This window comes from Pseudomonas sp. IPO3778, from assembly GCF_013386825.1.
Taxonomy (GTDB): domain Bacteria; phylum Pseudomonadota; class Gammaproteobacteria; order Pseudomonadales; family Pseudomonadaceae; genus Aquipseudomonas.
The window spans coordinates 1-57,671 of record NZ_JACARC010000068.1 but is presented as its reverse complement, the minus strand read 5'-3'; the positions used below and the strand labels follow the sequence as shown (position 1 = coordinate 57,671).

Annotated in this window: 45 protein-coding genes and 1 rRNA gene (1 of these 46 running past the window's edge); 13 read left to right on the top strand and 33 right to left on the bottom strand. The window is 60.7% G+C overall.

All coding sequences use genetic code 11. The features are described from left to right. A protein-coding gene (locus HX855_RS29150; protein WP_177087912.1) for an AAA family ATPase crosses the window boundary here: on the top strand, nt 1-928 show its 3' portion. The gene continues 188 nt to the left of window position 1, outside the view; 928 of the gene's 1,116 nt are visible here — the last part of the coding sequence; its start codon lies off the left edge, out of view; the stop codon is at nt 926-928. Beyond that, entirely contained in the window at nt 922-1,485 is a 564-nt protein-coding gene (locus tag HX855_RS29145) for a DUF4276 family protein (RefSeq protein ID WP_010168810.1), read from the top strand. The genes HX855_RS29150 and HX855_RS29145 overlap by 7 nt, the downstream gene beginning before the upstream one ends. Nucleotides 1,486-1,518: 33 nt before the next feature. On the opposite strand, the gene HX855_RS29140 is transcribed toward HX855_RS29145, so the two are convergent. From HX855_RS29140 to HX855_RS29025, 24 genes are all read right to left on the bottom strand, one after another. Next, on the bottom strand, nt 1,519-2,724 hold the full coding sequence (locus HX855_RS29140; RefSeq protein WP_177087914.1) for a DUF3322 domain-containing protein: 1,206 nt from the start codon (nt 2,722-2,724) through the stop codon (nt 1,519-1,521). Continuing rightward, complete coding sequence (locus HX855_RS29135) at nt 2,721-6,083, bottom strand: ATP-binding protein (protein WP_177087916.1); 3,363 nt, start codon at nt 6,081-6,083, stop codon at nt 2,721-2,723. The genes HX855_RS29140 and HX855_RS29135 overlap by 4 nt, the downstream gene beginning before the upstream one ends. After that, complete coding sequence (locus tag HX855_RS29130) at nt 6,080-6,745, bottom strand: DUF4194 domain-containing protein (RefSeq protein ID WP_177087919.1); 666 nt, start codon at nt 6,743-6,745, stop codon at nt 6,080-6,082. The genes HX855_RS29135 and HX855_RS29130 overlap by 4 nt, the downstream gene beginning before the upstream one ends. Continuing rightward, on the bottom strand, nt 6,742-8,196 hold the full coding sequence (locus HX855_RS29125) for a DUF3375 domain-containing protein (protein ID WP_177087921.1): 1,455 nt from the start codon (nt 8,194-8,196) through the stop codon (nt 6,742-6,744). The genes HX855_RS29130 and HX855_RS29125 overlap by 4 nt, the downstream gene beginning before the upstream one ends. A 156-nt stretch (nt 8,197-8,352) precedes the next feature. Beyond that, the gene (locus HX855_RS29120) at nt 8,353-8,955 is read right to left on the bottom strand and encodes a hypothetical protein (protein ID WP_177087923.1); all 603 of its coding nucleotides are present in this window, start codon (nt 8,953-8,955) and stop codon (nt 8,353-8,355) included. After that, a complete protein-coding gene (locus tag HX855_RS29115) occupies nt 8,952-9,512 on the bottom strand; it encodes an RNA polymerase sigma factor (protein WP_177087925.1) in 561 nt (186 codons plus the stop codon). Before HX855_RS29115 ends, HX855_RS29120 begins: the two co-directional genes overlap by 4 nt. A 26-nt stretch (nt 9,513-9,538) precedes the next feature. Next, nucleotides 9,539-11,200 (bottom strand): VWA domain-containing protein, encoded by a 1,662-nt coding sequence (locus HX855_RS29110; RefSeq protein WP_177087927.1) that lies wholly within the window; start codon nt 11,198-11,200, stop codon nt 9,539-9,541. A 73-nt stretch (nt 11,201-11,273) separates the two neighbouring features. After that, on the bottom strand, nt 11,274-11,855 hold the full coding sequence (locus tag HX855_RS29105; RefSeq protein WP_177087929.1) for a hypothetical protein: 582 nt from the start codon (nt 11,853-11,855) through the stop codon (nt 11,274-11,276). A gap of 74 nt (nt 11,856-11,929) precedes the next feature. Beyond that, nucleotides 11,930-12,148, bottom strand: a complete 219-nt coding sequence (locus tag HX855_RS29100) for a hypothetical protein (RefSeq protein ID WP_218175902.1) — start codon at nt 12,146-12,148, stop codon at nt 11,930-11,932. Nucleotides 12,149-12,177: 29 nt separating this feature from the next. Beyond that, on the bottom strand, nt 12,178-12,621 hold the full coding sequence (locus HX855_RS29095) for an RDD family protein (protein ID WP_177087933.1): 444 nt from the start codon (nt 12,619-12,621) through the stop codon (nt 12,178-12,180). 86 nt (nt 12,622-12,707) lie between these two features. Beyond that, nucleotides 12,708-15,266 (bottom strand): autotransporter outer membrane beta-barrel domain-containing protein, encoded by a 2,559-nt coding sequence (locus HX855_RS29090; RefSeq protein ID WP_177087935.1) that lies wholly within the window; start codon nt 15,264-15,266, stop codon nt 12,708-12,710. Between the two features lie 265 nt (nt 15,267-15,531). Beyond that, nucleotides 15,532-16,014 (bottom strand): poly-beta-1,6-N-acetyl-D-glucosamine biosynthesis protein PgaD, encoded by a 483-nt coding sequence (gene pgaD / locus HX855_RS29085; protein ID WP_177087937.1) that lies wholly within the window; start codon nt 16,012-16,014, stop codon nt 15,532-15,534. Further along, the gene (pgaC, locus tag HX855_RS29080; RefSeq protein ID WP_003218180.1) at nt 16,011-17,357 is read right to left on the bottom strand and encodes a poly-beta-1,6-N-acetyl-D-glucosamine synthase; all 1,347 of its coding nucleotides are present in this window, start codon (nt 17,355-17,357) and stop codon (nt 16,011-16,013) included. The genes pgaD and pgaC overlap by 4 nt, the downstream gene beginning before the upstream one ends. Before the next feature lie 3 nt (nt 17,358-17,360). Then, the gene (gene pgaB, locus HX855_RS29075) at nt 17,361-19,358 is read right to left on the bottom strand and encodes a poly-beta-1,6-N-acetyl-D-glucosamine N-deacetylase PgaB (protein ID WP_177087940.1); all 1,998 of its coding nucleotides are present in this window, start codon (nt 19,356-19,358) and stop codon (nt 17,361-17,363) included. A 12-nt stretch (nt 19,359-19,370) separates the two neighbouring features. Beyond that, entirely contained in the window at nt 19,371-21,824 is a 2,454-nt protein-coding gene (pgaA, locus tag HX855_RS29070; protein WP_177087942.1) for a poly-beta-1,6 N-acetyl-D-glucosamine export porin PgaA, read from the bottom strand. 180 nt (nt 21,825-22,004) lie between these two features. Beyond that, complete coding sequence (locus HX855_RS29065; protein WP_177087944.1) at nt 22,005-23,501, bottom strand: YdgA family protein; 1,497 nt, start codon at nt 23,499-23,501, stop codon at nt 22,005-22,007. A 266-nt stretch (nt 23,502-23,767) separates the two neighbouring features. Then, complete coding sequence (locus HX855_RS29060) at nt 23,768-24,400, bottom strand: hypothetical protein (protein ID WP_003218188.1); 633 nt, start codon at nt 24,398-24,400, stop codon at nt 23,768-23,770. An 81-nt stretch (nt 24,401-24,481) separates the two neighbouring features. Then, nucleotides 24,482-25,924 carry an efflux transporter outer membrane subunit gene (locus tag HX855_RS29055; protein WP_177087946.1) on the bottom strand — a complete coding sequence of 481 codons (1,443 nt, stop codon included), beginning with the start codon at nt 25,922-25,924 and terminating at the stop codon, nt 24,482-24,484. Beyond that, complete coding sequence (locus HX855_RS29050) at nt 25,921-26,811, bottom strand: efflux RND transporter periplasmic adaptor subunit (protein WP_177087948.1); 891 nt, start codon at nt 26,809-26,811, stop codon at nt 25,921-25,923. Before HX855_RS29050 ends, HX855_RS29055 begins: the two co-directional genes overlap by 4 nt. Further along, a complete protein-coding gene (locus tag HX855_RS29045; RefSeq protein ID WP_003218193.1) occupies nt 26,808-27,017 on the bottom strand; it encodes a DUF1656 domain-containing protein in 210 nt (69 codons plus the stop codon). The genes HX855_RS29050 and HX855_RS29045 overlap by 4 nt, the downstream gene beginning before the upstream one ends. Next, complete coding sequence (locus tag HX855_RS29040) at nt 27,014-29,092, bottom strand: FUSC family protein (RefSeq protein ID WP_177087950.1); 2,079 nt, start codon at nt 29,090-29,092, stop codon at nt 27,014-27,016. Before HX855_RS29040 ends, HX855_RS29045 begins: the two co-directional genes overlap by 4 nt. Continuing rightward, the gene (locus tag HX855_RS29035) at nt 29,089-29,520 is read right to left on the bottom strand and encodes a MarR family winged helix-turn-helix transcriptional regulator (RefSeq protein WP_010168758.1); all 432 of its coding nucleotides are present in this window, start codon (nt 29,518-29,520) and stop codon (nt 29,089-29,091) included. The genes HX855_RS29040 and HX855_RS29035 overlap by 4 nt, the downstream gene beginning before the upstream one ends. Before the next feature lie 154 nt (nt 29,521-29,674). After that, the gene (locus HX855_RS29030; RefSeq protein ID WP_177087952.1) at nt 29,675-29,920 is read right to left on the bottom strand and encodes a DUF2789 domain-containing protein; all 246 of its coding nucleotides are present in this window, start codon (nt 29,918-29,920) and stop codon (nt 29,675-29,677) included. A 74-nt stretch (nt 29,921-29,994) separates the two neighbouring features. Further along, nucleotides 29,995-31,590: a glycosyltransferase family 39 protein gene (locus tag HX855_RS29025; protein ID WP_177087954.1), complete on the bottom strand. Its 1,596-nt coding sequence runs from the start codon at nt 31,588-31,590 to the stop codon at nt 29,995-29,997. A 221-nt stretch (nt 31,591-31,811) separates the two neighbouring features. Here HX855_RS29025 and HX855_RS29020 point away from each other — a divergent pair, with 221 nt between their 5' ends. Next, the gene (locus HX855_RS29020) at nt 31,812-33,974 is read left to right on the top strand and encodes an outer membrane assembly lipoprotein YfiO (protein ID WP_177087956.1); all 2,163 of its coding nucleotides are present in this window, start codon (nt 31,812-31,814) and stop codon (nt 33,972-33,974) included. Nucleotides 33,975-33,977: 3 nt separating this feature from the next. Further along, a complete protein-coding gene (locus HX855_RS29015; RefSeq protein WP_177087958.1) occupies nt 33,978-34,682 on the top strand; it encodes a DUF3142 domain-containing protein in 705 nt (234 codons plus the stop codon). A 33-nt stretch (nt 34,683-34,715) separates the two neighbouring features. On the opposite strand, the gene HX855_RS29010 is transcribed toward HX855_RS29015, so the two are convergent. The 7 genes from HX855_RS29010 to HX855_RS28980 form a co-directional block, all read right to left on the bottom strand. Next, nucleotides 34,716-36,158, bottom strand: coding sequence for an efflux transporter outer membrane subunit (locus HX855_RS29010; RefSeq protein ID WP_177087960.1), 1,443 nt, complete (start codon nt 36,156-36,158; stop codon nt 34,716-34,718). Next, nucleotides 36,155-37,213: an HlyD family secretion protein gene (locus HX855_RS29005; protein ID WP_177087962.1), complete on the bottom strand. Its 1,059-nt coding sequence runs from the start codon at nt 37,211-37,213 to the stop codon at nt 36,155-36,157. The genes HX855_RS29010 and HX855_RS29005 overlap by 4 nt, the downstream gene beginning before the upstream one ends. A 26-nt stretch (nt 37,214-37,239) precedes the next feature. Next, a complete protein-coding gene (locus HX855_RS29000; protein WP_177087964.1) occupies nt 37,240-38,775 on the bottom strand; it encodes an MFS transporter in 1,536 nt (511 codons plus the stop codon). Between the two features lie 229 nt (nt 38,776-39,004). Next, nucleotides 39,005-39,925 carry a LysR family transcriptional regulator gene (locus tag HX855_RS28995; RefSeq protein ID WP_177087966.1) on the bottom strand — a complete coding sequence of 307 codons (921 nt, stop codon included), beginning with the start codon at nt 39,923-39,925 and terminating at the stop codon, nt 39,005-39,007. Nucleotides 39,926-40,096: 171 nt separating this feature from the next. Continuing rightward, complete coding sequence (locus HX855_RS28990) at nt 40,097-40,945, bottom strand: ABC transporter permease (protein WP_177087968.1); 849 nt, start codon at nt 40,943-40,945, stop codon at nt 40,097-40,099. A 12-nt stretch (nt 40,946-40,957) separates the two neighbouring features. Beyond that, nucleotides 40,958-41,809, bottom strand: coding sequence for an ABC transporter ATP-binding protein (locus HX855_RS28985; protein ID WP_177087971.1), 852 nt, complete (start codon nt 41,807-41,809; stop codon nt 40,958-40,960). Nucleotides 41,810-41,887: 78 nt separating this feature from the next. Then, nucleotides 41,888-42,781 (bottom strand): TauD/TfdA family dioxygenase, encoded by an 894-nt coding sequence (locus HX855_RS28980; protein ID WP_177087973.1) that lies wholly within the window; start codon nt 42,779-42,781, stop codon nt 41,888-41,890. Between the two features lie 296 nt (nt 42,782-43,077). Here HX855_RS28980 and HX855_RS28975 point away from each other — a divergent pair, with 296 nt between their 5' ends. The 5 genes from HX855_RS28975 (at nt 43,078) to HX855_RS28955 (ending at nt 49,798) form a co-directional block, all read left to right on the top strand. Then, entirely contained in the window at nt 43,078-43,788 is a 711-nt protein-coding gene (locus HX855_RS28975) for a GntR family transcriptional regulator (RefSeq protein ID WP_177087975.1), read from the top strand. A 447-nt stretch (nt 43,789-44,235) separates the two neighbouring features. After that, nucleotides 44,236-45,000, top strand: a complete 765-nt coding sequence (locus tag HX855_RS28970; RefSeq protein ID WP_177087977.1) for a DUF3050 domain-containing protein — start codon at nt 44,236-44,238, stop codon at nt 44,998-45,000. Then, nucleotides 44,997-45,944: a diiron oxygenase gene (locus HX855_RS28965; protein ID WP_177087979.1), complete on the top strand. Its 948-nt coding sequence runs from the start codon at nt 44,997-44,999 to the stop codon at nt 45,942-45,944. Before HX855_RS28970 ends, HX855_RS28965 begins: the two co-directional genes overlap by 4 nt. Then, nucleotides 45,941-49,321, top strand: coding sequence for an amino acid adenylation domain-containing protein (locus HX855_RS28960; RefSeq protein ID WP_177087982.1), 3,381 nt, complete (start codon nt 45,941-45,943; stop codon nt 49,319-49,321). The genes HX855_RS28965 and HX855_RS28960 overlap by 4 nt, the downstream gene beginning before the upstream one ends. A 27-nt stretch (nt 49,322-49,348) precedes the next feature. Beyond that, entirely contained in the window at nt 49,349-49,798 is a 450-nt protein-coding gene (locus HX855_RS28955) for an SRPBCC family protein (protein ID WP_177087984.1), read from the top strand. A 116-nt stretch (nt 49,799-49,914) separates the two neighbouring features. Here the strand turns inward: HX855_RS28955 and HX855_RS28950 are convergent, their stop codons facing one another. Then, nucleotides 49,915-51,795 carry a methyl-accepting chemotaxis protein gene (locus HX855_RS28950; RefSeq protein WP_177087986.1) on the bottom strand — a complete coding sequence of 627 codons (1,881 nt, stop codon included), beginning with the start codon at nt 51,793-51,795 and terminating at the stop codon, nt 49,915-49,917. Nucleotides 51,796-52,074: 279 nt separating this feature from the next. Between HX855_RS28950 and HX855_RS28945 the strand changes: the two genes are divergently transcribed. The 4 genes from HX855_RS28945 to HX855_RS28930 all read left to right on the top strand — a co-directional run bounded on the left by HX855_RS28945 (nt 52,075) and on the right by HX855_RS28930 (nt 57,381). Further along, nucleotides 52,075-52,575 (top strand): sigma-70 family RNA polymerase sigma factor, encoded by a 501-nt coding sequence (locus HX855_RS28945; protein ID WP_177087988.1) that lies wholly within the window; start codon nt 52,075-52,077, stop codon nt 52,573-52,575. After that, entirely contained in the window at nt 52,572-53,555 is a 984-nt protein-coding gene (locus HX855_RS28940; RefSeq protein WP_177087990.1) for a FecR domain-containing protein, read from the top strand. Before HX855_RS28945 ends, HX855_RS28940 begins: the two co-directional genes overlap by 4 nt. 86 nt (nt 53,556-53,641) lie before the next feature. Next, nucleotides 53,642-56,134 carry a TonB-dependent siderophore receptor gene (locus HX855_RS28935; RefSeq protein ID WP_177087992.1) on the top strand — a complete coding sequence of 831 codons (2,493 nt, stop codon included), beginning with the start codon at nt 53,642-53,644 and terminating at the stop codon, nt 56,132-56,134. 71 nt (nt 56,135-56,205) lie between these two features. Beyond that, nucleotides 56,206-57,381: a PepSY domain-containing protein gene (locus tag HX855_RS28930; RefSeq protein WP_177087994.1), complete on the top strand. Its 1,176-nt coding sequence runs from the start codon at nt 56,206-56,208 to the stop codon at nt 57,379-57,381. 78 nt (nt 57,382-57,459) lie between these two features. On the opposite strand, the gene rrf is transcribed toward HX855_RS28930, so the two are convergent. Continuing rightward, nucleotides 57,460-57,575: ribosomal RNA gene (gene rrf, locus HX855_RS28925) — 5S ribosomal RNA — on the bottom strand. Nucleotides 57,576-57,671 lie beyond the last annotated feature (96 nt).

Genomic DNA, 57,671 nt, shown 5'->3' with positions numbered 1-57,671 from the left:
TTTTCAACAAATCCATTGTTTCAAACATCGCAAACAAAAAAGGACGACTATCTCTTTCGAGATAAAAATCCAGATTGATCATGAGAATTTTGAGTATTCACTCAAGATTGTTGAGATTGACAAAATCCCTCAGGTAGTCGAAAACCTGAAAATCAACGGTACTCAATACATTGACCGCAAGCAGAATGGCGAAACAAAAGTAACGCTGACAGATTACTCGCCGCTTCAGTCCTTCTTGGAATACCCCCAAGACATGACCGCGCTTATGCTGTTAAGTAACTCTGCGTTGTATAAGTTCCTCACCAATATTCGCGTTTACCGTATTGACCCCATCGCCGCCAAAGAGCCGGACAACTCGACCGCAGATGCAACCATGCTGGATAGCCATGGCAGAAACGTTGCAACCATGTTGTCTATCCTGGAGAACGACAAGCACTTCCGGACCCAAGTACTGGAATGGATAGAACTAATTGTTCCCGGCATGGAAAATGTCTCAACTGAAAAACAACGACTGGATAGCACCACCGTCATCACATTCAAGGAAGAAGGGACAAGAACTCATTTCCCTGCACGCCTAATCTCGGACGGCACTATTTACGCTTTATGCATAATGACAGCCGTGTTAAGCCGGACCTCTCAAGCCGGCTTAACTATTATCGAGGAGCCTGAACGGGGCATCCACCCAAAAGCAATTGGTGAGCTGGTCGCGCTCATGCGCGACAACGCCACTGTAGATCATCCGGTCTTCATTACGACCCACAGTGAATCTGTGGTGCGCAACCTTAACCCTGAGGAGCTCTGGCTAGTCAATAAGTTGGAAGGCCGGACGAACGTCAAGTGTGCAGCCGAATCAAGAGTCGATAAAAAACAAATCCCCCTTGACACCGCCTGGCTGACCAATTTATTTGACGGGGGTCTACCATGGTGAAGGTAGGTTTTATTGTAGAGGGCGATTGTGAACGGATCGTAGTTGAATCTTCGAAATTCAAAGAATTATTGGCTGATGCTGGATACGAGCTCGTCACACCAGTAATCGACGCAAAAGGCGGAGGCAACCTCCTACCCCAAAATATCGAGGCCTTCACTCAGGTTCTTGAAGCAAAGGGCGTGGAAAAAATCTATGTGCTTACCGACTTAGAGGACGATGACTCAGTTGATATCGTCCGTAATCGCATACAGAACCAAAAATTGGAAACTGTCTTTGTAGCCGTAAAGGCTCTTGAAGCGTGGTTTCTTGCAGATACTCAAGCCATGAGTCAATGGCTGAAGCAAGGGTACAACGAACCCCAGCCAGAAAGGACAATCGACAAGCCCTATGATCGTCTCAAAGAAATCGCCCGAGAGCTGGGCACCTCAGGGCCAGGTAACAAACCCGCCTTTGCTAAAAAAATGATCAAACATTTTGGATTTAGTGTGGCTCATGCGGCTGAACACCCAGAGTGCCCAAGCGCTCGGGAGCTGGTCGAATACTTCCGGGCGCCGTGATCTAGGTGCAAGCGACAGCAAGCGAAGATGTATTCAGTTGCTTGGCTCGAACTCTCCGGAAATTCCGGAGAGTTGCTTCAATGCCGCCATCAAGCACCGATATCCCACATATTCCTGCTCCAACCTCACGCCATCCCCCAGACGATTGTCCCGCAGCTCATCAAACACCGAACGCTCCTCTGACGTGAGATAAGGCAAGTCATACACGACTTGACGATCTTCACGCCCCCAATACTGTGCGTGGGCATCAAGGGTACCGCGATCCATCAACAGTGACTCTACATGCCCAAACCGACGGCGCAACTGGTCAAGAATCGCAAACCCATGGGTATCGATATCGCCCCAGTAATAAATTGTACAATTAGATAGCCAATTCGCTTGCCCTAGCGCATCCCAGCCGTAACCCTTGCCAAATACCACAATGGAGTCCGGCACAAGCGGGAAGGCTAGAAAGTTGGTTTCATTCTCGGTTACGAAAACCTGCCTGACGGCAATATTCAATTGAGCGAAGCTGGCTGCATCCAGTGTGATATCCGGCAACATGGGACCCGGCAGCAGGGTCAGACTTGGATCCAACACCCGCAAACGAATCCCGACGGGTTTATCGAGAAAACCATAGCGGGCGGAAAACCGTGTGGCGCCTTTATGTTGCGGCCCAATAGCCAGCTCGGGCAGAACTTGGTCGAACAGCTCACTCAGCACGGCCTTGTGTCTTTCGATGAACTTGCTGTGAATACCAGGTATGTCTACCTGCCGAAGGTAGATGCCGGGCCGAGGATGTTGCGTCATCCAAGTCACCACATCCAGAAGCGCGGCCCATTGCCATTCCAGTTCTATGGCCTGCAACGGCTGGCTCCCCATCCAGTCGACCAGCAAAGGCTGACGCTGTCGGGTCAGTTCAAGCAGGGCCTTGAAGCGCATCGCTTCACCCTCTTTGCCAATCAACGCAATGGCATCTTCCAGCGAATCCACCCAGATAGAAGCGGGCAAGCGTTGCGCCCCCACAACCCTGTGATTGACTTCCCGCCACTGGATGCGAATGCCGTCGATAGTAATTAGTTGCGCGACCCAAGCCCTCACACTATCGAAGTAAGCACTCATTTGCGCAGTATCCGGCCCCTTCAATATCAGGCGTCGTGGCTCCCACGCTTCCTCCGTCACCAGCGGGCGCAGCAGATCGCCCCGCTGCCAGAGCCGTAATACCTGCTGTGTGAGGTCCGCTGCCGAAGTCCATTTCATGACGATAAATCAGGCCGGTTCAATCGATACTCTTCGATGGATAGATTGCGCAGCCGGGACGCCCTGCCACCGTCGTTCTGTACAAAGCCCACACTGGAAACAAAAGGTTCGATGATGTGGATTTTCTGCAGCGGAGTGACGATCAGCAACTGCAGGTTGAGCTGCTCAAACAGCCGCAAACCATACTCGGCAGATTCATCGGAACCGCGTCCAAACGCTTCATCGATTAACACGAACCGAAACGAACGCGAACGTACAGCGCCCCACTCCAGCCCGAACTGATAGGCCAGGCTCGCTGCCAAAATGGTATAGGCCAACTTTTCTTTTTGCCCGCCGGACTTACCGCCCGAATCCGAGTAATGCTCATGCTCACGATCATCCTCACGCCAGCGCTCACTGGCGGCAAACAAGAACCAGTTGCGCACATCGGTGACTTTGCTGGTCCACCGCCGGTCTTGCTCGGATAGTCCTTCCCGCCCACGAAAGCGATCAATGATGGTTTTGACCTGCAGAAACTTGTTTTCCGAATACTGCGCATCCTCCGACCCCGTCAAAGCGCCCTCGGTACAGGCACGCAATTGCATCTGGAAATCTCGAATGTCCACATCCGGGCTCAGTTGAGACTCCAGCACGATGTAGCGACCTGGGTTGTAGTCAATCTGCCCCAGGGATTCATTGATACGGCCAATCCGCTCCCGGATGGTTTCGCGCTCCCTAGCCAATTGCCCGTTGAAGTTAGCGATCTCATTGATCGTGTTGACGTTGAGCAACTCCTTGAAGCGTTGTTCAAAACGCGGCAGATCGTCACGATTAAGTTGGTCCAGCAGGTTGCCGTACTCATCAGCGGCATTGAGATCGGCGTCGAATTCGCTGGTCTCCAGTTTGTAGGCATCCTTGAACGCCACCATGGAACGAATGATTTTGTCCCGCAGACGCTCCATTATCTTGGCCTCGGCGTCCATTTTGCCTTGCAGGGCTTCGCGGACCTCTCGCTCGGCATTGTCGCAAGACTCAACGGACAACATCCGCTCACCCAAGACATGAAGACGCAGGGCTTCCAGTTGAACCCGGACAGACTCGTCGATAACGACCAACAGACAACGAGCTTCGGTACGCAAGGTGCTGGCAACGTCGTGTTTGGCCTCAACGATACCCAGCTCCTTGTCCAAGCGGGACACTTCATCTTCCGTTGCCTGAAGTGCTCGCTGCACTGATTGAAGTTGTGCTGTCAGTTGCAGCAATGTGTCACTCGCGGCCTCCAACAGTGCTTTTTCATCCTGCAACCGCGCCACAAGGGTGGCGCATTCGGCCCAGTCGATTTCTCGGTAATCGGTAAACTCATGAAGTGCCGCGAGTGACTCCAATTGCCGGCGCAAATGAGCACGCTGTTTTTCGGCACTGGCGACACTTGAGCCTATGTCAGCCACGTGCATTTCCAGGCGATCTCTTACCGCCTCAAGCGCCGAGATTTTCTCTGCGTTGCTCCACCCTAAAACATAACGACTGCGGTCGTCCAAACGATGCCGATCATCCTTTTCATGCCGCTCCCCCGCGCCCTTGATCTGCCCCGACAGGGACAAGGCGCGCACCTCTCGGCGAAACTGTTCCGCCGTCTCGCAGCAGGCGTAGTTAAAGCGATGAGCAAGCTCACGTGCCAACCAGGGATAAAACGGCGAATCGGGTTTGACGCTGAGTTTTGTCACCAGCGACTGGGGGTGCAGGTCTGGCGTCTCGGTTTGGCGGGCTGCGCGTACTCTGAAATACACGAGACGCCCCGCCAAGTGAGTTTGATCAACCCATGCCGCTACCTGTGCGTAGTGTTCGTCCGGTACCAGCAGTGCCAGACCAAAATTGTGCAGCACCCGCTCGATAGCTCCTTCCCACGGACGATACTCTTCGCGTACCTGAAGCAGCTCTCCGACAAAGGGCATCAGTTCGTCATCTAATCCAGTCGCCAGACACATGGCTGCCCGTAACTTAATCTGGACCTCCGGAATATTGCTGCGTCGAGCCCTGAGGCTGTTGATTTCGCTGGAAAGCGCATCATGCTCGCGCCGCCCTTCACGCAATGAAACGCCCCACTCGGTGATCTGGTTTTGCAGATCAGCTTCCTCGGTACTCGACTGTTCGCGACGAACCTGCAGTAGTTGCCCCAGCTGGATAAACCCTGCCTCATCGTCAACAGGCGACTCACCCGCCGCCGCAAGCAATTGCCCGTGACGTTGCGCGCGCTGCTGACGGCGCTCCCGCTCATGGTCCTGTTTGCGAATCTCGATCGCCAGTTGCTCCAGGCGATCACCGCCCTGCTCGGCCACCGCCCGCTTGAGGGAGTCCACATCCAACCGTTGGCGGTCACGTTGCTCGACTTGACGCTCCTTTTGAGAAGACAGGCGCTGTTGATCATTGACCAACAGTTGCAAACGTCGATCCAGCAACCCGAGCTTTAGCTCCGAAAACCAGGGTTTAAGCGCCTCACGACAATCGCGCAACCTGTCCTGCTCACCGCACAGACCTTGGTGCTTGTCGCAGTCAGCCACCAGCGGCTCCAACAGCAGTCGCTGCTGCTTGGCTTTGAGCACCGCCTCATGAGCACGGTTCAGATCATCAAAATGCGCAATCAATGCAGCGATACGGGCAGCTGCGTCGAATGGTTCAAGCATATGGCTGCGAACAAATTCGGTCAGGTTACCCACAGACTTCATTGAAACTGTTTGATGAAACAATTCCAGCGCTTGTTCGTTATCAATTCCCAGACGCCGCCGAAACCATGCCCCGTACTTGAGAAAACTGTCCTGAATATCGACACCGTCGTTACGCAGCCGTTTTCGCAGTTGCGCAATGTCGGTACCGAAGTCAGCAAAGTCAGTGGCAATACAAAGCTCACGTTCGGCCCCCACGTAAAAACGCTCTGGCTGCCCCTGCCCATCCTTTATCCAGAATACCTGGGCCAGGGTCACCGTCTGATCGTAGCCTGCGTTGTGAAATACCCCCAGAATCACCGAATAGCTGTTGTGATCGCGCAGGGCGACCGGCTTTGCAGTTCCGGTGACCTCGCTGCGTTCGGACTTGAAATGCCCCAACACGTACGAGCGCAGGCTTCGCTCCTTGTTTTCGGCTCCGGCGGCCTTGTTGTAGGCAATCCGCTGAGTGGGCACCAATAACGTGGTGATCGCATCCACCAACGTAGACTTGCCAGATCCAATATCCCCCGTCAGCAGGCTATTTTTCCCATCGGGCGACAGCGTCCAGACCCGCTGATCAAAGGTCCCCCAGTTGAGTACCTCAAGGCGCCTGAGGCGGAACCCGGAGAGCCTGTCATCACCGATAAAATCCAACTCCGCAAGCAACGACTCACTCATTGTTCAATCTCCTGCACGCCATCAGGCGCTGACTCGCTTTCTCCCGAAAGACGCATCTGGTACTGCCCAAGCCGCTTATCGAAGTCAGACAACCATTGAGCGTCTACAAACGCCTTGAGGATGCGCCGCACTTCATAGCTCAAGGGTCCGGCGGTACTCTTGAGGCGGCGTAAAAAACCCAGCTCGATGATCTTGGTGATGTGTGCATCAATCTGATCAACAAGCCGGGCTTCGTTGCTGCTGTCGGGCAAAAAAACGCGAATCAGTTCGACGATTTCATCACGAGTCAGCACCAGCCTCGTTTCACCGCCAGAGGCGTCGAACTCTGCCAGTTTTTTTCGCAGCAAGGCCAAGAGCAGACTGACCGGAAATGACAGCGGTCTACGCGCAACAAGCCGTGGCACCCGAACCTGCGGTTCATCCTCGTCGGCCTCGGCACGGCTGCGCAGGAAAGCGTAGCCTTCGGCCTCATCCAACATTAACTCCAGACCCAGCACCGTCACGTAACCGCGAACCTGGGTCTGCCAGTTGAGTAACGTCCCCCACAGACGCTCATCACCTTCACGATAAATCACCCCCTTAAGCAGCAAAACCAGCAGCGTCGACAGATCTGCTGCGGCAACGTCTATAACCACGTCCGGCGCATGTTGTTCTTCGCTCATCCGTGCCTCACAAAAATAACGCGCGCCAGCCGTGCCTGCTTTTGTACGGGATGGCCGTCAATGGACGTAGCCGTCCACACAATCGGCTCGTTCTGGCTGTCATCGACGACGCTGGTAAATGTTTCGCTGGCCAAGTGAAGATAGGCCACCAACTCGGCCAACCCTTGGCGCAACGGTTGTAATCGGATCAACTCACACAATGTGATTTGCGAGCGGGTCTGCAGTGCCTGATCGATATGAGCAGCGAGCCTCGCAAGGTCGACCATCCGCTCGTTGTACAAGGCACTCACGTCGAGATCATCGTCGCCGACTTGCACGCTCATGCCGGCAAAGTCGGGCTTCAGGGTCAGTGTGTGCAAGGGCCGTTCCATGGGCAATTCGATACGGGCCGACACATCGGCCATAAGCATAAAGTTGCCCGCGGGGGGATGCTCACGAACGCGCAGGGTCTTGGCTTCTACCGCCCGCAGGATGTCCATGATTCGGCGGTTTTCCAGCCATACCTGATCATCCAGAAAGCGTCGCAACTGCTGGGAAAGTTGCGCGACCATGCGCTGGGTATGTTCGCCCGCCTCAAGCCAGTCGTAATGCACGCGACGAGTGCGAATATCCGGCTTCAATTCCATCACCGGCGCCAAGGCAAGCACATGATCAAGCATCCGTGTCAGCTCCTCCTGACGGCTGGTCGACATCAAGAACCCCCAGAACGCCCTGAAACTACGGCCCTGATCGGAGTCTGAAATAGCATCGCGCTCGCCCATGATCTGCTCCAGCAGCTCACCCTTGGCGCCACCCCATAAAGCGATTCGCTCACGTACACGTCGATCCAGCAGGCGAAAGTTATCTTCGACCTCTCGAAAATCGGCGAGCAGCTCCCGTGACAACTGAGTAAATTGCTGGAAGCGATCTTTCAGGGCTGTATCGTGCAGGAGAGGCACATCACCACCCAGGATCTGTGAGATCTCCGCATCCAGTTCATCCCGGCGCTTACGCAACTCGGCCACACGCTTTGCCGGATCCGCTTCACTGCCCTCGCTCATCTGCTTAAGCAGCTCGAACAGTGTCAGCAACCTGGACTCGGTACCGACAAACCCCCGCTCAACGAGGGAAGCCAACCAAGCGATGGCCTTCTCGGTAGACGGCGTCAAATCAAACTGTGGCTCGTCGTCGTCTTGACGGTAAAACTTGCGCAGCCAGCCCTTTTCCGGGCTGGCCCAATCATTGAGGTAATACAGCGCAGACTTGGGAAAGGCGTTGTCGTCCAGTTGCCTGCGCAAGGCGAACAACTCGTCTTCCAGCGCCTCCGCCAGGTCAGCGGCGGCAATGATTCGCACGTTGGGGGCGACAAACACGCGGTGCAAAAAACTTGCAACCAGCGAACCGTGGTCCGAGCACAGCAACCGCCATGCCGGATGATGCATTCGCAGGCTTTCAAGGGTGGCGTAATCCATCACGTACCGATTGTAGAGTTAACGAACTCAAAACAATGGCGCCAAGCCGAGGTATTTTCCACTCCTAAATTGACGTACTAGCCGAACGGCTAGGTTGTTGCAAAAAGCGTCCGTCAAAAGTCCCAAATTAGATTCAGGGCTTTTGAACAGGACATTTCAGTGTTGTTGTCGCAACGCCTCCAACCGCGCCGGCAGATCCTCCTTGGGAAAGCGCTTGTGCAACTCCAGCAGTTTCTCATCCGCCGCCTTGGCCTCACCCGCCTGCCGCAACCGCAGGATTTCCTGCAGCCCTTGCTCCAATGGCGGCAGCACAACAGCCGCGCGTTTGCTCATCTTCGCCACCGGCTCATCCGCCAGCGAACCCGCGACTTCTGCCTGCACCTGCGGCGCACTGTCGGCCTGCGGAGCCACGGAGAATCGAGCCATCGGCGCGGCTGCCGGGGCCGGGCGGGCCAGTTCCTGCGGGGCGGCCGCGTAAGTGCCTGTGGATAACTCCGGCTGCGGCACCGGCGAACGCATCACCACTCCAATCATCAGTGCCACACCGGCCACGGTGGCAAATGCCATCTGCCAGCGCGGCCGTTGGCAGGCCTGTAACCAGCGCTGCCACAGGTTGGGCTGGCGCACCGGCGCTTCGCGGTGGGCGGTGGCCAGGATGAAAGCGTCCAGGGAAGCCGGCGGCTCGCCGCGGGTGTGTTGACGGAAATGCTCGATCAGCACGTCGTCGTTTGATTCCGGGGTCTGTCGGGAGTCAGTCATGCGGGTACCTCCTCGGCCAGCAGTCGGCGCAGTTTCTGCTGGGCGTAACGCAAGCGGCTTTTTACCGTTTCCAGTGGGGCGCCGGTCAGCGCGGCGATTTGTGGCACTTCCAGGTCGCCGTGCAGGCGCAGCAGGAATACTTCGCGCTGATCTTCGGGCAAGTCTTGCAGTGCGGTGTCGAGGCGCGCCTGGTCGCGGCTCAGGCTCAGCAGTTGCTCGGGCCCGGCGCTGTCGTCGGGCTGGCCGTGCAGTTGCTCATCGTAGCTGTCGTGCAGCGGATTGTGGACGCCGTGCTTGCGCCAGTGGTCGATCAGGCGGTTGCGGGCAATCTGGAACAGCCAGGTGCGAAAACTCGCCCGCCCCTGTGGCTCGCTGGTGCTGCGGATCAGGCTGAGCCAGGTGTCCTGGAACACTTCCTCGGCCAGTTCGGCCTTGTTGCTCAAGGACACAAGAAAACGGTAAAGCCCCTGTCGATGCCGCGCATACAGGGCCTCGAATGCCGCACCGTCACCGCTGCGGTAGCGGGACAGCAGGGCTTCGTCGCTGGGTGACTCCATCAGGTGGTGCACTCCTTTGAGGTGGATCAGTGTTTGGCCGGGGCCTGGAGGCTCTGGGCCAATTCAACCAGTTGCACAAACTCGCCGCGCAGACCGTAGGGGTCGTCGCCCCGGGCGGAGCGGGCCAGTGCGGCCGTGTCCTTGAAGCTCATGCTGCCAGTGTAGCGGCCATCACCCTTGAGTTGCTGGGCGAAGGCGGCCACGGCAGCCGAGAAGCGCAGGTCGTCGCTGGGCTTGGCGCTCTGCTCGTTGCTGATCGGGTGTTCGATCAGTCGGCTATTGCCACCTTCAGCCGGCTTGTAGCGTACCCGCAGCATGGCCAATTCGGAGGTTTTACCGTCAGCATTGGGTGGCGATGCGTAGCGCAGTGGCTCCAGCCAGCCCTGTGCGCCTTTCGGGACAATTTCATACAACGCGGTCACCGTGTGCCCTGTACCGATCTCTCCGGCGTCGACCTTGTCGTTGTTGAAATCCTCTCGCTTCAAGGCGCGGTTTTCATAGCCCAGCAGTCGGTATTCGCTGACCTGCGCCGGGTTGAATTCCACTTGCAGCTTCACATCCCGGGCCACCACCGCGAGGGTCGAGCTGAGTTGGTCCACCAGCACCTTGCGGGCTTCGCGCAGGTTGTCGATGTAGGCGTAGTTACCGTCACCGGCATCGGCCAGTTGTTCCATCAGGTGTTCGTTGTAGTTATCCACACCAAAGCCAAGGGTGGTCAGTGACACGCCGCTTTTGCGCTGGTCGACGGCCATTTGCTTGAGGCTGTCGAAGTCACTGACACCCACATTAAAGTCGCCGTCGGTGGCCAGCAGGATGCGGTTGATGCCTTTGTCGATAAACCCTTCGCGGGCCATCTGGTAGGCCATTTCGATACCCGAGGCGCCGGCGGTGGAGCCACCCGCCGTCAACTGGTCGATGGCGTTGCGGATCGTGGTTTTATCCCGTCCCGACGTAGGCTTGAGCACCACCCGCGACTCGCCCGCGTAGACCACCAGCGACACCCGGTCCTGGTCACGCAGTTGGTCCACCAGCAATTTCAGGGTGCTCTTGACCAGCGGCAGGCCTTCGCGCCGGTTCATCGAGCCGGACACGTCCACCAGAAACACCAGGTTGGCCGGGGCCAGGTCCGCCACGGCGCGGTCCGAGGCCTTGATACCGATGCGCAGCAATCGGGTGTGCGGGTTCCACGGTGACGGGGCCACTTCGGTGGTCACGCCAAAGGGCGAGCCATCGGTGGGCAACGCGTAGTCGTAGGGGAAGTAATTGACCATCTCCTCCAGTCGCACAGCACCTTCGGGCGGCAGGCTGCCTTGGTTGAGGAAACGCCTTACGTTGGCATAGCTGCCGGTATCGACGTCGACGCTGAAGGTGGAGACCGGCGTTTCGGCCACGCTGCGGATCGGGTTGTCCGGGAGGTTCTGATAGCGCTCTCGCGGCTCGGCCTGGTACTGCATGACGATCGAGTCGTTCATGACCAACCGCGCGGCCATCGGTGCCGGCGCAACCATCCGTTTGACCCTGGCACCCTGAGCTTGGGCCGGTTCGCTTTGCATCTGCGCAACAGGCGCCGATTCAGCCGGCTTGGCCACGTCGCGGGATGAAGAAAGCCCACACCCGGCAAGCGCCACCAGCAGGGTCACGGTGAAGCCTTGGGCGGCAGGGCGCAACAGCAGAAGAGGACGGGACATGGGCTGAACCTCGTGAATGAATGACCGTTCACAAGGTCAGACGCAAGGCACTGGCGATTCGGGTTAACGCACGTTAGCGCGACGGAATATCCCGCAAGTCATCGACGATAAAGCGGCTCAGTACGCCCGTGTAAAAAGGCTCGACGCTGGCGTTTCCGGTGTTACTGATCACCGCGCCCATGGTCTTGTATTGCTGCCACTGCCCCAACACGCCACCCGGCACCAGGCCAGTGCGGTCCTTGGCAAAGTGCAACACCTCGGCGCCGCCTTTCTTGACCTTGACCTGGTAGTTGAAGTCGACACTCAACAGGATGGTGTTGTCAGCGACGAGCACCGTGGCGAGTCCGCCCTTGGAATCCTGGATATGCCGTGTGTAGACCAGATTCACATCCAGCAGATAGTCGGCGCTTTCCTTGCTGGTGGCGTAGCGCTTGGCCTTCAACAGGCGGTTGACCAGGTCGATGCCCAGTTGCTCGCGGACTTTTTCATCCGGCAGGAAGCGTTCGTTCTTACCCACCACGTCAACGTCGAAGGTGTCGAGCCAATAGGTGGCGGTCTTGGGGATCTGAACCGGGGCGGGTGAAATGTAGTAAGCCGGCTTGGAGGCGCAGCCCGCCAGAAAGCTGAATGCCAGGAGTAAAGCAAAAACGCGCATGTCTGAGTTCTTCCTTGAATGATGTCACTTTGACTTCATTTTACGGAATTGCCCGCGCCTTTTCGAGCCCTGCCTCAATTCGAGGCAATCGCCCCGGCAGCCAGAAAGCCGATACCGGCGTACCAACCCCAAAGGAAGGGCCTGGCCTGGCGATCTTTTCTGGCATACACATACACATAGCAGGGAATAAACAGGCACAGCAGCGCATGGGCCAGCGAGTTTTTAACGGCCACACAAAAAATGGCCAGCTGCATCAAAATCGCCAGGCTCAGCCCAATCATTACCAACGTCATGACCACGACCTGTCTCCTGCTCGCGCGTATTACTTCGAATTGATCACGATGGTTCTGGCCAGCATGTCGCCAAGGCGCCGACGATAACCAAAGAGCACAAATACCCCGTCCAGGATGCTGAAAAGCCCCTTGGGCGCATTTCTCAAAGCGGACTGAAGCACGGTGCAGGATGGCCCGTAGGGAAAGCCAACCACCGACATGTTGAACAGACGCTTGCCCAGGCTTTGACCCTTGGGGAGTGCATCGCAGAACAGGAAGTAACCCAGGGCGAGCAAGGCCAGGAAGTATTCGACCCCCTGAAAAATGTTCAGGCTCAAGGCCGACCCGAACCGCATGGGCAAATGCATCAGGAAGCCTTTTAAAAACAGGATAAAAAACACGACGGCCAGGTCCACGACATAGCCGGCCAATCGTTTGACGGGGCTCGCCAGAGCGTAGGCGGCTTTTGCAAGGCTTGGCTGCGCAATACTCATGATTTCATGTTCCCTAAGATAACCAGCAAGTCGAGCCACCTGCAAAAGCCGTGGCCCGACGCCATTTGTTCTATCAACGTTAGGGTTTAAAACGCATACCGCGCCTTAAGCATGACCCCATCGGCATCAAACCCGCTGCGCGCCTGGCGGGTGTAGCTGGCACCCACGGTCAGCGCCGACACCTGATAGTTCAGGCCCACACTGGCCTCGTAGCTGTCCCGCGCCACGGAAGCACCGGTAACGGTGAACGCCGAGCCGCCCAGCACAAAGCTGGAGGTCTGCGCCACACGGTCGCCCATCAGGTCGTGATAGGCCATCAAGGTGGCCTCCGGTTGCAGGCTGCCGGTGGAGAGCGGCAGGTTACCCGCCAGGCGCAGGCCCGCGCCCAATTCACCCACTTCATAACGCTGTGAACCGGTGCTCAACGCCGCAGAAGAACCCTTCTCGTTGAAGCCGTCCATACGCACGCTGGAGTAACGGGCCGCCACCCGCGGTTCAATCGATACGGCATCCGAAAGTCTGAAGGTGTAGCCACCCAGCACGCTTGCCGACAACACATCGCTGCCGTAACTGCCCTTGGCGGTGGTGCCCGCCACATGGCGTTTGCTGTCGTTGTCGTTATGGCCGTAGCTCAGGCTGCCATCGACAAACCAGTTCTGCAGCGACCAGTTGCCGTACAGCGACAGCGCGTTGCCTTGCACTTCAGTCTTGTTGCCCAGGTCGGAATGGATAGTGGAATTGAGGTAGCTGTAGGCCACCCCGAGGGTCGTGGTGTCGCTCCACCGACCGTCCGCGCCCACCGCCACGCCGCTGCTGTTGGCCGAGTAGCCGTTGTCACCGTCACGGCCGTCCTGGTCCATGTTGCTGCTCAGGCCTTGCACCCACACGCCAGCGGCTTCGCGGTTTTCACGCTGGCCGGTGAGGCGGTTGAAGATCGCGCCGTTGATCACGGTCTGCCCCGACAACGCCACATCCAGCGCGCCGCGGCTCACATCAGGTTTAAGCTGTTCAGCCAGTTGCGCCAATGCCTGCCCGCTCCCGGCCGAGGCCTTGAACAGCGGATCGTTCGGGCTCAACTGCCCAAGCACATGATTTTTCAGCTCGTTGAGCGCGGTGATAGCCGACCGGCTGGCACCTGCGCTGCTCAAATCCTGTTGCACCTGCTGATCGCTTTTCACCGCCACAACGGCCTTGACTGTCTGCGCATCGGCCGAGTAGCCGAGCACATCCAGCAACGACGAGTTGCTGGTAACTGTCAGGCCATGGTTTTTCAGACTGCTGGCACTTAACAGGGTGTATTCGGTGCCGCCGGAAGGGGCGCTGAAATCTCCGGGTTTGGCGTTCACGGTCAGCCTGGAGCCCAGGGCGAAATTCGCTGTACCGGATACCGTCAGATAAGTCGCCGAAGGCAGGTAGGCGTTGCTCAAGCGCATGTCGATGCCCGCGCCGGACGCAACGTTCAGGTCACCCACGAGGGTAGTGCCGGGGGCCGACAGGTTCAGCGAGCCGGCATTGATCGACACCGGGCTGGCGATGCGGTTGCCGACAAAATCGGCCTGGCCGGCGATGTTCACAGCGGTGGTGTTCAGGATGTTGCCGGTGATCTTGCCACCCGTCCAGTTCAGGCTCGCCAGGCCCGCACCGTCAATGGCCGTGCCGGACTCGCTGCGAATTTCACCGGCCTGTTGGTTGATTTCAAACGCCGTAAGCTGCTCCTGGGGCGTGACCAGAATCGCCGTACCGCCTGCACTGATGGTGCCGCGGTTGATGAGGCCCCGCGCGCCGGAAGGCAGGTTGGCGGTAAAGTCCGCACCGCGCAGATTGAAGGCCGTGGCATCGCTGCCCTTGGCTTCAATCGTGCCGGTATTCAGCAGGTAATCGATAGAGCCCTCGTATACCTGCACGGCGGTGGCATGGTTGCCATTGGCGGAAATCAACCCGCTGTTTTCAATGCTCAGGTCACTGGTAGGGGCTTCAAGGTCCATGCCCACGGCCTCTTCACCGGAGACCCGAATGGTGCCGGAATTGAGCAGCTTGCCGCCGATGATCACCGACAAATTATTGTGCCGATCCAGAATCAGGCCGGTGCCTTCATCGCCGGTGACGTCCACCAGCCCGGTGTTGGACAGGTCGCCACCGATGGTGGTGCCATTGATGTAGATCCCCTCGCCTGCTCCGAAAGGCTGGCCAGTGGAATCAATGATGATCTTGCCCGAGTTGATGATGCTGCCACCCACCGTCGTGCCGCCGACTTCAAACCCTTCGGCGTCTGGCAGGCCTGTCATTGTGAGTGTACCGGCCTGAATGATATCGCCGGTGATGGTACCGCCCACCGGCATGCCACCTGGGGTGAACGCACCATCAACGGCAAACGCGCCAACGGCACGGGCATTGCCACTCATGGAAATATCGGCACGGTTCACCAGCGAACCCTGGATGTTGGTATCGCCGAAGGTGACACCGTAGGTGAACGGGTTCTGCGCCACCACCGAGCGGCTGCCGGTGAGCGTCAACGGCTGGCTGAGATTTTCACCTGCCCAGCTGTTCTGCCCTGTCGTGATATCCGTATCAACCGCACTCACTTGCGTAGCCACCGCACCGACCATCATGGCCAACACGGTTTGCTGAATTCCCTTGCCTTTCATTTGAAACTCCGTAGACGAACGACATCGCCGCCATGGACCCCGGCGGCGAAGATGTATCGAGAAACAGAGAATCGGCGGCGACCGTCGATACTTGAGCGACTATCGGATTTACATGGGCCGCCGTTGTCGGTCCAGGTGGTGACGTTGCTTTGTTCGGAGAAACGCCAGTCGCTGGACCGGGCCTTTCAAGACGGGGTAGTGGCCAAAAGATGAGAACAGTTCGTGGCTATCTTGTGAGTTGAATCCCATTTTTTTGGCATTCAGGTTAACCCACCTCCTTGGCCCGCTCCTGCCCCGGCACCAGCTTCAATCCCGGTCGCTCGACATGCCGCGACACGTGCGCAGTCACTTCCTGCACCCCGCCTTCGTGGTCGTTATGAATCACCAGCACGCCCGGGCGGCGCAGTTGCTCCAGGTCGCCTTCCCCCAGGCTGAAACTGTCGCTCAAACGTTGGTCGCTCAAGGCCTTGGCCGCCGAGCGCCGCTGGGCAAACCGTTTGCCGCGTCGCTGCTGGTAACGTGCCCAACTGATCAGCACCACCGCGTTGAACACGGCGATCCACAGGTAGATCTGCAAGGTTTCCATCGCGGCAAAAATCGGTGCTTCGACCCGGGGGCCGCCGTGGCTGTCGAGCATCGGCACCAGCCCGCGCACCAGCAGGATGATCAGCCCGGCCCAGGCCAGCAGGGTCAGGAATACGTCGATCGCCCACATCACCGGGCGTTGTTGGGTTCGGATCAGGTTCATGGTTGCACATCCGTAGTGGGGGCTTTGATACCGCGATCCGGGCTGACCCAGCGCGCGCGTTTCTGGTGCTGGCGGAACAGCACTTTGGGGAAGCTGACCAGGGTGGTGAACAGGCTCACCAGCCAGAACACCAACGGGTACCAGACGGTCCAGAACAGGGTTTTCCACAGGCCCTTTTCATAGCGCCGGTCGATCATGATGCTCACCGCGAACTGCACCAGGCACACCACCGCCAGCAGCAGGCCGGTAAAGGCCGGCGGCATCAGCGAGTCGACGGCGATGGCGGCGGGCAGCGTCACGACTTTGCCCACGGCCCAGAAGATCACCGAGAGCAAAAAGGTGAAGGCCCAGCCGGTGGACAGGCAGTACTCGAACAGCAGCGGCCACAGGTAGCGATGGCGCCATTGCCAGATGCCCCGAATGTTCTTGAACAGCACTTCGGCGCCGCCCTGGGCCCAGCGCAGGCGCTGCTTCCACAGGCCGCCGAGGGTTTCCGGCATCAGGATCCAGCACAGCGCGCGGGGCTCGTAGAAGATGCTCCAGTGGTCCAGTTGCAGCTTCCAGCTCACGTCGATGTCTTCGGTGATCATGTCGGTGCTCCAGTAGTCGACCCGGTCCAGGGCCGCCCGCCGGAACGCCACCACCACGCCGGAGACGGTGAAGATCCGCCCGAACACGCGCTGGGTACGCTTGATCAAACCGATGATCGACGAGAACTCGCCCACCTGCACCCGGCCGATCAAGGTCGAGCGTGTGCGGATCCGTGGGTTGCCGGTGACGGCACCCAGGCGCGGGTTGTCGAGCATCGGCGCCACCAAATAAGCAGCGGTGTTCGGTGAGAGCAACGCATCGCCGTCAATGCACACCAGGTATTCACTGCGCGCCGCCACCGCGCCCATGCGCAGGGCCACGGCCTTGCCCTGGTTCTGCGCCAGGTGCAGCACCCGCAGGCGCGGTTCTTTCAGGGCCAATGCATCGAGCACGGCGGCGGTGTTGTCGCTGGAGCCGTCATTGATCGCGATCACTTCGATGTTGCGGTACTGCTGGGCCAACGCGGCGCCGATGGTCTCGGCGGCGTTGTCGCCTTCGTTGTAGCAAGGGATCAGGATCGAGATCAGCGGCTCACCGGCCAATACCGGCGCCGGGGTATCGTCAGCCCATGGCCAGTGGCGCTCCCAGTGCAGCCAGAAGTACAGGCCGCCGGCGATCCACAGGCCGGACATGAACAGCGGATAGAAGAACACGAAGTCCATCAGGAACTGCCCGGTGACCAGAAAGATCAGCCCCAGGGGCACACCCAACACCAGCGACAAGACGATTAACGCGAGGATTCTGTCGAACATGAGTCAAGGATTCCACTGGTTGGAAAGGGCCGGACGCACGATTTTCAGATCCGGCGAATTCTCCAGGAAGTTGTCGGGGTAGTAGCCAAAACTGGTCACGCCCTGGCGCTTGAGCACGCCCATCCACTCGGCCATTTGTGCGCCGGAAAGGTCCGGGGCGGCCGGGGTGCGCCAGTCCTTGGCTTGCAACTCGAACACGGTGCGGTGCAGTGCGCCGGGGCGGGCCTTGACGGTGGCCACGAGTTTTTCCAGCCAGGCGTTGGAGCCCTTGAGGTCCTGGCCTTCCATCAACGGCATGGCCATCGGCGCGGTCCAGTCGTAGCTGGTGAGGAAGTCGTCGAGGTTCTGCGCGAACCAGGCTTCGCTGCCCGGGTTGAGCATCGGCTCGGCGAAGATATTGCGCGCGGTCTGCACTTGCGGGCCGCGCAGCGTGCGGACCTTGGCGGTCAGTTCGTGGGTGAAGTCGATGAGGTAGCGGCTCTTGAAACGGGTCCAGCGCTGCATTACTGCCGGGTCGGCGCGCAGGGCTTCGATGCTGCCTGGCAGGCCGTTGGCGGCATAGGCCTTGAGGGCCAATGGGCTGGCGTCTTCAAAGTCCGACAGCACCGCGTCGTCGTGGAACAGCACACCGTCGATGGCACTGGTGCGGGCCAGGTCTTCGTAGATCTCACCAATGATCTGCCGCACCTTCGGGTCAAACGGCGACAGGCGCTGGTACTGGTCCGGGTCGATGGCGACCTTGCCGGTTTGCGGGTCCCAGCGGGTGACGCGGGGCAGCTTGGCATCCAGGGCGAAACTGAGCACCGGCATCCAGGCAAACACATTCACATGGGCCCGGGTACGCAGTTGCCAGGTGACGCGATTGAACAAGTCGGCGCGCACCGGCAGATGACGGTTGGGGAAGTACAGCGAATGCACCAGGCCATCGCCCTTGGGGTCGGCGAAGGCTTGCAGGAACACGGTGCTGGCGCCCATGTCGACCACACGCTGGATCAACTTGTCGAGGTTGCGCACCTGCTGTTCCGGGTCCGGGTCGTAGACGTTGTCCAGGTCTACATGCAGTACCCGCAGCGGTGCTTCGGCCTGGGTCGCGACGATGGCGTTGGCGTAGTGCTCGCCGTCCGGGTCAGACGCCACCAGGAACCGCGGGCTGCTCATCAGGTTGCCGAGGCTGTCGAGACCGTCTTCCAGGGTCAGGGCCATCTGGTAACCCTGCTCGCCCACCACGGCCAATGAGGTACCGTCGGCGGCGCCGTACGGCCACACCCACACACGCGGGGCCTTGCCGGTGACGGCGCGGATCTTGTTGGAGATCGCCGTGACGTCGGTGCGCATCCGCGCCTGGAACTGGGCTTCGGTTTCGTAGCGGTTGGTCTTCGGATCAAAACGCCGGGTGGTGGCGGCCGGTTGCAGGTTGCCCTGGGGGTTGGCCAGCACGCCCTTGTGATTGGCGTCGGTGTGGGCGGCGATTTCCACCAGGCCGGACTGGGCAATTTCGCGCACCTGCTGCCAGGTCAGGAAGTCTGAACGCGGCCGTGGCGTGCCGGCGAAATCCACCGGCTGGTTCAGCGGCGTGTCCACCCATGCACCTACCGGCGCCAACAGCGCGTGCCAGTTATAGCTGCGCAGGATCGGCATCACGCGGGTATAGAAGCTCGCGTAGCCATCATCGAAACTGAGCATGATCGCCTTGGCCGGAAGCTGCGGGCCACCGCTGCGGGCCGCCAGGATTTGGTCAACGGTGACCGGCTGGTAGCCGTTCTCCCGCAACCACGCCAGTTGCTCGATCAAGCGTTCGGTGCGCACCGCCACCACTGCCTGATCGGGATCGCGATCCTCGATGTCGTGGTAGGCGATACCGAGAAAATGGTTCTTCGGCCACGGCGCTTCATTGGCAGGCTTGAGCCGCTCGGCGGGTGGAGTGAAGGGCGCGGGTTGCTGGGCGCAAGCGCTGCTCAGCATTAACCCCAGGGCCAACAGGCAACGGGACAAAACGGGCATGATCGGACTCTTCTAGAAGCGGTAGGTGAGGTCGACGATCAGGCGCAGATCGCTTTCGCGCTCACCGTCATAAGGTCGGCTGATCCAGCTGAGGTTGGCGCCGGTTTCGAGCACGTCGTTCCAGCGAAAACGCTGGCCGTAGCCCACCAATGCAACGCCGCCGGTGCCGTAATCGCGCTGGCTGTAGGTGCCCGCCCCCACCTGGAACTGCTGGCTCCACTGGGTCTCGTAGCGGTGGTAGAGCACGTGGTTGACGGTGGCCGTGGGCAGCACGCTGAAGTCCGAGCGCGGGTTGAAATACGGCGTGTCTTCCTTGGTGTTGCGGCTGGTGCCGACTTCCAGGCCCAGATCGACTTGCACCCCCGGCGAGCTGTACACGCCCTGGCGACCGGTGAGCAGTGCTTCGAGGCGGTTGTTGCCGTCGCTGAAGTGGGATGGGCTCAGGGCCAGTTTCCATTCGCGGCTTTCGTTGGCGCGCCAGCGGATAAAACCGCTGCCGCCGTTGGCGGTGATGTCGGCGTTCAGCGCCCGCAACGGGGTGTTGGCGGAGAGGTAGTCGAGGCTGCCGCCGTACTGCCATTGGTCATTGATGTCCCGGGCAATCGCGACCCGCGCGCCCTGCTTGTCGCCAAAGCCGTAGGAGTGGTTGGAGACCTCGGCTTCGAGGGTCATGTCACGGGTGCGCCGCTCTACCCCGAGGCGCTGCCAACGGTGTTGGCCGGTGCCTTCTTCAAAATCGGCGGTGGCGTAGCCGGCCCCGCCGAACACGCGCCAGTCTTCATCGATAGGCGGGCTGTAGAGCAAGGTTTCGATGCCAAAGTCGCGGCTGCCGGACACCGCGCCCGCGCCGTTATCGCCGCCGCCGTTGCTTTTGCCGGTGTAGGCCTCGACGCGCAATTCGGCCATGTCGTGCACATCCCGCAGGCGGCTGAGGCGCTGCACCTGGCGGTTGTCCGGGGCGCGGTCGACCACGTCGTCGGTGAGGGCATCGAGCTGACGCCACTCCTGCAAATCCAGGGCAGTGTGGCCTTGAGAAACCTCCAGGCCGATGTCGCGCGGGGCCTGGGCTTCGGTTTCCTTGAGGGTGTTTTCGGCGCGCCGAGGCCAGTCGCGGGCACGGTACATGTCGGCCTGGGCCAGGCGCAGGCCGATATTGCCGGGGGCCTGTTGCACCAGGGCTTCCAGGCCTTTTTCGCTGGCGGGCAAGTCGGCGCCATAGGTACCGGCCTGGGCCGCTAATTGTTGGGCGTCCATCCATGCGTCGTTGGGGTTGCCGATGGGCAAGCCCTTGAGTTCGACCCGAGGTTGCTGGGTGCTCGCCAGGTTGTCGGCGACTTCGCGGGCTTGCACCACTTGATCGTTTTCCAGCAGGGCGTAGAACAGCGCGGTGCTGTCTTCGACGTGATCGCCCGCGTCCGCGTCGCTCGCCGCCAGGGCCTGGCGATACAGGGGCGCGGCCTTTTCCGGCTGGCGCTGGTCGAGGTAGGCGGCAGCGACCCAGCGCAGGGCGTAGGTCGGCAGTTGCACGCCTTCGCCCTTCAGCCCTTCGTAATCGCGCACCACCTCGGCGGTGCGCGCCCGGGCTTTCAGCGCGCCCAGGCGGTCGATGCGCCAGCGCACCACGTCGTCATGGGCGCTGGTATCCGGTATCCAGGTGGTGAGCAGTTGGTCGTAATCCTTGAGGGCGCGGTCGGCGATGACGTAGCGCTCTTTTTCACTGCGGGTGGCGAACTCGGCCAGGCGCACGCGCTCGGCGGCCAGGTCGCCTTCGAGGCGGCGTTGGGTGACCGGGTCCAGCAGGCCCGGGCGCCGGGCGGCCAGGCGCAAGGCCGGTTCCGGCAGGCGTGCGCGTTGCAGGGCGATGATGTATTCGCGGGCGACTTCAGGTTTGTTGCCAGCATGGATGAACGCCTGGTCGAATTCGAACAGCGCGTCATAGGTAAAACCTGCGCGGGTCAGGGCGTAACCCAAGGCCATGCGGCGGTCGGCGTCGTCGGGCTTGGCGGCCACCAGGGCGCGGGTCCGCTGCACGGCTTCGGCTGTCTGCCCGGCGTCTGCCTGGGTCAAGGCCAGGCCCAGTTGCAGGTCGGGGTTATTCGGCTCGCGCAGCAGCGCCTGGCGATACACGGCAATCGCCTGCGCCCAACGCTGTTGGTTGCGGTAAGTGCGGGCGACGGTGGCCAGTGCCTGGGTAGTGAGGGTGCGAGTGCGGCCTTGGGCCTCGTAGACCGTCAGCACTTCGGCGTCCTGGCGCGCCCAACTGGCAATCAGCAGGTGATCGCTGACCTGCCCCGGCGTCTGGCGCTCGGCGGGCAATTGGCGCAACAGGTTGAGGGCCGGACCATAGTTGCCGCTGCGGGCCTGGTTGATCAGCGAATCATAGGCTGCATCGGCCGACGCCACGACGGGCCACAGCAGTTGGCTGCACAGGGCCAGGCGAATAAAGGGATGAACATTACGCGACATATCGTCAGCTTCCTTCCACGGAAAGCTGTAGCGATAAATTCACCTGTAGGGCACACCAGGCGACCGGCATCTAATGACCCGGCCAAGCTTTCCTGGGGCGCAATATCCTTGAGAGGGGCACAAAAAAGGCCAATTCCGAACAATTATTCAGAATTGGCCTACATAACTTTCAGACGATTCTTATTGAGCGCCGCTGACCGCACCGATCTTGCCCAGCACAAACCCAATGAATTGCTCGACGGTCATTTTCTGGCCGTTGAAGGTCACTTCATTGTTGGCGTAGTGCAGCTTGGACACGACATCGGTGCCCACCAGGGTCGCCAGTTGAGTGCCCACGGCCATGCCGCTGATCATCTCGCTGGCCATCTGGGATTGCTGCTCGATGGCTTTCGGGTCGGTCACACCACCGATCTGCGCCTGCAGGCCGGCCACGTCCTGGATCATCGGCTTGGACAGGGTCAGGTTGGCGTCCAGCAGGGCAACGATCTGCTTGCCCAGCTCAACCGGCGGCAGGTCCATGCTCGACGGCTTGGCCAGGTCCACCACCAGGTTGAAGCGGCTTTCGCCATTGGTGGTTTTCAGCGACAGGTTTTCGACCGCCACTTGCGGCTTGGCAGCCAGCAGTTGGTCGACGTTGGCCTGGGCCAGGGCTTGCTCGGCGTCAGTCAGTTGCAACTCAGGCACGGGCTGGCCGGCGGCGGCAGCGGCTTGGGCCGGCTGGACCTTTTCCTGGTAGAGCTTGGTCAGGACCAGCATCGACGGGATGTCGACGTTCTTCATGCTGACCGCCATGGCCGCCGAACCCACTGGCTTGCCCTGGTAACCGATCTCGTCGATTTTGTAGTCGACACGGCCGGCCAAGTTGTTGTCCTTGGTTTCGCTGCTGTCTTTCTGCTCAAAGTTCTTGAGGGTCAGCACCGCTTGCTGCGGGCCGAAGGTGACCTTGGTGTTGGTCAGCTCGACGGTGTTCTGCCCGGTGTAGAAACCGAAGGTGGTTTTTTCCAGGTTGCTGGCGATGGTCAGGCCGCTCAGCTCGGCATCCAGCTTGGCGTTGTTGGCGTCGACGACCGAGACCTTGAGGCTGTCCATGTAGCCGCTGGCCTTGACCTTCTTGCCTTCGGCAGTGGAGTTGAAGTCCAGGTTGGCGCCGGAGAAGCTCACGGCCGACTTGTCGTCCTTGAGTTCCAGGGGCAGCAGTTCGACGTTGCCGGTCACCGAGCGGTCATAGCCAATGTTGGCCACGCCTTTGAGCGGCGACACGTCTTTGCTGGCGGCGAACCATTTTTCGGTGGTGGGGTTTTTCTCAAGCTCGTAGTGACTGGTGGCCATGACCGGCAGCCACTTCAGCGACACCAGGCGCGAGAACGGCAGCGGGCCGTGTTCGATATGGTCGACGAACAGCAGTTCGGTGTCCTGGTGGTTTTCACCGAACACCGCGCCCTGGGCCTTGAGGCGATAGTGGGCGGTGCTGCTGAACAGCTGGCGGTCGAGGGAGACCAGTTCGAGGGTCACCGTGCCATCGACGCCGGCCATGGAGGTCTGCAGCTCCTTGTTGGCGTCCTGGATGGCGGTTTGCAGCACCGGCTCCAGTTGCTTGCCGGTGTACCAGGCACCGCCTGCGCTGATTGCACCAATGGCGACGACGATACCCAAGAAAACGACTGCTGGCTTATTCATGTAGTGACCTGATCAAATCCTGTGAAGTGGGCTGTCTTCCCTGAACCCCGAAGGGTGTCGGCTCAAGCCCGCCGAAATCCGGGGAAGATTAGCATTGGCTGGCGTGTGCAGCCCAGTTTTTCAATAGGCGCAGACTTCAGCGCTGAACGGTAAAGTGCCTTCGCGAGCAAGCCCGCTCCCACATTCGACTGCATTCCAAAGATGGAACTCGATCGAATGTGGGAGCGGGCTTGCTCGCGAAGGCGTCAGTACAGACACCACAGATTTCAGGAATACTCGGTTTCAATCTCATCAAGCTGATGGTCAAAGCTCTTCAGCCGCGCCGTCCACGTATACACCAGCACTTCAAACTCACGGTGGATCACCGCATTGCCCGGCGTATCGGACTTGGGATCGTAAAAATCCAGCTGGTAACGCTCCCGCGCCATCGCCGTGGCCACGTCGGATAATTCCCGCGCGTTATTCAGCCAATGCCGTCCGTCGGCGACTTGCCGATCGAGCATCACGCATTGTTTTTTCAGGGCTTCGAGGCTTTTTTCCAGGGGAGTGCCGGTCAGCTCACCCATGACTTCCTGGAAGGTGCGCCCCGGTTGCCAGTAGCTGCCCCAGAAGTAGCGGTCGAACACCGTCTCGACCCGGCGCAGGGCGACTTTGGTGTCCCAGATCGCCACGCGGGTCTTGCCTTGTTCGAGCAGTCTTCGCTTGATTCGCTGGCCCTGGTAAGAAGCCCAGGCCACCACGCCGATGGACAACACCGCGATCAGCGCGCTGGCGCTGTCGAGGAACACCATGGCCTTGTCGATTTGATGGGCCAGCATGATGCCGTAGAAGTAAGTCGCCGATAGCAACACCAGTGCGAAGAACACGCACCAGAAAGCGGGAGCATAAGGGTTTTTCATTATTGGAATCCCCATGAGCAAACGCGAGCAGTGTCAGGCGAGCCATCACGCAGGCTCGCCTTTCAAAGCATAGCAATCAGCTCAGGGTTTGCTGGCTTGTGTGGCTTGCGTTCGTCCACTTTCCCAGCCGCCGCCCAGGGCCAGGAACAAATCGATCTGGCTCATGGCAACCTGGGTGTTCGCTGCGGCCAACTGCGCCCGCACGTCGGTGTAGGTGCGGGTGGCTTGCAGGTCGGCCAGGAACGAGGCGCGGCCCGCCTGGAAGAAGCGGTGCGTCTGCTCAGCCGCCTCTTTGGCCGACGCGCCGGCATCGGCCAGGGCGTCGCGGCGTTGCAATTGGGCGGTGTACTGCGCGAGGCCGGTCTGGGTTTCGCGGATGGCGTTGAGCACCACGCCATCGAAGTGCGCCAGGGCACCCTGGGTCGCGGCTTCGGCTTCGTGGATACGGGCACGGGCGCCGTTGGTCGGCAGTGTCCAGCTGATCAGCGGGCCAAAGCCCCAGCGGTTGGTGGCCGGCGTGCCCAGGTCATCCAGGATACCGACGGTGCCCACGGTGGCGCCGATGCTGATATCCGGGTACAGCGCGCCGGTGGCCACACCGATACGTGCGGTGGCCGCCGCCAGTTGGCGTTCAGCCTGGCGCACATCCGGGCGACGCTTGAGCAGCGTGGCGCCGTCGCCTACCGGCAGCAACTGCGCGATATGCGGCAGCTCGGCGCATTGAGCGGTGCCGGCGGGCAGTTGATTCAGCGGCTTGGCCAGCAACATCGACAGGCGGAACAAGCCGGCCTGGCGCAATGCTTCATAGCGCGGCATTTCGGCGCGCAAGGATTTGTATTGGGTTTGCGAACGCGTGACCTGGGTTTCATCACCCCGGCCGGCATCCCGCAGGCGCTGGGTCAGGTGCGTGCTCTGGGCTTGCAGGTCGAGGGATTCGTTGGCGATCGCCAGCTCTTCGTTGGCCGCGCACACCTGGGTGTAGGAGCGCACCACGTCCGCCACCAAGGTGATACGGGCGATATCAGCCGCCGCCTGGGCCGCATCGGCACTGGCCTGGGAGCTTTCAATGCCGCGCTGCAAGGTGCCGAACAAATCGAACTGGTAGGACGTACTGATGCTGGCACTGCCGATGTTGGCCACCGGGACTTTTTCCGTCAGCAAATAGGCTTCGCCGGACTCTTGCAGGCGTTGGGCCTCAGCCTTGGCGCCGGCACTCCAGCCGCCGGCCGACTCGGCTTGCTGCACCTGATAGCGCGAGCGTTGCAAGTTGGCCGCCGCCACCCGCAGGTCGGTGTTGGAGGCCATCGCCTGCTCCACTAACTTATCCAGGCGCGGGTCCTGGTAGAGCCTCCACCAGTCCGCCGGCACCGGCGCCGACACCACATTGTGGCCCTCCCCGGCCAACTGGCCCTGAAGGTCGCCGCGGTTCACCGCCGCCTTGTCCGGCAGCTTGTAGTCGGGCCCCACCACTTGGCAGGCCGACAGCAACAACCCCAGCCCGGCGGTTGCTAAGAGCCGTTTCATGGTTTCTCCCCCGACTCGGGTTTGTCACCGATGATCGACACGGTGGCGGTACGCCCGGCAATCATGCGGAAGTCTGCCGGCACGTCGTCAAACGCGATGCGCACCGGAATCCGTTGGGCCAGGCGCACCCAGCTGAACGCCGGGTTGACGTTGGGCAACAGGTTGGAGCCGCTGCTGCGGTCACGGTCTTCGATACCGGCGACGATGCTCTGCACATGCCCGCGCAGGCGGGCCTTGTCGCCGATCACGCGGATATCGACACTTTGGCCGACGTGGATACCGTCGAGCTTGGTCTCTTCGAAGTAGCCGTCAATGTGGAACGAGTTGCTGTCCACCACCGACAATACCGGGCGCCCGGCGGTCACGAACTCCTGGTTACGCGGCGCGCGGTCGTTGATGTAGCCGTCCACGGGGCTGCGGATCACCGAGCGGTCCAGGTTGAGCTGTGCGGCATCCACCGCCACTTGCGACTCGGCCAGGGCCGATTGGGCGCGGGCGACGCGGGACTGGCTTTCTTCCAGTTGCTCACTCGCCACCAGGTTGCCCAGGCCACGGTTACGTTTGTTCTCGCGCATGGCCTGGGCCAGGGTTTCCTGGCGGTCGGCCACAGCGGCCTGGGCTTGGCGCAACGCCAGCTTGAAGCGGTCCTGGTCGACGGAGAACAGCACCTGGCCGCGCACCACCAACTGGTTGTCGCGCACGTCCACTTGCTGGATCAGCCCGGACACGTCCGGGGCGATCTGCACGATGTCGGCACGGATGTGGCCGTCACGGGTCCAGGGCGCGAACATGTAGTACATCACCATGCGCCACACCACGACGCAGGCGAAGGTCACCACCAATAACGTCAGGACTACACGGCCGATGGTCAAAAAAGGTTTTTTCATGTCATGAGGTATCGACTGAGTGAATCCACTGCGCCCAGTAACAGAGCGTAGAGACCCACATTGAACAATGCCCGGTGCCAGACCAGGCGATAGAAGTGGACGCGGGTCAACAGCCCGTGCACCACCAGGTACAACACATACGTAATGCCCATCAGCACCAGCAGCGTGGGCAGGAACACCCCGCTGATATCCAGATCACCGATCATAAAGGCGCTCCATCGGGTAACGGCGCTTCCCGCTCTGTGCCGCCAAGAAATTCCACGCCCGGCAACAGCGACAGGCGCAAGCCGCTCAGGGCGTGCAGCAGGTGCAGGCGGGTTTCGTCCTCGCCTTGCAAGCCCTGGCCGTTAAGGGCACGGCGGGTACGGTCAAGGGTCATCAGCAGACCGCTGGGGGCCGGCAGACGCTCACCGGCTTTCAGGCAGGCCTTGAAGTAACCGCCAACGCCTTCCACCACCTGGTTAAGCAGCACCCGTGGCACACCGAGGATGCGCGGCGAGTAAGCCAGCAGGTCCAGCAGGTTCAGCGCCACCCGCACTTCGCGCAGCGCGATGCCGGTGTCCTGGCCGGTCAGCGCCAGGCGCGGCAGGTGTTGCATCAGGCGATCGAGCATTTGCACGCCCATCTTGCGGTGTTCGGCCAGGGTGGCGGGCTCGGTGAGGCTGACGATGTCGCGCCAGCTGAAGCGGGTCAGGCGCTTGGCCGCCAGCTCGGCACCGAACGGCCGGGCGATCAGGGTCCAGACGAAGGCGAACAACAAGCCCACCGGGCCGGCCAGGTTGGAGTTGGCGAAGGCCAGGAAGTCGGCATCGTAGGCGCCCTGGATGCTGATGAACGACGAGGTGTTGACCAGCGTCAGCAGCATGCCGAGGTAGAAGCGCGGCTGTACTGTCAGGGTGCCGATGCAGATAAAGGGCACCGAAAACGCCAGCACCAGCATCGGGAAATCGTGCAGGTTGGGCAGTACCAGAAACAGGTAGAGGCTGGCGAATAGCACCGACATCGCCGTCCAGAAAAAGAACCGGTAGATCTGCGGCGCCGGGTCGTCCATGGAGGCGAAAAAGCTGCACGCCACCGCCGCCAGGATTACCGCGCTGCCGCCGTCGGTCCAGCCCAACAGGATCCACAGCACCGAGGCGACGATGATCGCGGTGATGGTGGAAAACGCCGAGTAGAACATCAGGCCACGGTCAAGAAAGGGCGTCAGCCGGCCCAGGCGCCAGTGGCGGTACACCGCGCGCCAGCTGTCCTGGCTTTCGCATTGAATGGCAGCTTGCAGGCTGCGACAGTCTTGCCACAGATCCACCCACTCGCCCAGGCGATACAGGGCGTTGGAAAACAGCAACGTGTGGCGATCCTCCAGGGCTTCGGCGTCAGGTTGCAGGGCTTCGATCTGGTCCCGCAGGGCACGCCAGCGTTCGAGGGGCGCGTCCTTTTGCGTGCTCTCCAGCCACTCGAGGGCGGCGGCCAGCAACGGCGTGAACCGGTCGAGCAGTTCCGGGGCGCGGTGTTCCAGGGCGAACACCGCATCGTCCAGGGCGTCGATCACCGGCAGCAGGTGGATCATCCGGCCGCGCAGCTCTTTGGTATTACGCACCGTTTGCGGCCGAGCACCCTCGTGGGGCAACTGGCCGATCATCAATTCCAGGGTGTTGAAGGTCGCCACCATGCCGCCGCGCAAGGTGCTGATTTCTTCAGGCTGTACGTTACGGCTGAGGAAACGCAGGCTGTAGACCTGGGCATCGGACAACCACTTGGCGACTGAATCATCAAACACCGGCGCCAGCCGTCGCGGCCAGAACATCGCCCCCACCACCGCCGCCACGGCGATACCGAGGAAGATTTCTTCGGTACGCGCTTCAGCCACATCCCATACCGCCAGCGGGTTATCCACCACCGGCAGGGCGATCAGCGGCAACGTATAGCCGGCCAGCATCAGCGCGTAGCTGTTGGCGGTGCGCAGGTGCAGGGACAGGAACAGCAGCGTCCCGGTCCACAGCGCGATCACCACCACCAGCAGGTAAGGCGTCTGCACAAACATCGGCACAAAAAACACCGCTGCGGCCGCGCCCATGAAGGTGCCGACCGCCCGGTACAGCGCTTTGGAGCTGGTAGGGCCGACAAACGGGCTGGACACGATATACACCGTGGCCATCGCCCAATACGGACGCGGCATCTGCATCAGCATGGCGATGTACAGCGCGATCATTGAGGCGGCGAATGTCCTGACGCCATAGAACCAATCCCTGGCCGGCGGCATGCCGGTAAAAAATCCGTTCAAGAACTCACAACCATAGGATGTTGATTGGCGCCTTCAAAGGCCCGCAACACACGCAATGCGGCCTCCAGGTCATCGGGGTCGATCGTCGCCAGCACTTCACGGCGCAGGCGCACGAGTTGCTCTTCCACCGCCTGCACCAGCTCGCGGCCACGCTCGGTGAGGCTCAAGGCCTTGGCGCGTCGGTCGTGGATGTCTTCGGTGCGGCACACGTAGCCGGAACTGCACAGCTGGTCCAACAGGCGCACCAGGGATGGGCTTTCCATCCCGGCGGCCTGGGCCACCTTGACCTGGTGCACACCGTCGCCGAGGCGGCCGATCATCAGCAGCGGCACGGCGCAGGCTTCGGAGATGCCATAGCTGACGAGCGTGGTCTGGCAGATTTTGCGCCAGGTCCTGGCACCTACCACCATGCTGCTGCTGATGTTCATCTGGAGTTGTTCGAGGGTCTGGGACACTGGATTATTCGCATACAGTTAGTTTGCTAACTATCAATATGGTCGATGGATCCAATGTCGTCAAGTTTTGAAACAAATTTTGGGATGGGTGGTGGCGGCGCGAAGATGTGGGTCAGTAAAGCGGGTTTTAAACCCCACGCCCCTCTCTCAACCGCAAATTCAACTCATCCACCACCTCCGCCCAATCCGCGTCCTCCAACATCTCTTCACGCAAAAACGCGCGCTGGCCTGGCGTCCAGAAAAACGCATCCGCCAGATGCAGTTCGGGTTTGAGTGGGGAGTGGACAGCGATAAACCGCTCGATACTGACCGGGTCATCCGGCAAGCCGAGCTGTTTGAACAAGGATGGCAAGCTGTGTACCGGGGATTCCATGATGTGATCCTGAAAAGAGGGTTCACCTGAGTCTAGCCCCCAGGCGAACATAAACCTCTCAGGTGTTGCGAAGATTAATCGCAGCCTTCGCGGTGCACACCCGCCGGCGCGTTACACAGCACGAAGAGCCGGGCGCGAGCACCGCCGCCATCCTGCTGGCTGAGCTGGCGCCAGCCTGCCGGCAACGGGGCAAATTCATCCGGGCCGTCAGCGGCGCTGATCAGCCAGACACGCTGGATATCGGTGGGCAATGCCGACAGGCGATCGAGGTAGATACGCCCGCCATCCTGGTCCACCAAGGTGCCAAAACCATAGGCATTCGGCCGGGTCGACTTGCCGGCGGCGGTCGGCGGCGTAAAGAGTTGCAGCTGGGCGTCGGTCTCGTCGTAATAGACGTAGGGCAAGTACCACAGCATGTCGCTGATGACGATGCGGTCATCTTCCTGGTAGTTGCGGTTGACGAACTCCACCGCGACGTTGAATTGATCATGTTGATCGACGGTGGCGTTGCTCTTCACGCCCACCAGTTCCACCCCGACAACCAGCACAAAGAGTGCCGCCCCCGCCAGCGGCAGGCGTGGCGACAGACGGTCGACGGCCAACGCCACGATGATCGGCAAACTCATCGCATAGGCGGTGAGATAGCGCTCGATAAACACCGGGGAAATAAACGAAACCCCATAGACCAGCAGCACCGGCAGGATGAAAAACAGCGCCAGCAACCAGCCAACCCGATAACGGCTTTGATCGCGCCACGCGGTCACACCTACCAGCGCTATCAGCAATAACGGAAACCCGACAAAGAGGGGTCGCCACAGGTGGTCGCCCGGGTCCTGAATGAGGAACTGCCACACCATCGACGGTACGGAGTACAGGTTGACCGGGTCTTCCCAGCCAATATCACCGCCCACCTTGAGTTCTTCGGTGTGCTGCACCAGGCCCAGCAAATTCGGCAGCCAGGGCAGGTACAGCAACACAATGGCAACGTTGGCCACCCACCAGCCGGGGCGCGTGACCCGGCGCAGGCCGCCGGCCCGTGGCAGACGCAGCAGCACCAGCCAGGCCCAGTGCACCAGCACGCACAACGCCGTGAAGTAGTGGGTATAGAAGGCCGCCGTCATCAACAGCGCATAGGCCACCAGATACCGCTTGCGCTCAGGCTGGCGGACCCAATACACCAATGCCAGGGTGGCGGCCAGCAGCCACACACCCAGCAGGGAGTACATCCGCACTTCCTGGCTGTAGCGCACCGCCGTGGGCAGCAACGCCAGCAAAACCCCCGCCAGCACTGCCGCACGGCGGGTCGCGATCAGGCGCGTCAGCCAGATGCCCAGGCCGACGGCGGCCACACCGGGGAGCGCACTCAAGCTGCGCAGGGAGAAAATACTGTCGCCAAACACCTCGATCCAGCCCCGCAGCATGAAGAAATACAGCGGCGGGTGAACGTCATGGGCGGCGTGAAACCACAGGTCTTCCAGGGAATACTCGGCCAGCAGCAGGCTTGAACCTTCATCGCCCCAGATCGCGGAGGCGGTCAAACCGTAGAAGCGTACGGCCATGGCCAACGCCACCAGCGGCACCCACCACAATCGAGCCAGCCAGCCGGCACTCTCCCACAGGCCAGGATTGAGCACGGGAAATGCCCCGGCCTTGTTGTCTTGTTCCGCCACAGACCGTCGCACCTCTACTTCCTCACCCACTACTAAACCTGCGCTTGCGCAAACACCCGCCACTCTAGGTCAAAAGGCCTCGATTCGCCCGCTGTTTTGCGCGATTTGAACTGCCATCCGCCAATCGGACAAATCTGAATTTTGCGCAGGGTGTCTCCGATGCGTTGGTCGGATCAGGCTATGATTGCTGCCTTCCATGGATTCAGGATCAAGGACACTTCATGCGCATCGGCCTTCTGTCACCCCTGGCACTGACATTGCTCGCCACCCTGCCCCTTCAGGCCCACGCCAGCGGCGATGACTCGTGCTACCCGGATTGGCGGGTGTCGCGCAACAGCCTGGACGTGTGCAGCAACCTGCCCTTCCTGAGCCCGGGCAATGACAGCCGGGTCAACCTGCGCCTGTTGCTGGCGGACAAGCAGGTAATGCCGCTGGCGCCGAATGCCTTGGGCGAGCAGGACGCGTCCGAAGGCTTTGGCCCGGTGCCTTTCCCGGTGTATCGGCTCACGCCGGCTGCAGATGAGCCCGACAACAAACCCGACGACTCGCGCACCGCCGAACTGGACGAACTGCTCAGCACGCTGGGCATCAAGCGCGATGACGACAAGACCGCCGGTGAAGCCTTCCTTTCCGGCGAAGGCAGCCGTTGCCGCAGCAACGCCGATGACAGCGCCGCCGCCTTTATCAGCCAGGTGGTAAAAGCCGATGTACCGCAGGCCGAACGCCAATGGCTGGCCAAACTGCGCGTACAGATGCTCGGCAGCTGCTCCTCGGATGGCGTAGCCGCAGCCGAGGCCGACCAGGTTAAATCGGCAGACGGCCAAGCATTGCTGGCCTACCTGAAGGCCGCCGGGGACTTTTACAGCGGGCGCTTCAGCGACGCACAAAAAGGCTTCGCGGCGCTGACCAGCAGCACGCTGCCCTGGCTCAAGGAAACCGCGCTGTACATGACCGCCCGCACCGCGTTGAACGACGCCCAGCAAAATGCCTTCGACGAACACGGCACGCCGTCCCTTGAGCATGTGGATAAGTCCGCCCTGCAACGGGCCGAGAAGGGTTTCGACGACTACCTGAACACTTATCCACAGGGCGAATTCGCCGCCTCCGCCCGCGGCCTGCTGCGCCGGGTGCACTGGCTGGCACCCAACCCCGACAAACTGGCAGACGACTTTGCCTGGCAACTGACCCAGGCCACCGACGCCCAGCGCAACGTCTCCCTGGATGAACTGGTGCAGGAAGCCGACACCAAGCTGCTGACCAGCACCACCGCACCGGTGGGCAACCCGCTGATCCTGGCCCTCAACGACCTGATGTGGATGCGCGCCGGCGAGCCGCCCAAACTCACCCGCGAAGCCCTCGACGGGCAAAAGTCGATATTTGCCCAGGAACCGGCGCTGTATGCCTATGTGCAGGCGGCGTTTGCCGTGTACGTCGAGCATCAGCCTGACCGCGCCTTGAAGCTGCTGCCGCAGGACGTACCCTCAACCCTCGACTACTTCGCTTTCAGCCAGCAGACCCTGCGCGGCCTGGCGCTGGAAGCCAAGGAAGACTGGAAAGCCGCCGAAGCCCTGTGGCTGCAACTGCTGCCGCTGGCCAAGCAACCGTTGCAACGGGACCAGCTTGAGCTGGCCCTGGCGATGAACTACGAACGCAGCGGGCAACTGGCCAAGGTGTTCGCCACCGACTCCCCGATCAGCGCCAAGCAGGTGCGCTATATCCTGCTGCGCAATGTCGCCGGCCCTGAATTGCTGCGCCAGCAGTTGGCCAATGCGGGCGACCCGGTAGAGCGCCAGACCGCGCAATTCACGCTGCTCTACAAAGACCTGCTGCGCGGCCAGTTCGCGACCTTTGCCGAAGACCTGAAGCAACTGCCCGCCTCGCTTTCCGACGACAAGCTCGGCACCAGCCTGGGCTATGTCTACAGCGGCGGCCAGTCGTTGAAGCTGTTCCGCTGGACCGGTGACAAAGCCGAATCCGGCTACACCTGCCCGAGCGTTGCGCAAATCGCCAGCACCTTGCAGGCCGACCCGAAAAACCCCCAGGGCCTGAACTGCCTGGGTGAATTCATCCTGCGTAACGGCCTCGACGGCATGCCCTTGGAACAAGCGCGCTCCGCCGGCAGCCTGGGCAGTACCGCCTCGCCCTTCAAAGGTGAAACCTTCTCCCGTCTCGAAGGCTACAAGCAGGTGATCGGCAACCCCAAGGCACCGCATAACGACAAGGCCTACGCGCTGTTTCGCGCCATCAACTGCTACGGGCCTTCGGGCTACAACAGCTGCGGTGGCGAAGACGTCGACAAGGCCGTGCGCAAAGGCTGGTTCCGCCAGTTGAAAACCGGGTTTGCCGATACCCAGTGGGGCAAGTCGCTGCAGTACTACTGGTAAGCCGTGAAGCGTATCTGGCTGGCCCTGCTCCTGCTGGCAAGCCCGGCCTTCGGCGCGGTGGACGCCCGTGACCATGACGCGTTCTGGCTGTGGAGCGGCGTCGCTCCCCAGCCGGTGCTCAAACAGGCCAAAACCCTGTACATCCTCCAGGGCCAGATCAACTCGACCCGCCGCGCGCCCCAGCGTGGCGTGCAACTCATCGCCCAGGGCATGAGCGTGCCGCGTATCACCCAGGGCGACATCTGGGTGGTATACCGCGCCCATACGCTGCACTGGCCCGAGTCGGTCTACCGCCAGATGCTCGGCCAGGTGCAACGCTGGCGGGACGCGGGCAATCCGGTGGTGGGTATCCAGATCGACTTCGATGCGCGCACCCAATACCTCAACGAATACGCCGACTTCCTGCGGGACCTGCGCCAGCGCCTGCCCAAGGACTTGCGTCTGAGCATCACGGGGCTGATGGACTGGAGCAGCAATGCCGACCCGGCGGCCATCGCGCAACTCAAGGGCGTGATTGATGAAGTGGTGGTGCAAACCTATCAGGGCCGCCACAGCATCCCGGATTACGCGGCGTATTTGCCACGGATGAATCGGCTGGGCGTGCCATTCAAGATTGGGTTGATTCAGGGTGGAGAGTGGGAGGAGCCGGGGTATTTGAAGGGGAATGAGTGGTTTCGAGGGTATGTGGTGTTTTTGCAGAATCCTTGAGTGCCCACGGTCCCTCGACCGTGGGCACTGGTGTTAACGCCCTGCCGTCTGTTCCGGATACACCGACTCCCAGCCCCCGCCCAACGCCTTGTAAAGCCCGACCATGGCCAATGAAACGCCGGTGGAGCTTTCCACCCACTGCTCCTGCGTCGCCAGCAACGCACTTTGCACCGTCAGCACGTTGACGAAATCCACCACGCCTTCGACGTATTGATGCTGCGCCGTGGTGAGGGCGATCTGGTTCTGGCGTACGGCTTCGGCCAGGCTGTCGCGGCGCAGTTGGCTGGCGTTGTAGCGGGTCAGTTGGTCGTCGATTTCATGCCAGGCCCGCAGCACGGTTTGCTGGTAGGCCAGCGCCGCTTCCTGTTGCTGGGCTTCACGCAGATCAAGCATGCCTTGCAACCGGCCACCGTTGAAAATCGGCAGGCTCAGTTGCGGGCCGAACGCGAAGGCACGCGAACTCCACGAGCCAAAATCCGCCAACTGCAATGCCTGGGAGCCCACGCTGCCGGACAGGGTGATGCGCGGGTAGAAGTCGCCCTTGGCCACGCCGATGGAGGCGGTGGCTGCATGCAAGCGCGCTTCGGCCTGGCGGATGTCGGGGCGGCGCTCGGCCAACTGCGACGGCAGGCCGATGGCGACCTGGCGTTGGGTCTGCGGTACGGCAGCGTCCTTGGACAGCTCAGCGTACAAGGCTTGGGGCGGTTCGCCCATCAGCAGGCTCAGGGCGTTGATCAGTTGGTCCTGGCGTTGCTGCAGATCCGGCAGGCGCGCTTCGATAGCGGCGACTTGAGCAGCAGCCTCCGCGACATCGAGGTCCGTGGCCACACCATCGGCCAGGCGCAGTTGCGAGAGCTTCAGGCTGTGGCGGGCGACGTCGAGGTTTTGCTCGGTGACGGCCCGGGTGTTTTGCACGCCGCGCAGCTGGATGTAGTCCTGGGCGGTTTCCGCCAGCACCGACAACAGCACGGCGCGGCGGTCGTTTTCGGCGACTTGCAGGGTGGCGTCGGCGGCTTCGGTTTCGCGTTTTACCCGGCCCCAGAAGTCCAGTTCCCAGGCGGCGGAAAACCCCATGTCCCACTGGTTGTAGGCCGAGCGGCCGTTCTTCCCCGAGGCGTCGCTCAAGCCATCGGCGCTGTTGCGCTGGCGCAGGTAATCGCCGGTGGCGTTGACGGTCGGGTAGCGCTCGGCGGTGATCACCTGGCGCGCGGCGCGGCTTTGCTGCAGGCGGCTGCTGGCGAGTTTCAGGTCGAGGTTGTCGGTGAGCGCACGCCGCGTCAGCGCGGTGAGTTGCTGATCATGGAACACTTCCCACCAGCGCTCTTCCAGCGGGTCGTTGACCGCGTGGCTGGCGGCTTTCTGGCCATGAGGCTCGGTCCATTGACCGACGGGATTTTGCGGGCGCTGAAAGTCCGGGCCGACGGTGCAGGCACTCAGGCTGAGCAGGCTCAAGGTAAACCAGACGAGGCGTCTCATTGCTGCGCCACCTCACGTGGCTGGGCGGCGGCCTGGGTGTCGACGCTGGCTTCCACCGACATGCCGACCCGCAGGCGTTCGGTCAGGGCCTGGCCAGGTTCCAGGATGATTTTCACCGGAATGCGCTGTACCACCTTGGTGAAGTTGCCGGTGGCGTTGTCCGGCCGGACTGAGGCAAACGTCACCCCGGTGGCCGGTGCGAGGCTTTCGAGGTGCCCCTTGAGCACTTCGCCGTCGAGGCTGTCGACCTTCACGTCCACCGTTTGGCCGGCGTGCATGTGGGACAGTTGGGTTTCCTGGAAATTGGCCACCACGTAGGCCTCGGCCAGTGGCACCACCGCGAGGATCTTGCTGCCCGGCGTCACATAAGCGCCAACCCGCACGGCCCGTTCGCCGACCATGCCGTCCACCGGTGCGACGATGCGGGTGTACGACAGCTGATAGCTGGCCATTTCCAGCGCGGCCTGGGCGCGCTTCAGGCCACCGTCTGCCGCATCACGCTGGGCGCCGAGGATTTCCACCTGCTTGCGTTCGGCCGCCAGCACCGCCGTGGCATTGGCCAGGCGCGCGGTGGCCTGCTCGATGCGGGTCTTGGCTTGCTGGGCGTTTTGCACGGTGCCGGCGCCTACGCCCGCGAGGTGGTTGTAGCGGTTCAGTTCGTGTTCGGCAAACGCCACTTCGGCGCGATCTGCCGCCACGGTGGCCTGGGCCTGGGCGATGACCGAGCTTTGGCGCTCCAGGGTCGCCGTGGCATTTTTCAGCTGGGCCCGGGCCACCAGGGTGTCGGCATCCGCCGCCTGGGCAGCCGCGCGAAAGTCACGGTCGTCGATCAGCGCCAGCAACTGGCCGGCCTTGACCCGCTGGTTGTCCTCCACCAGCACTTCCTTGATAAACCCGGCCACACGCGGCGCCACCAGGGTGTAGTCGGCGGCGACGAAGGCGTCGTTGGTGCTCTGGCGCTTGCTGCCGAACATGCCCGGCGCCAGCAGGTAAACCAGCACACCCACGGCGAACACGGTGATGACGGTTACAGCGATTTTGTCTTTGCGTTTCATAGCAATCCCTTTGGCTCAGTGAGCAATCAAGTCGGTGCGCGGGGCGGATAAATCCGCGTCGGCATCCAGAAAATCAGCAGGATCAACACCGCCGCGACACCGGCCATGACGTAGTAGAGATCCGAAGAAGTGAGCACCACGGCCTGTTCGTGCAACCGATGAGCGAGGCCGACGGCGTCGCTGTCGGCCAGGGGCGAGTTGCCCAGGCTGTCCACCAACATGGTCGAGTGGAAATGCAGGCGGTGGGTGGTCAAGGCGTCGATCACGCCAGTGGCGATCACGGCAGCGAGCCCTTTGACGGTATTGAACCAGGCCGAGGCGAACGGCCCGTCCTGGGGCGTGATGCTGCCGGTGGAGAGCATCAGCAGCGGCAACACGGCCATCGGTTGCCCGAAGATTTGCAGCAACTGCAGCGCGTAGAAATCGTCGCGGATCCACGCTGACGTCAATTGCGCCCCGCCCACGCAAGACAGGATCAACAGGCTCAAACCAATGCCCAAGACCCAGCGGCAATCGACCCAACGCAGGTTGCACAGCGCCGCCACCAACGGCAGCGCGATCAACTGCGGCAGCGCCATGATCAACATCACCGGTGCGGTTTGCAGCGGGCGGTAGCCATGCACCTGAGCCAGGTAGCTGGACGGAATGAGGGTGACCGCCAGCAACACGATCAGCACCCCGGCGAGTACGATCAATGCGAAGGCCAGGTTGCGGAGGCCGAGCATCTGCAATCTGAAAAACGGCATCGGATGCGACCACTCGTTGATCATGAACAGCACCAGCAGCACCAGGCCGCCGACCAACAATGAGGTAATCAACGGCGACTCAAACCAGTCCAGCCGATTGCCCTGCAACAGGCCGATCACCAGCATGCAGATCGCCGGAAAACCCAGCAGCAAGCCACGCCAGTTGAACTGCTTGAAGCGCTCAAGGCGCAGCGGGTCCTGAGGCAAGCCGTAGGCCACGGCCGCCATGGCCAGCAGGCACGGCCCGACGATCTGCCAGAACGCCCATTGCCAGCCGACGTACTCGGTCCATAACGCGGCCAAGGGTGTACCAAGGCTGGGGCCGAAGGTTGCCGTCAGGGCGTAGCCGGCCAAGCCGTACAGCTTGACGTTGGCCGGCAGGAAACGCAGGGCCACGGTCATCAGCATCGGCGGCAATGCGCCGCCGGCCAGACCTTGCACGGTGCGCAAAATCAGCAGGCTTTCGTAGTTCGGTGCGAACGGGCACAGCACGCCGAGCACGGTGAACAGGCCGATGGCGCAGAGGGTGAAACGGCGCAGGGAAAAGGTCACCGAACACCAAGGCGCAAAGGCCATGGCCGAAACCGAGGTGGCGGTGTAGGCGGCCACCAGCCAGGTGCCTTCGTCGAAGCCGATGTACAGCGCACCGCGAATGTCAGCGAGGGCGACCTTGGTCACCATCTCGTTGAGGCCGGACACCAGTACCGCGAGCAATACGCCCACCAGGCCGATGATGATGCGTGGACCGAAAACGGGCGGGGCGATGGCGGTCGGCTTGGCTGCGGCCAGGGGTGCGGGAGCAGCGAGGGACGTCATGAACTACAACTCGGAATAGGAAATACCCGAGCAGTTTAATAAGGCTTAGACATGACAAAAAGTGACTTATAGGAAGCTTATAAGTGCACCAGACGCAACGATCAAAAGGTATGCGATCTCTGTGGGAGCCGGGCTTGCCCGCGATGGCATCACCTCGCTATTCCTGAAAAACCGGGTCGCCCGCATCGCAGGCAAGCCAGCTCCCACATTGACCGAGCTCAATTCCGACTCACGTGGGCTGCGCTTCCTGCCACGTCGCCTCGCAGCATTCGCGCATGGTTTCGCGCAGCCATTTATGGGCCGGGTCCTTGTCGAAGCGCGGGTGCCAGGCCTGGGTCAGCACCAGGGTCGGCAGGGAGATGGGCAACGTGAACGCACGCAGCGGCAGCTTCAGGCGATTGGCGCTGTAGAGCGCTTCCTTGGGTATCGGCAGGATCAGGTCGGAGTCTGGCAACATGAACATCGCACCGTGAAACCCCGGGGCGATCACCGCAACACGACGCTCCAGACCCTGGGCATTCAGGGCAGTGTCGATCGGCCCGCGTGCGATGCCGCGCCGGGAAGTGCTGATGTGGGGATAGCTGGCGAACCGAGCGGCGGTGATTTCCCCATCGAACAACGGGTGCCCTTCCCGCGCCAGCCCGACGAAGGTGGTGGTGAACAGGTTCTGCACTTTCACCTCCGGGGTGATCGGCAGGGTGTTGCCCACCCGCAGGTCGAGCCGGCCTTCACGCAGGGCTTCATCATCGGTGGCGCCTTCAGGCACGAAGCGCAGCTCGCACAGCGGTGCCATGCGCTCCATGGTGTCGAACAGCCGGCCGCCATACACCCCGACAAAAAAGTCATTGGCCCGCACGCTGAAACGTCGGCGCAGGGTGCGCAGGTCCACTTCGTCCGCCGAGCGGAACAACAGCGCCGCCTGCTCCACCACGTTACGCACCTGGCCTTGCAACTCCAAGGCCTTGGGCGTGGGCACCAGGCCGCGCCCGGCGCGTACCAGGATCGGATCGCCCACCGCCTCGCGGATGCGCGTGAGCGTGCGGCTCATGGCGGCCGGGCTCAGGTTCATCCGTCGCGCCGCGCCCACCACACTGCCCTCGTCGAGCAGGGCGTCGAGGGCGACCAGCAGGTTCATGTCCGGTAGTTGCATGCCAAGCACTCGTAATCGGTTGGGAGTGAACTTGGCGCAATCGTAGCAGGCTTCTCTGTAGGAACGAGCCTGCTCGCGAAGAGCGTTAACGATAATGCGGGTATCCGGAAGGGACGCGTTGCCTGAGCATTTTTCGCGAGCAAGCTCGCTCCTACAGGGAGCAGCAGGTGGTTAGCGTTGCATGCCCCAGCGTTTCACGGTGACGCGCTCCAGGGTGTCGAACACCAGGTTTTCCACCAGCAGTCCGATCAGGATCACCACCGCCAGGCCGGCAAATACTTTGTCGGTGTACAGCTCGTTGCGGTTCTGGAAGATGTACCAACCCAACCCGCCCTTCCCGCTGGTAGCGCCGAAGACCAGCTCGGCGGCGATCAGCGTGCGCCAGGCAAACGCCCAGCCGATTTTCAGCCCGGCAAGGATTGATGGCAGTGCGGCCGGGATCAGGATGAACAACACGAAACGCAGGCCCTTGAGGCCGTAATTTCGACCGGCCATGCGCAGGGTTTCCGAGACACCGAGAAACCCGGAATAGGTGTTCAGCGCCAGCGCCCACAGCACCGAATGCACCAGCACGAAGATCAGGCTGTTCTGCCCCAGGCCAAACCACAGCAGCGCCAGCGGCAGCAGGGCAATCGCCGGCAACGGGTTGAACATCGAGGTCAGGGTGCTCAGCAGGTCACGGCCCAGTTGGGTCGATACCGCCAGCGTCGTCAGCGCAAACGCCAGCACAATGCCGATCAGGTAGCCCTTGATCAACACCGCCAGCGAGATGCCGACCTTGCTCAACAGCTCGCCACTGGCCATGCCGTCGCAGAACGCGCTTAGCGTCTGCAGAAAGCTCGGCAGCAGCAGGTCATTGTTCTGATAGCGGGCGACCGCTTCCCAGAGGATCGCGAGCACGATCAGGATCAGGCCTTTACGCAGCCAGCCTTGTTGCCACAGGCGCTGGCGCCACGGCAACTCGCGCTCTACGCGAACACCGGGCAACGGTTCGAGGGTGATTTCATATTCCTGGCGCATGGTGCAAACCCTTCAATAAGCGATACGGATATCGGCGAAACCCAGCTCGGTTTCCACCTCGGGCGCTTCATCAAACAACAGCCGATGGATGCGCCGTGCCGATGCCTGGAATTCCACACCGCCGAGGCTATGGAGGTCGTATTGATGGCTGTGGATTTCCGCCCGCACCCGGCCCGGGTGTGGCGACAACAACAGGATGCGGTTACCCACCACCAACGCTTCTTCGATGGAGTGGGTGACGAACAGCAGGGTGAAACGCACCTCTTCCCAGAGCAGCAATAATTCTTCCTGCATCTTGCGTCGGGTCAGGGCGTCGAGGGCGGCGAAGGGCTCGTCCATCAGCAGGATTTTCGGCTGCATGGCCAACGCCCGGGCGATCGCCACGCGGGCTTTCATGCCGCCGGACAGGGTGTGCGGGTACGCGTCGGCAAACGCCGTCAGGCCGACTTTTTCCAGGTAGTACAGGGCCCGCTCTTCAGCCTCGCGACGTTTGAGCGTCTTGGAGGCGAGCAGCGGGAACATGACGTTCTGTTTGACGGTTTTCCACGGCGGCAGTTGGTCGAATTCCTGGAACACGACGATACGGTCCGGCCCCGGCTGCTCGATTTTTTGCCCGAGCAAACGGATCTCGCCCTCGCAGGGTGTGATAAACCCGGCGATGGATTTCAGCAGCGTGGATTTGCCGCAGCCTGAAGGCCCCAGCAGCACAAAGCGGTCGGCCGGATCGATCTCGAAACTGACCTGGTGGGTGGCCCGCACAACTCGCTCAGGCGTGCGGTATTCAAGGCTGACGTGGTCCACCGACAGCAGGGCTGAGGGGGTGGTCGGGTTGCTGGCCGTGTGGCCTTGCAAGGGCGCGTTCATGTCAGCGCCCTTGCAGCAGGCCGAGCGTGGCGGCCAACCGCGCACCTGGATTTTTGTTGGACATGGTCATGCTCCGGATCAGAAAGGCGCGTCGCCCTGAATGGTGGTGCGGAACAGCTTGCGCCGCAGGTGGCTCGGGCAGCCAGCCGCCAGGTGGATCAGCGAGCGGTTGTCCCAAAACACGAGGTCGTGGGGCTGCCACTGATGGCGATAGATGTTTTCCGGCAACACGCTGTGGGCGTAGAGCTGAGCCAGCAGGTCGCGGCTTTCGTCCTCGGGCAGGCCGACGATACGGGTGGTAAAGCCTTCGCTAACAAACAGCGCCTTACGGCCGTTTTCCGGGTGGGTGCGTACGATGGGGTGCACCACTTCTGCCACTTGAGCGAGCTGCTCGGGCGTGAGGGTGGGGCGCCAATTGCCTTCGAATTTGGTTTCGCTATAGCGTGCGGTGTACGAATGCGCGGCGCTGCGACCTTCTACGGCCTTGCGCAGGGGTTCGGGCAGGCTGTCCCAGGCTTTGTGCATGTCAGCGAACAACGTGTCGCCACCCTCGGACGGCAGCTCCTGGGCATGGAGCATCGAGCCCAGGCTCGGCAGTTCTTTATAGGAGAGGTCCGAATGCCAGAACTTGCCGGCGTCTCCCAGGCCGATGGATTGGCCGTTTTCGATGATGTTGGAGACGATCAGGATTTCCGGGTGGTCGGCCAGCAGGAATTGTTTGAGCACGTGGATTTGCAGCACACCGAAGCGACGGCTGAAGGCAATCTGTTGTTCAGGGGTGATACGTTGATCGCGGAATACGACGACGTGATGGTCCAGGTGCGCGCGGTGGATGCGGGCGAAGTCCCGGTCGCCGACCGGGCGGGTCAGGTCCAGGCCAATGATCTCGGCGCCGACGCTGCCGGGAAATGGACGGATCTCAAAGGTTTGTGTGGTGGCGGTCGCTGTTGGAACAGTAGAGGTGGCAGACATGTGTTCACTCCCGGACGGTCAGGAGCGTGACTTTATAGTCATAAGAACGGCATTTTAAATACCGTTAGTGAATATCCATATGCTGCAATGTCTGTCGCTACACGTTCAGGGAATAAAATGTCCGGCCCAGGCGTTTAGCCTGTAAGACTTGATAAATGGGTGCTGTGAGCGTGTGGAACGCGCTGTTGAGTCGCTTACAAGCGGAAACCTTGCCCGTTTGACAAGCTTGTGGGCAATCTCTAGTGTGCATTGGATCCAATTAGCCACCTCACCCTGAAAAGGAGGATAGCGTAGTCGTGACGCAGAAGCCGAACCCTTTGAGCAGCATCCAGATCAGCGGACCTATCCCCGCCCATCTCGCCCGCTCCGTGATTGAAGAAACATTGCGCAACGCCATCCTGGATGGCCGCTTGCCCTGCGGCACCGCCATGCGCCAACAGGAGTTGGCCAGCTTGTTCGGGGTCAGCCGGATGCCGGTACGCGAGGCATTGCGCCAACTGGAAGCCCAGTCGCTGTTGCATGTGGTGACCCACAAAGGGGCGGTGGTGGCGCCGCTGATTGAAGACCATTCGGCAGAAACCTACGCATTGCGCATGCTTCTGGAGTCTGAAGCGCTGCGCTTGTCGATCCCCCTGCTCACCCCAGAGGACATAGCTCAGGCCAGTGCCTTGATCGATGCGCTGGAGCAGGAAAGCGACTACACCGAAATTGGCCGGCTCAACCGCCTGTTCCACATGGCGCTGTATGGCAAGGCGGCCAATCAACGGCTGCTCAAATTGGTGGAACACGGCTTGAACGAAGAAGAGCGCTTCCTGCGCTTCAACCTCGAAGCCATGGGCCTGGGCAAGACCTCCCAGGAAGACCACCGCGAACTGCTGGACCTGGTGGCGAAAAAGAAAGTCGACGAAAGCGTTCTGACGTTGCGTAACCACCTCACCCGCGGCATGGAGGTGATTACGGCTTACCTCAACAGCCTTGAAGTGACGGAAGAGAACGCGGCGCTGTAAATTCTCCGTGGAACTGAAACACCTCCTCCGACCACAAAGCGCTGCGAAGCGACTCTGGCCGATGGAGGTCAGTGCACACTCCTTACGCCCATTAAAACATTAACCCCCAACAACACTTCCCACACTCCGCAGAGCGATCCAACTACCGCACTATTCTTATTCGTAAAAACTTACAAAACCAAAAACACCTGAATACTTAATCAGACTATTACCCACACTCCCAAATCGACAGCGTGAGCCCATGCCCGGGCGTCACTGCGCGTGGCGTTCCATTAAATAAAGCCTTGGTGTTTTGTCACAGCATGCTGCTTGCTTAATAACAGCGCCAGCCTTGTACAGGGCTGCCTGTTATCAAGGCACCCGCGCCTGTGTGAAAACCAATGTTTATTTGTCGCTAAAGCACAACGCTTTTATCAGGGAAGAGACAACGACTTATAGGCATCAACCATGTTCCAGCACTCATACCTGCTTAAACAAAAAAAGCAGCAGTTACACAGCCATCCACTTTTCAAACAAATAAATACACTCCCAAAGTTGCAATACTTTATGGAAAACCACGTATTCGCCGTTTGGGACTTCATGACACTGACCAAACGCCTGCAACATGACCTGACCGGTATGCGTCTGCCCTGGTTGCCGCCAACGGACCCACAGGCGGCACGTCTGATCAATGAGATCGTGTTGGGCGAAGAGTCGGACGCGTATCCCGGCCACCGACACGGCAGCCATTTCGAGTTGTACCTGGAGGCGATGCGTGAAGTCGGCGCGAGCACCACGACCATCGAGCGGTTCATCACCCTGCAACGGGACGGCAGCGATGCAGAAACGGCCCTGCAAAAACTCGATGTCCATCCTGCCGTGGCTCGCTTCGTCAGCAGCACATTGCAGGTTGCCTTGCACGCACCCACCCACTGCGTGGCGGCAGCCTTTCTGCACGGCCGCGAGAGCGTCATCCCGACGATGTTCAAACGCATTCTGGAGGGCTGCGAGATCGCTCACCACCAGGCGCCGACCTTCTGCTACTACCTCAAGCGCCACATCGAGGTCGACGCCGAGGAGCATGGCCCGGCGGCAACACAATTGTTGCAACGCCTCACGTTCGCCGACCCGAGTCGCGAGCAGCAAGCCAACAGCGCCGGCCTCAGCGCCGTGGAAAGCCGCCTGGCCTTATGGGACGGGTTGCACCTGCGCCTGCCGGAGGTGAGCCCATGAACCCTGCCGACTACCGCTCATTCGCCGACGACTGGGAACGCCGCGCGACCATCCGCACACGCCCACGTCGCGTGCTGGAAAATGACCACAAGCTGATCTATCCCCTGAGCCGACAACCCCTGGTGCTGAGCGCGACCTTTGTCGATCAATGCCCGCAATGCCGCGACTTTGTCTTGCTACAGACGTTCTACAAATTCATCAACGATGTGGTGATCTTTGAAACCGAGATCGTCGACAAGACCGCACGCAGCATTGCCAAAAATCGCTTCTCGGTGCCCTTCCCGCTTGCCTGCCGCTACGACGCCATGACCGTGGTGGTGGATGAGGATTACCACGCCCTCGTCGCCCTCGACTTCATGCAACAGGCCGTCGAGATGACGGGCATCCCGGCGCTGGAACTGCCCGGGCAAATCGAGCTGAGCCGCGCCTTGCCTGCCGCGTTGGCGCTGGCTCCCGCCCACCTGCGCGATGCCGTGGAATTGATTGCCGTGGCCATCGCCGAGAACACCGTGACCCATGACGTGGCGGCGTTTTCCAAGGACGACAGCGTCAAACAATCCATCCGTGGCCTGATGGCCGACCACCTGTTTGACGAGGGGCGCCATGCCGTTTTCTGGACGCGCTTGGTGCGTCTCTATTGGCAGTCTGCAAACGCCGAAGACCGCGACTGCATCGCCCGGATCCTGCCGGTATTCCTCCAGCATTACTTGACCCACGACCTGCAAAGAAACTTCGACCTGCAGCTGATCGAGCACTTGGATATCAGCACCCGCACGCGTTCTGCATTGCGGGCTGAAGTGCAGGCGATGGACTTTCCCATTACCCGCCAGCATCCGCTGCTCGGCAATATCCTGGGGTTCCTGAATCACAGCGCACTGCTGCAAACACCGAGTGTGGTACAGGCCCTGGACGCGTTTCTTCCGGCGTCAGGAGCCCACCCATGAGGCGCCTGAAGATTGGGTGGGTGGGGTTCAGCGCAGCGTTGAACGAGGTCCGGCGGGCGCTTGAGCAATACGGTCATGCGCTGGTAAGGGCGGAGAATGCGGCAGACGTCGATCTCCTGATTGACGACGGCAGCGAGGAGATCCCGTCGAACTTGAGTCCCGCAGCCTTGATGAGCCTGCGCCTGGGCATCGAAGCATTGGCCGACGGCGGCCTGCCGACGCTGCAACTCCGGTGCTATGCCGGCACCCGACGCCTGCTGGCGACCCTGGACGTGGCCGGCGAGCCCAGTGGCAACGGCCAACGGTTGCGACAGGAGGCGATAAGCCGTCTGGTGGAATGGGTGGCCCAGCACGTCAGCGGCTTCTCCCGGGACGCGGGCTATTTCTCGCAAACCGCGATCGCCTCCGATGCGCCCGAACACGGCTTGCATGCCCTCGCATCGTTGGCCTACCTGCACCGCTTTAACCAGACCACCGACTTGGCACTGCAACAACAAGCCCAAGTGCCCATGATCGAGCGCCTGGAACGCAGCCTTCAAACCTTCGCCGAACGACCAGCGCTGAACATCGCCGGCAGCGTGCTGAGCTACCGACAGCTGCATCGCAAGAGCCTGGCTATCCAACAGCATCTGTGGCCCTTGCTTGAGGCCAGCGACACACCGCCGGTAATCGGCGTCTGCCTGGCCAAGTCCCTTGAGCTGTACGCCAGCATTCTCGCGGTGCTGGGCTGCGGTGCGGTGTACCTGCCCCTGGAACCAGGCCACCCGCTGCAACGCCAGCACGCCATGCTGGAAAACGCCGGCGCCGCGGTGCTGCTGGACGATGGCGCGCATCCACTGCGGGGGCGTTTTTCTGCAGTGGATGTCAGTACCCTCGACGCGCACGACACCCCACCGCTAATGCGCCAGCGCCCGGCGATGAATGCGCCTTGTATGGTGCTCCACACCTCGGGCACCACCGGCCAGCCCAAGGGTGTACTGCTCAGCCAGTACAACCTGGCCCACTTCACCGCCTGGTTCGGCGGCCATGTGCAACTGAGCGAACACAGCCGGGTGTTGCAGTGCTCGCCACTGAGTTTTGACTCTTCGCTGATTGATATCTTCGCGCCCCTGATAGCCGGCGCCGAGTTGATCGTGCCCTGTGACGAACAGCGGCGCGACCCGCAACAACTGGTGGAGCTGATCCGGCAACAGCGTGTCACCCATGCCTTCCTGCCACCGGCGCTGCTGAGCATCCTGCCGCTGGATCAACCCTTGGGGCTGGCACACCTGATGACCGGAGGTGATGCCTGCGAGCCCTGCGTCATCGAGCGGCTGGCGGGGCAATGCACCTTGCACAATTTCTACGGGCCGACGGAAGCCACCGTGCTGGTGACATGCCGCACGTTGCGGCCAGGCGACAGCAATCGCAACGTGGGCATGCCCATCGCCAACAGCCGGGTACTGATCCTCGACGAGCAACGGCAACCCGTGGATGAACAGGTGATGGGCGAGTTGTACATCGTCGGCCCCGGTGTCGGCCTGGGTTACCTCAATCAGCCGCAACAGACTGCCGAGTATTTCGTAGAACTGTCGTTGCCCGACGGCCAGACTTTGCAGGCCTACCGCAGCGGTGATCTGGCGAAGTGGACGCAATACGGTATCGAGCTGGGCGGGCGCCGGGACCAGCAAGTGAAGATTCGTGGCTTTCGGGTCGAGCCCCAAGAGATCGAATGCTGCCTGCGCAGCAGTCAACTGTTTCGCCAAGTGGCGGTAGTGATCGACCGTGACCAGCGGATCCTGGCCTTTGTCGCGCAGCCTGAGGCCCAAGGTACCGCGCCTGCACTCCAGCAACATGCCCGGCAAGCGCTACCGGATTATCTGCAGCCAACCCTGTGCATCGAGCTTGCGAGCATGCCGTGTACGCCCAACGGCAAGGTCGACCGCCCAGCCTTGCTGGCGTTGCCGACTCAACCGATGCCTGCGATCAACCGCTGCCCGCCGCAAACCCCGATGCAAGCGGCGTTGCTGGACCTGTGGAGCGAGTTGCTGGGCATACCGGCCACGCAGCTGTCGACGCAAGACAGCTTCTTCAACCTCGGCGGCCATTCCATCCTGTTGTCGACGATGCTGCTGCGTATCCGTGCGCAGTTCGGTCGCAGCCTGTCCCTTAACCGTTTTTTTGAAACGCCTACGGTCCGCACCCTGGCCGCACTGATGGGTGACGCCGCGGCCCCTGCAGCACCGACCGGGCAAGCGACACAGGACGCGCTGCGTGAACTGGACATGCAGATATTGCCGGCGGATCAGGCGGGTGAACGCCGCAAGATCATCGTGACCGGGGCCAACAGTTTTCTCGGGGTGCATATGGTCGAGGCGCTGCTGGCCGGTGGCGCGCTTGAAGTGGCGTGCCTGGTGCGCGAGCGTCCCGGACACTCGGCGGCCGCACGGTTCGCCGAGGCCTTGCGCGCGTACCGCCTGGACCACCTGGACCTGACCCGGGTGCGGGTGTATGCCGCCGACATCAGTCAGCCCGGGCTGGGCTTGGCCCGCGACGTATATGAGTACCTCGCCGGGGAGTTTGGCGTGCTGGTGCACAACGCCGCCCACGTCAATCATGTGATGGATTACGCCACGCTGGCCAAGGACAACGTCGAGCCGGTGCTGGAATGCCTGCGCCTGTGTGAAACCCGGCGCAAGAAGGTCTTCAATTTTATCTCCACATTGTCGGCGGCCAGCAGCCTCGACGTGCAAGGCCAAGTCCTCGAAACGCCTGCCGCCGCCACACCGCCGCTCTACCTCCAGAATGGTTACAACCTGTCCAAATGGGTCGCGGAACGACTGGTGGGACGTGCCGCCGGGGAAGGCGCCTGGGTCAATATTTACCGCCCCGGAAACATCAGTTTCAACAGCCGCAACGGTGTCTGCGAGCCCCAGAAAAATCGCCTGATGTTGATGCTCAAGGGCTCGTTGCAGTTGGGGCTGGTACCCCGCCTGGGGTTGAACTTTGACCTGATGCCGGTGGACTTTCTCGCGCGGTTTATTGCCTTCCACAGTGGCCGCTGCGGGGCGGGGGGAACCGTGTTCAACCTGCATAATCCTCAGCCCTTGAGCTGGGAATCCTATGTCGATGCATTTCGCCAGGCCGGCCATGCCTTCGAACTGGTGAGCATCGCCCACTGGCAAGCCCACCTGCACACGGTGGACAGCCGCAATGCGCTGTTCGGCGTATTGGGTTTCTACCTCAATGGTGCGGGCGAGGACATCGGCGACACCTCGATGATCCGCCATGACAACGCACGGCGCGGTGTCCAGCAGATGGGGGCGCAGTACCCCGAAAAAAATCCGGCGCTGTTACGCAAGGGCTGCGCATACCTCAAGAGCATCGGCTTCCTGTGACCCGGAACTCAACCGAAGGAACACCTTATGAAACCTGACACGTTGATTCGCAACCCGTGCGGCACGCCCGTGGTGTCTTGCGTCGTGGTGGCGTGCGACGCAGCCCGCGCGTGGGCCGTGGTGGGCAATTTTGCGGGGTTTGATCGATTCATCCCCGCCTTGTCCCACATCGAGATGACCGGCGCAGGCACAGGCTCGCTGCGCAAGAAATACTTCCTCGATGGAAATCAGGTAGTGGAGCAACTCAACAGTCGCGACGAACAGGCCATGCAGATGACCTGGACGACGATTTACAACACCTTGGGCGTGGCCCGGCTGTGGGCGGCCATGAGTGTGGAGGCGCTGGGGGAGCGTTGCGCGAGGGTGACCTGGACGATCATCGCCGAGCCGGTTGAACACGGCATGGAGGGGTTTGACGCATTTGTGCAGGCATTCGCCGACAGCGCGCTGGAGAATGTTCGGCAGATGGTTGGCTGACGTAACTGTAGGAGCGAGCTTGCTCGCGAAAAACGAGAAGGCAACACGCGCTACCTGATAGCGCTGCGTTATCGTTGACGCTCTTCGCGAGCAAGCTCGCTCCTACACGGTCATCGTCAGATTTTGAAGCTGTCGACCAACTGCTTCAGCCGGTTGGCCTGTTGAGACAACGCATCACAATCCTTCAGTGTTTCGTTGAGGTTGGCCACGCCCTGCTGGTTCAGCAGGTTGATCTGGTTGATGTCGACGTTGAGGGTTTCCACCACGGCGGTCTGCTCCTCGGTGGCGGCCGCCACCGACTGGTTCATCCCGTCGATCTCGACAATCCGCTGAGTCACGCTGATCAGGCGCTCACCGGCCTGATTGGCGACCTCGACACTTTCTTCGCTGGAGGTTTGGCTGGCGTTCATCGTGGTGACCGCCTCACGCGAGCCAATCTGCAGCGAGGTGATCATTTTATGGATCTCTTCCGCCGACTCCTGGGTGCGGTGCGCCAGGTTGCGCACCTCATCCGCCACCACCGCAAACCCACGACCGGCTTCACCCGCGCGCGCGGCTTCAATCGCGGCGTTGAGGGCCAGCAGGTTGGTTTGCTGGGAGATGCCTTTGATCACATCCAGGATGTGGCCGATGTTGTCGGTGCTGGCGTTCAGGGTTTCAATCTGCGTGCACGACAGGCTGATTTTTTGCGAAAGCTCCGACATCGCCAGGATGGTTTGCTCCACTACCTTGCGACCGTCATCGGCCTGCTCGCTGGCACCACTGGCGTGTTGCGACGCATCGGCGGCGTTGCGCGCGATTTCCTGAGTGGCGGCCCCCAGTTCGTTGATCGCTGCCGCCACGCTGTTGGTGCGGGCGCTTTGCTCATCGGAGCCGATGATCGAGGCGTTGGACGAGGCCATTACCCGTTGGGACAGGTCGTGTACCTGGCGGGTGGCCGAGGACACTTCGGAAATTGACGCGTGAATACGCTCGACGAATTGGTTGAAAGCACTGCCCAGGTCACCGAATTCATCTTTGCTTTCCACGGTCAGGCGGCGAGTCAAATCACCCTCGCCCTGGGCGATGTCCTGCATGGCGCGGCCCATGGTGGTCAGCGGGCGCATCAAGACCTGGATCAGCAGGCTCAGGAACACCGCAATGGCGGCGACCGCAATGAACATGGCGATCAATGCAGAGGTGCGGAACTTGCCCAATGGCGCGTAGGCTTTGTCTTTATCGATCGACAGGCCAATGTACCAGTCTGCGTTCGGCAATCCGCTGATCGGGGTGAAGGACAGAATGCGCTCCTGGCCATTGAGGACGACTTCCTGATTGACCTTCTCGATGCGCACGGGGGTGCCCGGGTAGATGTCCTTGAGGTTTTTCATCACCTGGTCCTGGTCCGGGCTGACGATCACCTGGCCGTCACCGCTGACCAGGAACGCATGGCCGACGCCGCCGAAATCCACCGAGTTGATGATCTTTACCAGCGTTTGCAAGCTCAGGTCACCACCGACCACGCCAAGCAATTCGCCATTCTTTTTCACCGGCATCGCGATGGTCACGATCAGCCCACCCACCGCTGCCATGTACGGCGGCGTGAGCATGGTTTTGTCGGCTGCAACGGCTTGCTTGTACCAGGGACGCTGACGCGGATCGTAGCCATCGGGCATTTTGGCATCGGGCCGTTGGGTGAACACACCGTTGGTTGACCCGACGTAGGTGAACTGGAAGTTGGACGTAAAGGCCGACTGGTCGACCAACCCCGGAAGGTCGGCAGCGCTGCCTTGATGGGCGATGTTCTGCGCCAGGCTTTCCAGTACCAGCACCCGCCCACTTAGCCAGTTCTGCACACTGCTGGCGGTCAGTTCACCGGATTGCTGAATGGACGACTCCAGGTTTTGTCGGATGGTGTTGCGCTGCAGGTAGTCGTTGTAGAACGTGAATAACGCGAAGGCCAGAACCACTACGCCTGACGCGGCCAACAGAATTTTATGACTGAACTTGAGATTCATTTCATTGACTTCTTTTTGCCAAAAGGGGGTGAGCGTGCCGGATGCAACATTCCATGTAACGGTATAGGCAGACTCTTCGACTGCTCTATTTCGGTGCACGCATGGCTCGTCAGGCTGTCGGCCAGGTCAGGATAAATCTTAGGAATTTGTGAGAAGCATCCGCTTTTAGCGTCAGAAGCCGACCAGCGGTAGCCACCTGAAGCCGGGAGTTGCAAAATTTTTCAGCCTTGCCGACAATGCGACTAATTATCATTTGTGACGCTTTGCCAGGCCGTGTGAATGCCCTCTTCCGAGTACGCAGTACAGACGCTTTACAGCCACCATCATGGCTGGCTGAACACGTGGCTGCGCAGCCGTCTGGGCAATGCGGCGGATGCGGCAGATCTGGCGCAGGACACGTTCGTGCGCCTGCTGCAAAAAACCGAACGCTTTGAACTCAAGGCCCCTCGCGCCTTCCTGCGCACCATTGCCAGGGGCTTGGTGATCGATCACTGGCGTCGCGAGGAAATCGAACGCGCTTATCTGGAGTCCATCGCCCATTTGCCTGAAGCCGTGGCACCGAGTGTTGAAGAACGTGCGTTGATTCTGGAGTTGCTGGAGTCCATCGCCCGGCTTCTGGAAGGGCTCAAGCCCAAGGTGCGTAAGGCGTTTTTACTGGCTCAGTGCGACGGGCTGACTTACAGGCAGATTGCGCAGCAGATGGGCGTGTCGTTGCGCTCGGTGGAGCGGTATGTCGCCGAGGCGCTGTATCACTGTTATGTGCTGCGGTATGAGGCATGACCTCGATGGATAACACGGCGCGCACAGGAATCGATCCGCAGGTGGTCAAGCAGGCCATCAGCTGGATGCTGCGATTGCGTAACAATCGCGCCAATGTCCGCCTGAAGGCACAATGCGAGCACTGGCGCGAGGCTCATCACGAGCACGAATTGGCCTGGCAACGCGTGCAGGCCCTGCAACATGAATTGAGCAGCCAGCTGGGGGCGGTTCCCGGCGCCCATCTGGCACTGGAAAACAGTGCCCAGCGGCTCGGTCGCCGGCAAGCGTTGAAGGTGTTGTCAGGTGTGCTGCTGATGGGTTCGGCGGCCTGGGTCAGCCGAGATATCACCGGCTGGCAGCGCTGGACCTCGGACCTGGCCACCAGCACCGGCGAACGCCGTAGTGTGCAACTGCCGGATGGCACACGCCTGCAGCTCAATACCGACAGCGCGGTGGACCTTGACTTCAACCCGCAGCAACGTTTGATCACGCTGGTACGCGGGGAAATCCTCGTGACGTGCGGCGCTGCTGCGACTGCGCCGCTATTGGTTCGCACCCGCCACGGTTTGTTCGAAGGTATCGACGGGCGATTTGTCGTGCGTCAGGACGGCGACTGCACGCGATTGAGCGTCACGTCCGGCAACGTAGCGATTCATTCGCCGCATACCGCAGACGGCCTGTTCACTCAGGTGCATGCGGGAGAAAGCTACCTGGTGCGTCAGAACGAGGCCATTCTCGCGCCGCCGCTGGATATGGATGCCGGGGCTTGGGCAGATGGATTGATCGTCACGCGCAATATGCGCCTTACCGACTTCCTGACGGAGGTGGGGCGCTACCGTCATGGTTACCTGGGGTGTTCCAGCGATATCGCGGACTTGCGCCTGTCCGGTGTTTTTCGCCTGGAAGACACCGAGAAACTGTTGACGATCCTCCCGCAGACGCTGCCTGTGCGCCTGCGCTATCGCACCCGCTGGTGGGTGAGCCTGGAGCGTCAGGCCTGATTTATTTTTGGCGGCTTTTTTCCGTGAGTCCGGCTTAGACAGTAAGCAATTCAATCTGCCTTCAGCGACCTCTACGGATCTCGATAATGACTGTGCGCTTTTTCAGTAACTCACCCTCCTCCTACCCTTTGCTCGGTAAAGCCGTACGCGCAGCGTTGCTGTCGACCACGATAGGCGTCGGCTTGCTGCCTGTTGTCGGCGTCGCGGCTGATGCCGGAGTCGAGCGTATCAGCCAGCGTTATGACATCCCCGCTGGCGCGCTGAGCGACGTGCTCAATCAGTTTGCACGCGAGGCTCGCATCACGTTGTCCAGCACCCCTGCGCAGACTCAGGGCCACCAGTCTGCCGGGCTGCACGGTGAGTATTCCGCAGAGCAGGGTTTGAGCCAGTTGCTCAGTGGGTCCGGCTTGCAGGCGCAGGCACAGGACGGCGTGAGTTTCGTGCTGCAGGCCCAGCCCGAGAGTGAGGCGCTGACCTTGCCGACTACCGACATCAAAGGCTTCGCCCTGGGTAACGCTCTGGGCAGCATGGACGGCTACAACGCAACCCACAGCCAGATCGCCACCAAGACCAGTACTGCGCTGCTGGAAACATCACAGACGGTTTCAGTGGTAACCCGCGAGCAGATGGACGACCAGGGCTCGCAAACCGTTGCCCAGACCATGCGCTACACCCCAGGCGTGCTGACCAACCCGTACGGTGCCACCCACCGTTATGACTACGTGGCGATGCGCGGCTTCAACGACGGTTCGGTGGATAACATCTACCTCGACGGCTTGAAGTCCATGGGTGACAGCGGGACCTACAGCACCATGCAGGTGGACCCGTATTTCCTGGAGCGGGTGGATATTCTCAAGGGCCCGTCATCGGTGCTGTACGGGCGCAGTTCGCCGGGTGGGCTGGTGGCATTGACCAGTAAGAAACCGTTGTTTGAGCCCTACCATCAGGTGCAGGCCACGGTGGGTTCGCAAGGGCAGCAAGGCATGGGTTTCGACTTCAGCGGCCCGGTGGATGACGACAAGCGTATTGCTTACCGACTGACCGGGCTTGCGGATAAGTCCGACACTCAATTCGACCACGCCAAGGAAAAACGCTACGCGCTGGCACCGACCTTGAGCATCGACTTTACGGATGACACGTCCCTCACGCTCCAGGCCTATCTGCAACACGACCCTGACGGTGGCTACCACGGTGGCATGCCGGCAGATGGGGCGTTGCATCAGCGCAATGGCCAGCGGATCTCTAATCACTTCTTCGAGGGTGAGCCGGGCATCGATGGGTACAAGCGTGACCAGCAGTCATTCGGCTATCAATTTGAGCATCGCTTCAATGATGTTTTCACCGCGCGGCAGAACTTTCGGTACCTGGACTCCAAGGTCCGCCTGGACCAGGTGTACGCCTATGGTTGGACAACGCCCACCAGTAATGAGCTGAATCGCTACTACTCAGGCGGTGACGAGAAGCTGCATGCGTTTATCATCGATAACATGTTGCAGGCTGAATTTTTTACCGGCGCAACCAAACACACCGTGTTGATGGGGGCGGACTATCAACGGCGCAAAACTGTGGTGGATTGGAGCAGCGGTTCGCTCGCCCCCATCAATGCGTTCAATCCGGTGTATGGCAATTCCGAGATCAGTTATTACAGCCCGACCAGCTACTTGCGTCGGCTTGAGCAGACCGGCGTTTACCTGCAAGACCTGATTGAAATGGACAAGTGGCGGTTCTCCCTCGGGCTGCGTCAGGACTGGGTCGAGACCTCTGATGAGAATCGCATTGCTGAGGTTGGCCGGCCCCTGGGCACGGAGATCAGTGATAAACGCACCAAGCTGACCGGACGTGCAGGGGCGCTTTACCTGTTCGATAACGGCGTTGCGCCCTACGTCAGTTATTCCGAGTCCTTCAACCCGAACTCCTATTCGGACAGCGCTGGCAATCCTTTGGCGCCTACCGACGGTACCCAGTGGGAAGTGGGCTTGAAATATCAGCCACCGGGTAGCGACAACCTGTTCACCGCCTCGCTGTTCCGCATCGATCAGGAAAACCTGGCGACCAAACTGCCGCAGGAGAACTTTTATCGCGCGGTAGGCGCTGTGCGCTCCCAAGGCCTGGAGTTGGAGGCGCACATGCAGTTGACCGATAACCTCAAGTTGTTAGGCAGCTATACCTTCACTGACATCGAGTATTCAAAATCGATGGTCAGCACGTTGAGTACCGCGGACAACGTGATCGAGAACAAGGGCAATTCGCCTACTCAGGCGCCGCGTCACATGGCTTCGGTATGGGCGGACTACAAGTTTGACAGTGGCGCCCTGGATGGCCTGCGACTGGGTGGCGGTGTTCGTTATGTCGGCTACAGCTGGGCAGATGCGGAAAACACCATGAAGGTGCCCGCCTATACGCTGTTCGATGCCTCAATGGGCTACGACTTGGGCAAGGTGGGGTTGAAGGGGGTGGATGTACGCCTGAATGCCAACAACCTGACGAACGAGTCCTACGTGGCGTCGTGTGCCAGCCTGAATTTCTGTTACCTGGGTGAAGAGCGCAACGTGAGTGCCACGGTGAGCTACCAGTTCTAATTCCACTCGATTCATACAAAGCCAGTTCCTGGTTCCAGGCGCTGGCTTTGTCGTCTTTGCAGGAAAATTTTATGCGCGCATTGCTGGTTTTACTTCATCGCTACATTGGCTTGGCGACGGCGTTGTTTTTGATGATCGCGGGGATAACGGGGAGTCTTTTGGCGTTTAACCATGAGCTGGATGAATGGCTCAACCCAGGGTTCTATAAAGCGACGGCCGAGGGTTTGGCATTGCCGCCAGGCGAACTGGTGGACACGTTGCAGGAGCAGCATCCCAAGCTGCAAGTCTGGTACATGGAGTATCCACAAGAGGCAGGGCATACCGCCATGCTGGCGGCGGTTGCGAGAAACAATCCAGCGACAGGTAAACCGTTTGACGAGCCTAACCAGGTCTTCTATCTCGATCCGGTGAGTGGCGAGGAAATGGGTAGGCGTTTTTGGGGGGCGTGCTGCTTGCAGCGTGAGAACTTCATTCCGTTCATTCTGGAGTTCCACTACAACCTGACACTGCCGGGTAATTGGGGACTGTGGCTGATGGGGTTGGTGGCGATTGCGTGGGTGTTCGATTGTTTTATTGCGCTGTGGCTGACCCTGCCGAGGGGCAAACCGTTCTGGAAGAAATGGTCGGCGGCATGGAAGATCAAGGGCGGTCATGCTTACCGATTGAACTTCGACCTGCATCGCGCAGGCGGCTTGTGGCTTTGGCTGTTGTTGCTGCCGATTGCGATCAGCAGTGTGGCGATGAACTTGCCGAGCCAGGTATTCAAGCCCGTTGTCTCGCTGTTTTCACCGGTTGAGGCCAGCGTCTATGAGGCCCGTGGCCGGTTGCCGAGCGAGCAATTGGGCGTTACGCAACTGAGTTATCAACAGGCCTATGAACGGGCGATGGAGGAAGGTAAGCGGCTGGGGCTTACGGCTGCGATTGGAGAGCTGTATTACAGCTTTGAGTACAACTTCTATGGCGCTGGTTTTGGGCAACATGACACCGAGGCCCACGGAAAATCCTGGCTGTTCTTCCACGGGACGGATGGGCGCTTGTTAGGGCAGGAAATAGCAGGGCAAGGCACGTTGGGGGAACGCTTTTATAGGCTGCAGCTACCGATCCATGGGGGCAGGATCATTGGGATGACAGGGCAGGTGTTGATTGCGTTGCTGGGGATTGTGATCACGATGCTGTCTGCTACCGGGATCTACATCTGGTGGCGCAAGTTACGGGCCAGACGAAACAGTAAGGCACGCAAAGGCTGAGTCGGTCCTGGCTCTTTGCTTAGCCCTTAAACGACAAAACCCCTGTCTGCGTTAGCAATCAGGGGTTCTGGAATTTAATCTTGACGATGACCTACTCTCACATGGGGAAACCCCACACTACCATCGGCGATGCATCGTTTCACTGCTGAGTTCGGGATGGGATCAGGTGGTTCCAATGCTCTATGGTCGTCAAGAAATTCTGGTACTGAGTCGTGGCCAGTTGGCCTCGCTTCAGCAAATTGGGTATGTGATAGCTTTCGGTGTTTTGCAAGATCTCGAACTTTCGGTTC

Coding starts and splice junctions, on each gene's coding strand:
- HX855_RS29100 (WP_218175902.1), bottom strand. CDS start 12,148: ATGACGTTGGTAATGATTGGGCTGAGCCTGGCGATTTTGATGCAGCTG.
- HX855_RS29050 (WP_177087948.1), bottom strand. CDS start 26,811: ATGAAAAAACCTTTTTTGACCATCGGCCGTGTAGTCCTGACGTTATTG.
- HX855_RS29010 (WP_177087960.1), bottom strand. CDS start 36,158: ATGAGACGCCTCGTCTGGTTTACCTTGAGCCTGCTCAGCCTGAGTGCC.
- HX855_RS28985 (WP_177087971.1), bottom strand. CDS start 41,809: ATGAACGCGCCCTTGCAAGGCCACACGGCCAGCAACCCGACCACCCCC.
- HX855_RS29030 (WP_177087952.1), bottom strand. CDS start 29,920: ATGGAATCCCCGGTACACAGCTTGCCATCCTTGTTCAAACAGCTCGGC.
- HX855_RS29035 (WP_010168758.1), bottom strand. CDS start 29,520: ATGAACATCAGCAGCAGCATGGTGGTAGGTGCCAGGACCTGGCGCAAA.
- HX855_RS28995 (WP_177087966.1), bottom strand. CDS start 39,925: ATGCAACTACCGGACATGAACCTGCTGGTCGCCCTCGACGCCCTGCTC.
- HX855_RS29105 (WP_177087929.1), bottom strand. CDS start 11,855: ATGCGCGTTTTTGCTTTACTCCTGGCATTCAGCTTTCTGGCGGGCTGC.
- HX855_RS29110 (WP_177087927.1), bottom strand. CDS start 11,200: ATGTCCCGTCCTCTTCTGCTGTTGCGCCCTGCCGCCCAAGGCTTCACC.
- pgaD (WP_177087937.1), bottom strand. CDS start 16,014: ATGAACCTGATCCGAACCCAACAACGCCCGGTGATGTGGGCGATCGAC.
- HX855_RS29145 (WP_010168810.1), top strand. CDS start 922: ATGGTGAAGGTAGGTTTTATTGTAGAGGGCGATTGTGAACGGATCGTA.
- HX855_RS28945 (WP_177087988.1), top strand. CDS start 52,075: ATGCCCTCTTCCGAGTACGCAGTACAGACGCTTTACAGCCACCATCAT.
- pgaB (WP_177087940.1), bottom strand. CDS start 19,358: ATGCCCGTTTTGTCCCGTTGCCTGTTGGCCCTGGGGTTAATGCTGAGC.
- HX855_RS28935 (WP_177087992.1), top strand. CDS start 53,642: ATGACTGTGCGCTTTTTCAGTAACTCACCCTCCTCCTACCCTTTGCTC.
- HX855_RS29060 (WP_003218188.1), bottom strand. CDS start 24,400: ATGAAAAACCCTTATGCTCCCGCTTTCTGGTGCGTGTTCTTCGCACTG.
- HX855_RS28940 (WP_177087990.1), top strand. CDS start 52,572: ATGACCTCGATGGATAACACGGCGCGCACAGGAATCGATCCGCAGGTG.
- HX855_RS29090 (WP_177087935.1), bottom strand. CDS start 15,266: ATGAAAGGCAAGGGAATTCAGCAAACCGTGTTGGCCATGATGGTCGGT.
- pgaC (WP_003218180.1), bottom strand. CDS start 17,357: ATGTTCGACAGAATCCTCGCGTTAATCGTCTTGTCGCTGGTGTTGGGT.
- HX855_RS29135 (WP_177087916.1), bottom strand. CDS start 6,083: ATGAGTGAGTCGTTGCTTGCGGAGTTGGATTTTATCGGTGATGACAGG.
- HX855_RS28980 (WP_177087973.1), bottom strand. CDS start 42,781: ATGTCTGCCACCTCTACTGTTCCAACAGCGACCGCCACCACACAAACC.
- HX855_RS29115 (WP_177087925.1), bottom strand. CDS start 9,512: ATGGAGTCACCCAGCGACGAAGCCCTGCTGTCCCGCTACCGCAGCGGT.
- HX855_RS29095 (WP_177087933.1), bottom strand. CDS start 12,621: ATGAGTATTGCGCAGCCAAGCCTTGCAAAAGCCGCCTACGCTCTGGCG.
- HX855_RS28950 (WP_177087986.1), bottom strand. CDS start 51,795: ATGAATCTCAAGTTCAGTCATAAAATTCTGTTGGCCGCGTCAGGCGTA.
- HX855_RS29065 (WP_177087944.1), bottom strand. CDS start 23,501: ATGAATAAGCCAGCAGTCGTTTTCTTGGGTATCGTCGTCGCCATTGGT.
- HX855_RS28955 (WP_177087984.1), top strand. CDS start 49,349: ATGAAACCTGACACGTTGATTCGCAACCCGTGCGGCACGCCCGTGGTG.
- HX855_RS28970 (WP_177087977.1), top strand. CDS start 44,236: ATGTTCCAGCACTCATACCTGCTTAAACAAAAAAAGCAGCAGTTACAC.
- HX855_RS29055 (WP_177087946.1), bottom strand. CDS start 25,924: ATGAAACGGCTCTTAGCAACCGCCGGGCTGGGGTTGTTGCTGTCGGCC.
- HX855_RS29130 (WP_177087919.1), bottom strand. CDS start 6,745: ATGAGCGAAGAACAACATGCGCCGGACGTGGTTATAGACGTTGCCGCA.
- HX855_RS28960 (WP_177087982.1), top strand. CDS start 45,941: ATGAGGCGCCTGAAGATTGGGTGGGTGGGGTTCAGCGCAGCGTTGAAC.
- HX855_RS29125 (WP_177087921.1), bottom strand. CDS start 8,196: ATGGATTACGCCACCCTTGAAAGCCTGCGAATGCATCATCCGGCATGG.
- HX855_RS29045 (WP_003218193.1), bottom strand. CDS start 27,017: ATGATCGGTGATCTGGATATCAGCGGGGTGTTCCTGCCCACGCTGCTG.
- HX855_RS28930 (WP_177087994.1), top strand. CDS start 56,206: ATGCGCGCATTGCTGGTTTTACTTCATCGCTACATTGGCTTGGCGACG.
- HX855_RS29140 (WP_177087914.1), bottom strand. CDS start 2,724: ATGAAATGGACTTCGGCAGCGGACCTCACACAGCAGGTATTACGGCTC.
- HX855_RS28965 (WP_177087979.1), top strand. CDS start 44,997: ATGAACCCTGCCGACTACCGCTCATTCGCCGACGACTGGGAACGCCGC.
- HX855_RS29120 (WP_177087923.1), bottom strand. CDS start 8,955: ATGACTGACTCCCGACAGACCCCGGAATCAAACGACGACGTGCTGATC.
- pgaA (WP_177087942.1), bottom strand. CDS start 21,824: ATGTCGCGTAATGTTCATCCCTTTATTCGCCTGGCCCTGTGCAGCCAA.
- HX855_RS28990 (WP_177087968.1), bottom strand. CDS start 40,945: ATGCGCCAGGAATATGAAATCACCCTCGAACCGTTGCCCGGTGTTCGC.
- HX855_RS29020 (WP_177087956.1), top strand. CDS start 31,812: ATGCGCATCGGCCTTCTGTCACCCCTGGCACTGACATTGCTCGCCACC.
- HX855_RS29005 (WP_177087962.1), bottom strand. CDS start 37,213: ATGAAACGCAAAGACAAAATCGCTGTAACCGTCATCACCGTGTTCGCC.
- HX855_RS29000 (WP_177087964.1), bottom strand. CDS start 38,775: ATGACGTCCCTCGCTGCTCCCGCACCCCTGGCCGCAGCCAAGCCGACC.